We start from the raw sequence: 57,671 nt of genomic DNA, 5'->3' as shown, positions 1-57,671 counted from the left end.
GCGGTCCTCCGGCCGGNAGCGACCCCAGCCACAGCGGGCGGTCCTCCGGCCGGTCCCGCCCATAGGTCGCCAAAAGCGCCTGCGCCTCGATCGGATCGCCCAGCGTCGTCCCCGTCCCGTGCGCCTCGACCATGTCGATGTCGCCGGGCCCCAGGCGCGCCGCCGCCAGCGCCTGCCGGATCACCCGCTGCTGCGACGGCCCGTTCGGCGCGGTCAGGCCGCTGGACGCGCCGTCCTGATTGGTGGCGATCCCCCGCACGACGGCGAGCACGTCATGCCCGTTGCGCCGGGCGTCCGCGAGCCGCTCGACCAGGAGCATGCCGACGCCCTCCGACCAGCCGACCCCGTCGGCGGACGCGGTGAACGACCGGCACCGCCCGTCCGGGGACAGTCCCCGCTGGGCGCTGAACTCCACGAACATGTCCATCGTCGCCATCACGGCGACGCCGCCCGCCATCGCCAGCGAGCACTCGCCGGAGCGCAGCGCCTGGACTGCGAGGTGCAGCGCGACCAGCGACGACGAGCACGCCGTGTCGAGGGTGATGGCAGGGCCCTCCAGCCCGAACGTGTAGGCGACCCGGCCGGAGGCCAGCGAACCCATGCTGTGGTTGCCGGCGTAGTCGTGGTACATCTGCCCGACGAACACCCCGGTGGCGGTGCCCTTCAGGGTGCCGGGGTCGATGCCGGCGCGTTCCAGGACCTCCCATGCGGTCTCCAGGACCAGCCGCTGCTGCGGGTCCATGCCGGCGGCCTCACGCGGGGATATCCCGAAGAAACCGGCGTCGAACGCGGAGGCGTCCCTCAGGAACCCCCCGCGGCGGACGTAGCTGCGGCCCGCCCGTCCCGGCTCGGGATCGTAGACGGCATCGACGTTCCAGCCGCGGTCGGCGGGGAAGTCCGAGGTCGCGTCGGTCCCGTCCATCACCAGCCGCCACAGGTCCTCGGGTGAGCCCACGTCGGGCGCCCCGGGCCCGGCCGGGTAGCGGCACGCCATCCCGACGATGGCGATCGGCTCGTCGTCGCGGCCCGCCGCTTCGTCCAGCGCTGCGATGCGGGCACGCGCCTCGCGCAGGTCCGCGGTCGCCCGTCGCAGATAGCTGAGAAGTCGTTCATCGTCGGCCATGCGACGACCCACCCCCATCGGTGCCGGTGACAGCGCCAGGAACGCTAATCCACGGTCCTGCGGCCCCCAACCCCTGTGATCGGGGCCCCCAACCCCTAGCCGCCCGCGCGGGCGGACAACGGGGACACGCATCGGGCGATTAGGGGAGCCGGCGCGCATTTAGGGGCCCGGACCAGCCCACACCGGTCTCCGCAGCCGTTCTCATAGGAGGCGGAGGCATCAGCGATGACGACAATGAATCCGCCGCCAGGGACGACCGCGCCCCGCCCGGACGGGCGCCGGCGGCCGACAGGGCGTTCCGGCGTCGGCGAGAGCGGACGAAGGCGCGCGGCTGGAAGCGACGCCGCGCCGCGCGGCCGAGGGATCGTACGGGGTCCTGAGCGTGTCGCACGCCCCCGAGGGCTTGCGGGCCAGTAACGCGGCGACGGCGTCCGGATCGCCGGGAACGGCAGCACCACGTCGTTGGCCGACGGACCCTGCCCTTGAGCCCCAGTGCCCTTCGAGCAGCCCCTTCAGTGGTGGAGCCGAGTACACCCCCGATCGGCAAGGGCGCGCCAGAGCGTCTGAGGCGTCCACGGTCCACCGGGGTGTCAGGGGGGCGCATGCGGCTGCGGCCTGCGGCTGTTGTGCGCTGTGGCCCGCGGGATGCGAGGGGAGCGCGCGATGTGAGCACAACTGGGTGAAGGGTGGGGGCGAAATAGTGTGTTTCCGCAGCGCACATCCCAGGGCACGATCGCACTTCGTATGTCCGGCATACCTCCAGATCGAGGTACGCGCGCCGTTGCGGGAGGCGCGGTATCGGGTCAACATAACTGGTCAGGGAGCCTCCTGCCCCGCCCTGGCTGCATCGAGGCGCAAGTGGAGCGAAGTGATGTGTGAGTGAACCACCACCGTGTGCGGCACGGTCTTGCCCACCCCGAAGTCCACGGTCGGTTCCGTCTCGTCGTTGCCTTTCGTGAGCAAGGGAGTGTGCCATGGCTGTGCTGTGCCGCCCGGCGGTGTGGGTACCGGAGAACACCATCTCGATGGAGGAGACGCTGGCCCTGGCGCGCCGGCTGCACGCCGGACACCAGAAGCTTCCGCTGGTTCTGCGGATGATCAAGAACACCGGGGTGGCGAAGCGGCATCTGGTCCAGCCGCTGGCCGTCACCCTGACGCATCCGGGGTTCGAGGCCCGTAACCGCTTCTATGTGCGCGAGGCCCGTGCCCGTGTCCCGGACGTGGTCAAGGAGGCGCTGTCCTCGGCGGAGGTGACGGCGCGGGACATCGACACGATCGTGTTCGTCTCGTGCACCGGTTTCACGATGCCGCCCCTGACCTCCTGGATGATCAACGAACTGGGTTTCCGCTCCAACACCCGGCAGATCCCCATCGCGCAGCTGGGCTGTGCGGCCGGCGGGGCGGCCGTCAACCGTGCGCATGACTTCTGCCGCGCGTACCCGGGATCCAACGTACTGATCGTGGCGTGCGAGTTCTGCTCGCTGTGCTACCAGCCGGACGACCTCGACGTCGGCTCGCTGCTTTCCGACGGGCTGTTCGGGGACGCGATCGCCGCCGCGGTCATGCGCGGCAGCGGCGGGGAGGGGATGGAGCTGGTGGGCAACGCCTCGCATCTGGTGCCGGGCACCGAGGACTGGATCGCGTACGAGGTGAAGGCCACCGGATTCCACTTCCGGCTGGACAAGCGGGTCCCGGGCACCATGAACGTGATCGCGCCCGCACTGGACACGCTCGCCGAAGCACATGGCTGGGACGCCACGGACCTGGACTTCTACATCATCCACGCCGGCGGCCCGCGCATCCTGGACGATCTGTGCGGCTATCTGAAGGTGCCGCCGAAGGCCTTCAGGCACAGCCGCGCCACGCTCACCGAGTACGGCAACATCGCCTCGGCCGTCGTCTTCGAGGCACTGCGCCGCCAGTTCGCCGAGGGGCTGCCTCCGGGGGCCCGCGGGCTGCTCGCCGGGTTCGGGCCCGGGATCACCGCCGAATCCTCCCTCGGCACCTGGGTGCACTCCGACCGGGTACGGTCCGGCCGCCGAACGGGCAACGTCGACGCCTTGCCGGTGAAGCTTCCCGTCCCTCCCGAGCCCGACCGGCACAGTGAAACCCCATCTCCGCACAAGCCCAAGAATCGAGGATCCGCGTGACCGCGTCCGTTCCGCATGCGCCCAGGACCGGGGCCACCCTGTCCCTGGGCGGTGACCTGACGGTCAACCGGCTCGGCTACGGTGCCATGCACCTGACCGGGCCCGGCGTCTGGGGCCCGCCCGAAGACCCGGACCAGGCCGTACGCCTGCTGCGCCGCGCCGTGGACGACCTCGGAGTCGACTTCATCGACACCGCCGACTCCTACGGTCCCGGCTACAACGAGGAGCTCATCCGGAAGGCCTTGCACCCATACCCGGACCATCTGGTGATCGCCACCAAGGGCGGCATGCTGCGCACCGGCCCCGACGACTGGGTGCGGGCCGAGGGCCGCAACCCCTACATCGTCGCCCTGGGCAGACCCGAGTATCTGCGCCAGCAGGTCGAGGTCAGCCTGCACCGCCTCGGACTGGAGCGCATCGACCTCTACCAGCTGCACCGCATCGACCCCCTGGTACCGCTGGAGGACCAGCTCGGCGTGCTCGCCGAGCTGCGCGAGCAGGGCAAGATCCGCCATATCGGCCTGTCCGGCCAGCCCGAGGTCACCGTCGACCAGCTCGAACAGGCCGCCCAGATCGTGGACATCGTGGCGGTGGAGAACCTCTACAACATCGCCGACCGGTCCGGCGAGCCGATCCTCCGATACGCCGAAGAGCGCGGCATGGTCTTCATCCCGTGGTTCCCGCTCGGCCACGGCGACCTGGTCGGCCCCGGGGGCGTCCTCACCAAGGCCGCCCAACGGTACGGGGTCACCGGAGCCCAGCTGGGGCTGGCCTGGCTGCTGCGCCACGCGTCCAACACCCTCCTCATCCCCGGCACCACATCGGTGACCCACCTGGAGGAGAACCTCCGGGCCCACGAGGTCCGGCTCACCGACAGCCAGTGGGAGGAGATCGAAGCACTCTGCGCCACGGTCACCCCGTGGCGGCCCAAGCCGGTGCGGAAGCACCGGGGAGGGGCGCGATGACCCGCGCCCCCATGCGGGCCGAGCATCCGCACACCGAGATCCTGCGCACCATCTACCGGGATCTGACCAGAATCGCCGACTTCGCCGCGGACGACATCGTGCTGCACCGTGCGGACCGGACCGCTGAAGACCCCCGGGTACGCCGTGGCATCAGGGCCGTACGCGCCCATGAGCAGGCGCTCCTCCGCATGACCGAATACACCCTGGTCATGGACGTGGAGCAGATCACGGCCAACGACCACTTCGGCACCGTTCTCGGGGTGCTGCGGGCCGAGCGCCCCCGCGAGATCTCCGTGCCGTTCTGTGGTCTGTGGCGGTTCGTCGACGGCCGGATCGCCGAGCACTGGGAGAACGCCTCCTGCGGGCCGGCCGAACTGCGGCGCCTGTTCACCCCACCCCCTTCGTTCTGGCCTCTGGCCGACGCCGGCTGACCCGGACGATTCGGCTCAATGGGGGCCCAGACCAACGGAGCCCTCATGCACACCTCCGACCGCGCCACCACACCCACGCGGGAAGCCCGGGTCATGGCCTTCCTCGGCGGCCATGACCTGGTCGGCATACCGGCCGGCGAACCGAACCTGACGGTACGGGAACTGCTCATCGCGGTGCACCGGGTCAGCGTCGCGCACCCTGCCTTGCCGTGCGCGCCGCCACCGGAGCGGGTGGTCCCGCGGTGCGGTCCCGGACCGGGGGATCCATCGTGGAGGGACCGGTCCGCCGTGCCGCCCGTCCCGGCCGCGTACGACCGGTACGGGCGTGGCGTGCCCCGCGCACGCTCCCGGCCACGCCCTCCAGGTACACGGAGTCCAGCATGAGGTCGAGCGGTTCCGCCTTGCCCGGGACGTAGGTGCAGACGGCTGCGGGCCGCCCGCAACGTCGGCGGCGAAGCGGGCCTGGTTCCGCTCGGCCGGTCGTCGCAGGACCGTGGGCGGTATCACGCCTCGGGTGCCGTGGCGCTTCGGGGGTTGACCTGAATCGTGTCCGGCAGCCGGTCGGCATTGAGGATGCGACAGGTGGGCGGCGTGGTCACGCGGCGCAGCTGAGGGTGTGCGGCCAGGGGAGCCACGTCGAACTCGTCGGTGTCGTACACGGCGAATGCAGGCAGTTCACACAGCAGAACGTCAGAACAGGGTGCGTTCGGTGAAGTTCTCGCTGCCCAGCCATTCCGCCCGTATGGCGGACGGGCGCGACGTGACCAGCCACAGGTTGTCCGGAAAGGCGACCAGGAGGTCGGACAGCCACCGCCGGTCGCCGTCGAGCCATGGGCCTCAGCCGCGGCAGGCCGAGCGGATCTCGTAGAAGGTGCTCAGGTACTGCGCGTGGTACGACGCGCTGGTGATCCGTACGAACGCCTCATCTGCCGACCTCAGCGACGAGCCGGTCAGGTTGGCGCTGCCCGTGTAGACCCGGGGCGTGATGTCGCCGTTGTAGTCGCCGTCGATCAGTATCTGCTTGTTGTGCGGCCGCACGTCGATGCCCGGACCGTTCGGGATACGGCACCTGAGGTGCTGTATGCCCGCCGCGTCCAGCTTGCCGGTGACCTCCGCATCGCTCTCGGCGTAGATCACGTCGATCCAGCAACCCTGAGCACGCAGGGAGGCCAGCTTGTCGGCGACCTGGACGCGTGAGCCGTAGAAGTAGAGCATCACGATCCGGATGTCCGTCTGGTGGCGCCGGCCGTCGGTGCCGGTGTAGGAGCAACTGATCTCGTCGAGGGCGTTGACGACGGTGTCGGTGGCGGGGTTGCCGTACGAGTCGTCGCCGCGTGGGAAGAAGAACCCGCGGTAGGTCGAGCCCGTCGGCGTCGAGAAGTACACGTTGTTGTCGCCGCCCGCGAGGGTGCGGCCGTGGCGCAGCTTCTCGTGGTACGAGGCGTACCCGTCGTACACGGTGGCATCGGCGAAGGTCACGGCGTCGTTGAAGGACTCGACCTGGTACCAGTCGGAGAGGTTCGAGGAGCTCTGGAAGACGACCTTCGAGTAGCTGGTGCCGTCGTCGAACGGCCCGATCCTCGAGAAGAGGAAGAACTTGTTGTGGTTGTAAGCCGGACCGGGCGGCGCGACGCCCAGACAACCGCGTTTGACATCGTCCACGCCGTCGGCGTCCTCGAACCGGTCGTCGCAGACGACGATCCAGGAACGCGCCGCGTCGTCATTACCCAGCCCGGTCCTGAGCGATTGGTAGGCAGGGTTGGCGACCTCGGCTCCGTCACCGTTCACATACGTCGAGTCGTCAACGATCAGTTTGACGTCCACGCCGCGCCGATGGGCAGCCAGCAAGGCGTTCGCGACCTCCTCGTCCTTGAACTCGAACATCGAGCCGCGTATCTGGGCGCCCGCGGGTGTGGCGTCTATGAGCTGGACGAGCTGCGTGAAGATGGCTCGCTGTGCCGTCTCGCTGCCCAACGGGTCGTTGAAGACGGGCCCGTTGATGACCGGCTTGGCCAGTGCGACGGCAGGTGACGCGGCGCCGAGCAGCCACGCGGCCACGAACGACAGGACGGCGGTGACCGCGGTGACGGCGGGCAGCACCTTGCGCGGGTGCCGGGGCAGGTGTGAACGGCTGTGTGGAGGAGTCATGCTGGGACACTCTCCCGGAATGGGTGGACGGGGCGTCGGTGCGGTGGAAAAGGCGCACATCGGGCCTGGTGGTGGTGGACTCCTGTGATCGCGGATGAACCGCGCCGGGCCCGGATCAGTCGACGAGCAAGGCGTCCATCTGGCCGACCGCCTGCCGCAGACCCTCAACCGTGCCCATGTTCACCATCTGCTCCATCTGCTCCCGGGAGTCGTATACCGATCGCATCTCCATCCGAGTGCCGCCGTCGTGCTCGGAGAGCCGCACCCGCACCGTGGTGGTCGGCATGCTGTCGATCGGCTTCCCGTGCTGATCGGCGAAGCCGTCGGTGAATTCCAAAGACGTCGGCGGGTCGACCGAGAGGATCCGCCACCAGCCGCGGTACTGCTCACCTTCCGGGCCGGTCATGAAGTAGGTGACATCGCCGCCCGGGGTCAGGTCGTACTCCTCCACAGTCGCCGGGTAGTCCGGCGGCCCCCACCAACGCTCCAGCTGCCGGGGGTCGGCCCACAGCCGCCACGCCCGCTCCACCGGAGCGTGGAAGTCGGCGATCAGCGTGAGAGTGAGGCGATCCACGTCCTTCTCCACACTGGTGACGCTCATTCGTCTCGTCCTTCCCTCGGATCGTTCCCTTCGGAGTCGAGGTCCTGCTCGAGCAAGCGGGCCATCCGGTCCACTCGCCCGCGCCAGGCCGTCTCGAGCTCATCGAGCGCCCGCCGCGCGCGGTCCACAGCCTCGGGAGCGGTACGCACGAGTTGCTCCCGCCCGCGGCGCTGCTTGGTGACCAGACCGGCCCTCTCCAACACGGCGACATGCTTCTGCACCGCGGCGAAGCTCATGGGGTAGCCCTCGGCCAACCGCGACACCGACACCTCATCCCGCACACATCGGCGGAGGATGCTACGGCGAGTGGTGTCGGCCAGCGCATGGAACAGGAGGTCCACAGCTTCGTCCGACCGTGCATCTACAACCATTTGGTTGTACGTTAGCGCGCAACCCACCCGCTGTGAAGCCGCTAGGCGAGATCACCAGCCGGTCACCGCACCCTCACGAGCCGATCCGGCCCGGCCCGGCCCGGCCCAGGAGAGACGACCACGGTCACCTCCACACCCTGTTCACCGCCGACGGAGTCTGGGAGTGGCCCCAAGGTGGCCGCCGGCGGACGCGGCGCACGCGCAACGTGCGAGGGCCGTGACGCCATGACGTGAGATGCGCACTTGGGAGGTCAGGTGGTGCGGGCCTTGAGATGGGCCCGCTCTCCCTGGCGTCCGAACAGCACGAGCAGTTCCACGGTCTGGTCGCCATCCGGGCCGAGCCAGTGCGGTACGTGGGTGTCGAACTCCGCGGCTTCCCCGGCTTTGAGGACCAGGCTCTGCTCGCCCAGGATCAGGCGCAGTCGGCCGGCCAGCACGTAGAGCCACTCGAAGCCCTCATGGGTACGCAGCTCCGGCTCGCGTCCCGGCCTCGGCGGAATCAGCAGCTTGTGCGCCTGGACGCCGCCGGGATGGCTCAGCGGCACGTACGTCATGCCGTCGCGGTGCACCGGACGCAGATGGATGCGCGGGTCGCCGGTGCGCGGTGCGCCGACGAGTTGGTCCAGCGGCACGTCGTACAGCTCGGCCAGTGGGAGCAGCAGTTCCAGGGTCGGCTTGCGGGCCCCGCTTTCCAGGCGCGAGAGCGTGCTCTCGTTGACACCGGTCAGTTCGGCCAGCTCGGCCAGAGTCAGGGATTTACGACGCCGCAGCTCCCGCAGGCGGGGTCCGACGGCTGCGAGGACGTCTCGCCGCTGCTGATCATCCATGACACCCAGGTTGCCAAAACGGCATCCAGCCTTGCAACCGCGGCATGTGGGCGTGCACCGTCGAGATCACCGGCCCGCTGCGCGAGCGGGCCGCACGCTCCCCTTCCTTTTCCTTCGCTCAGCACCTCGATTGGACAGTGATGACCGCATCCACCGACTCAGCGGGCCGGGACACCGCGCTCGACCCGCGGCGCCGGCCGACCCTGGCCGTGAGCCTACTGCTGCTGGGCGGGCGCGTCACCGACTTCGTGGGCCGCAAGTGATCACCCTGCTGATCAAGAAGCACACGCACACCGACGCCCTCGCCGAAACCCCGTTCACGTCGGCTGACCCCGAGCCGCCCACCGCTGAAAGAGAGCCCCGATGAGTACCGGCAGCGACTCCGCAGCCTTCTGGGAGAACCACTACTCCCGCCTGGACGAACAGTGGGGCACCAGGCCCAACGCCGTCCTCGAGGACCTCGTCACCACCCTCGCCCCCACGCCCGGTACCGCACTGGACCTGGGCTGCGGGCACGGCGGCGACGCCATCTGGCTCGCCACCCGAGGTTGGGACGTCACCGCCGTCGACGTCTCAGCCACCGCCCTGCGGCGCGTGGCCACCGGAGCCCGCACCAGCGGCGTGGCCGAACGCGTGCACCCCGCCCGCCACGACCTCGCCCACGACTTCCCCGAAGGCCGCTTCGACCTGGTCAACGCCAGCTACTTCCACACCCCCCTCGAGATCTCCCGCGAGAAGGTGCTGCGCCGCGCGGCGGCGGCCGTCGCCACCGGCGGACTGCTGATCATCGTGGAACACGCCTCGATCGCCCCCTGGTCCTGGCAGGCCGGCGAGGACGTGCGCTTCCCCCGCCCCGACGAGGTCCTGGCCTCGCTCGAACTGGACGACTCCTGGACGGCCGAGCGCTGCCACGCACCTCAGCGCACCGCCACCGGTCCCCAGGGGCAGACGGCCACCGTCACCGAAAACGTCCTGGCCCTGCGCCGCGCATCCTGACCAACGGTCCCCCGGGGGGTGCCGCTGAACCTCAGCGGCACCCCCCCGGGGGGGGGCGTGCTCGTCGACAACTCCGTGCGCTCGGCGGCCTGTCCGCAGCGCACACGCTCTCGGCCGTGCCCCGGTCCGGTGGCCCGGGCCGACTACCGCCTCGGTCCCGCGACGGCGTAGGCCGTGGTGCCCGCGATCGTGAGGACCAGGGCTGTCCAGGTGCCCGCCGCCGTACCGGGTGGCAGCAGCATCCAGGACGCCACCCGCGCCGGCACACTCGTCGGGGACGGGGCGACGAACGAGAACGAGAGCCAGGCGAACGGCAGCGTCCACGCGTACCGCCCCCCGCACACCGCCGCCCCCACGGCGGCGAGCCCCATCAGTCCCGCACTGTCCCGCACCACGAACCCGGCAGTGGCCAGGCCCTCCCCCGTCCCCCGCACCACCAGCAACACCACGGCAACCACCGCCCCGGCGAGCAGCACATGCACCGCCCTGCGGGGCGCCCAGCGGATCGCGGCCGTCCGGTCCAGCGCGAGATCCTGCCTGCTGAGCCCGGTCGAGAGCGCCATCGCTCCCGCGGCGAGGGCGAGCGCGGGCAGCCGCGGATCACCCGGCCCCCCGCTGCCGCCCCGGGCGAAGGCCCACGCCGTCACCGTACTGATCACCACCGCGGCCAGTGACGCGGGCACCTGACGCGAGCGCGCGTACAGCGTCAGCCATCTCACCGGTACCCACCGCCGCCGGTCAGCGCGCCGAGCGCGTCTCCCTTGCAGGACAGCGCGGCGGCGCGCATCGCGTTGATCCGCGAGAGCTGCTTCGCCCGTGGCAGCGCCGTGAGGTCCTTCCACACCGCGCGGGCCTGGGTGTCGATCTCGCGGCGCACGTTCGGTGACCCCTGGCCGGGCATCGACGTGAGGTCGCCGAGGACCCAGCCCACCGCGACGGTCCGCGCGATGTCCTCTCCCCCCGTACCGCTCCAGCCCACGGGGGAACACCCCGGCACCATGCCTTTGGCGATCAGGGCCCAGGTCAGCTCCTCGCCCTTCGCGGCGGCCACGATGTCGTCATCGAAGTCGATGAGCACGGTCTTGCGGGACCACCGCGGCGTGGAACCCTCCGGCAGTACGGCGGTGTTCTCCCGGACCGAGACCGGCGCCCGGCTCCCCAGGGCCCCGTGCAGCAGGCGCAGCGCCTTTTCGCCGTGACGCGCGAGGTCGGTGAGTCGTGCCTGCTGGGTCCTGGTCACGCATACCGGGCCCTCGCACACCAGCTCCGCGGCGGCCTTGTCGAGGACATACATCCGGCGCGGGTCGGAGGGGAGGACGAGCAGGGCGACGGCCGCGCCCGCCAGGACGGGCGTCAGGGCGAGCAGCCGGGTGCGCGGGGTCGCGGCGACCAGCAGCGCGAAGCCTGTCGCGGCCAGGCCGAGCAGCCAGATCGTCTGCCCGAGGTGCACGGAGGCGGAGAGCGTGACGAGCGCGTCGCGCACCTCTTCCACCGCCGGTGACAGCAGCGAGACCCGGTTCGGCTCCGTGCTCGGGACCCCTGTCGCCGTGTCCGTCTCCGTCCGGCCCAGCGACATGTGCATGAGGGCCGTGAACGCGAAGGCGCCCATGGTCAGCAGCGGCGGGGTGAGCGCGGACGGCAGGGCGCGCCCGGCCCCCATGCCCAGCACGGCTCCCGCGACGAGGGAGAGTGCCCCCACCAGCGAGATCGGCAGCCATCCGAGGTGGGTGTACTCGGTGTTGGCGAGCACCTGGACCGCGCCCACGAGGACGAGCAGCGCGAAGGCCGAGGCCAGGGTGATCGCCATCGCGCCCGCCAGCGTGGCGGCGCGGTGCCAGGCGGGACGCGAGGTGGTCGTCAGCAGTTCGGACATCTTCGAGCGGTGGTCACGCAGGCCCTGCAACGCGCCGAGCCCCACGGCCAGCGGCCACAGGTAGAACAGCAGAGTGCGGGTCCACAGGGCCAGGGACGTCCACTGGGCCGTCCACGCCGTGGTGCCCCTCCACCATTCGGCGTCCACCAGGTACAGGAACGCCAGCGCGCTCGTCAGGACCACGGCGCCGGCCCAGGGGGCGACGGAGCGCTTCAGCTCGGTTCGCATCACACGCGTCTTCACCAGGCGCCCCTTCCCCGGCCGGGGCTCAGCAGCAGTGCCGAGTAGCCGCGCTCCAGCGGGCTGTCGCCCACGTGCTCGGGGCCGCCCGCCGCGGCCAGGTCGTCCGGGGTGCCCTGGAAGACCAGTCGGCCCTCGGCGAAGAGCACCACGTCGGTGCAGGCGGCGGCCACGTCCTCCACGAGGTGGGTCGAGACGACCACGCAGGTGTCCTTGCCCAGTTCCTGCAGCAGTTCGCGAAAGCGCAGCCGTTGTGCCGGGTCCAGGCCGGCCGTGGGCTCGTCCAGCAGCAGGATCGTCGGGTGGTTGACGATGGCCTGGGCGATGCCCACCCGCCGCACCATCCCGCCGGACAGGGTCTTCATCCGCTTGTCGGCACGGTCGGCCAGGCCCACCCGCTCCACGGCATGCTGCACCGCCGCGGGGATGTCCGCCTTGGGCACCTCCTTCAGCCACGCCATGTACTCGACGAACTCGCGGACCGTGAAGCGCTTGTAGTAGCCGAACTCCTGCGGCAGGTAGCCGATCCGCCGGCGCAGCGCACGGTGCTCGCCCATGCCGCCCGCGGACTCGCCGAGCAGTTCCAGGGTGCCCTCGGCGGGGCGCAGTACGGTGGCCAGAGCCCGGATGAGGGTGCTCTTGCCCGCCCCGTTGGGGCCGAGGAGACCGTGTACGCCGGTGCCCAGCGACAGGTCGAGCCCGTCGACGGCCATGTGGTTCCTGCCGACCCTGACCTTCAGCCCGGTGGCCCGGATCTCCCAGGCGTAGGGCGTCGGTGCGACGTCGGCCGCGCTCGCCGCGGGCATCATGTGGTGTTCCTTTCCGATGGTCAACGATGGGCTCCCAGCACGGAGTACGCGCCCCTGCGGGCGATCACGACACCGATGCCGAGCGTGAGGACCAGCCCCCACACGGGCAGACCGTCCGTCCGCAGGGCGAAGGTCGTACGGCCGGCGGCCAGGGTCGGTGCCACGACCACGGCGGCCCACCCGGCCACCAGCCAGGCGGCGGCGCGGGTCACGCCGACGACACCGCCGAGCGCCAGGGTCGTCGAGGTGAAGGCCAGACAGGGCAGCAGCCATTGCGCGGCCGTCACCCCCGTCGCCCATCCGCCCAGCAGCAGCGCGGGGACGACCACCGCGAGCACGGACGCGGTACGCCGCAGCACCAGGTACAGTCCCGCCCTCGGCGCGGAGGCCGTCAGCTCGTACGCCGGGTCCAGACCGCGCGACCACGACGCCGCGACGCCGAGCACGGGCAGGACCGGGGAGAGCAGCAGCACCAGCGACACCTCGCCGAAGCCGGTGTCGGCCAGGTCGAGCAGCAACGCGAGCAGCGTCACCCCCACGACCATGGCCAGCCACGGCACCATCACGGGCGTCATCCACCTCGACAGCCGCGCCGACCAGCGCCGTCGACGCGGTACCGGGGCGGTGCCGGCGAGCTGGGGTTCGAGGTCGGACCACACCGTGCCGACCAGCGCCGCGACGGCGGGCGCCTGCGCCGTGACGGAGGCCGACAGCCGGTCACGGCACACCCGGCACGCCTCCAGATGGGCCTCCAGGGCCCACACCTCGTCGGCGGCGAGGTCCGTGTCGCCGCGCGCGTAACCGTCGATGATCCGAATCGACGCGTGTTCCACACTCATGCCAGTGCCTTCCGCATCTCGATCCGGGCCCGGCGGGCACGGGTCTTGACCGTGCCCTCGGGCAGTCCCAGCAAGACAGAGGTCTCCCGGACGGACAGCCCGTCGAGCACCATGGCCTGCAGTACCGCTCTGAGCTCCGGTGCGAGGCGCCGCAGCGCGTCCCCGACCTCACCGCCGACGGTCGCCGCGAGCGCCTCCTCCTCGGCGGCGGGCGCCATGGACCGCGGGGCAGCCGCGGGCGGCGGCTCCGCGTGGTGGGCCCTGCGCCGGAACGCGTCGACGAGCCGACGCGCCGCGATCGTCCACAGCCAGCCGACGGCGGTTCCCCCGGCGGCGGTCCCGATGAACGCACCCGCCGCGCGCCACACCGCCAGATACGTCTCCTGCATGACCTCGGCGACGATCTGTTCGTCCGCACAGCGGCGGCGCAGCCGCACCGCCATCCACGGCGACGTACGCCGGTACAGCTCCTCGAACGCGGCACGGTCGCCTCTGGCCACCAGCCGGACGAGATGCTCCTCGTCCAGTTCGCCCGATGTCTTCCTGACTGATCTCACACCCGCAAGACGTCAGGCACGGGCGGCAGGTTTTCCCTCCGTTGTGATCCCCGTCACATACGACGGTTCGCGGAAGTCCCGCCCCGACGGCAGAGGTGGCGCGCTCCGCCGGCCCGGGCTCGCGGCAGCCCCGCCACCGTGTTGGGGCGCCACCGTGGCCGTTCGCTCAGCGGGATGCCAACAGTCCGTACAGCAGAGGGATCCGCGGCTCCGGCAGCCGCCACCAGCCGGATGAGCCACGAACCATATGGGGCCAGCGCGGCCAGGGCAGTTCAGGGCTCTCGCGCAGCCGTCGGATGTCCAGACCCGCTCCGATCAGGGCGTTGACGACCTCGCCCAGCCCGTGCGTCCACTCGTAGCTGTCGGTGGCGCCCTCGACGGCCGGGCCGTCGGTGTAGGTGTGTGTCGCGTCGCGGTGTACGGGGCCGCTGCCGCCCACGTAGTCATGGCGGAGCAGGAGTTCGGGCCCCTCTTCGGGGGCGGGCTTGGGGCCCAGCGAGTTGAGGAGCGGATGGAACTCCACGACGTACAAGCGACCGCCGGGACGCAGCAGTTCGGCGACGACACCGGCCCAGCGGTCCAGGTCCGGGAGGTAACACAGGGCGCCCTTGCCGGTGTAGACGACATCGAACCGCCGCCCGCCGAGGGCCTCCACGGCGTCGTACACATTGGCCTGTACGTACGTCACATCGAAGCCCGCACGCGCCGCGATGCCGGTCGCCGCCGTCACGGATGCCGCGGAGAAGTCGAGGCCGACGGTCCGCGCCCCGCGCCGCGCGAAGGCGATCGTCTCCGTGCCGAGGTGGCACTGCAGGTGCAGCACGTCGCGGTCGGCCACCTCGCCGAGGTCGTCCCACTCCCACGAGGCGAACCAGCGGGACGGGTCGGGCTCCCCGTCGATCCCGTAGAACCGGCTGGCGAGGTGGACGGGGGTCCGGGCATCCCAGTTCGACTGGTTGGCCCGCATCATCCGCTCGTACGCGTCGGTCATGGGCTCATGATGGCAGGCGTCCGCGGGAGGCGGGGAACCCCGGGAAGGCCGAGGGCGCGATCTCACAGACCAGGGAACTGCGGTTCACGTACCAGTTCCGCCACCGGTGCGTGCTGCCAGGGCCGAAGTACCTTTCGGCCGTAAGGAGGGCGGAGATCCGCTCCGCCGGCAGCGGGAGGGTGCCCCATGGCACAGGGTCAGAAGCCCACGTCGGCCGGGCGGTATGTCGGCGCTCTGCGGACCCGGCCGGCCCGCTCGTAGGCGTAGGCCAGGCGGAGCAGGGTCGGCTCGCTCCACGCCGTACCCATGAACGTCAGGCCGACCGGCAAGCCGAAGGCGAAGCCTGCCGGGACGCTGATCGCGGGGTAGCCGGCGAGTGCGGCGGGCGTGGACGCGCCGCCGCCGTAGCTGTCCCCGCGAACCAGGTCGATCTTGGCCGGCGGTCCGGTGGTCGGCATCACCAACGCATCGAGACGGAAGCGCCGCAGCACCGCGTCGATGCCTTCGGCACGCGACAGCCGGTGGTTGGTGGCCAGCGCCTCGCGGTACTCGCTCTCGGTGAAGTCCAGCCGGTGCACCGCCTCCAGACCGTCCTGCCGCATATAGCGGAGCTCGCGGTCGGCGTGTGCGCGGTTGAACGCGATCAGCTCCGCCAAGCCGCGCGGGTGGTCGCCGGGGGCGCCGGCCAGATAGGCGTTCAGCGCCCGCTTGATCTCGTACACCTGAACGATCTTCGAGCTGGGGAGGTCTTCGAGGCGCTCGGCCGTCGGTATGTCGGCCGGGTCGACCACGGTCGCGCCGGCGGCGCGCAGCGTGGCGATCGCCCGCTCCGCGATCTCGTCGGCGTGGTCGCTGTAGCCGAAGTACACGGTTCGCGGTATGCCGATCCGCGCACCACGCAGTCCGTCGGCATCCAGGAAACGGGTGTAGTCACGATGGAAGTGGCCACGGCTCGCCTCGGTCGCCGGGTCACGGTCGTCGATGCCGACGAGGACGCCGAGCAGGATCGCGGCGTCGCGGACCGTGCGCGCGATCGGGCCGACACTGTCCTGGCTCGGCACACCGGGGATCACTCCGCCGCGCCCGATCAGTCCAACGGTCGGCTTCACCCCGACGACGCAGTTCGCCGAGGCGGGGTCGATGATCGAACCGTTGGTCTCGGTACCGATCCCGGCGACGCACAGGTTGGCCGCGACGGCGACCGCCGTACCGGAGCTGGACTCGTTCGGAGACCGATCCAGCTTGTAGGGGTTCCGGGTCTGCCCACCGCGGGCGCTCCAGCCGGCGTGGTGGGTGAGCGACATCCCGCCGGCCCACTCGCTCAGGTTGGTCTTGCCGAGGATGACGGCACCGGCCGCGCGCAACTTGGCCGCGACCGTGGCGTCTCTGGCCGGCCGAAGGCCCTCCAGGGCGAGTGATCCGGCGGTTGTGTGCATGCGGTCCGCGGTTTCCACCAGGTCCTTCAGCAGAACGGGCATGCCGTGCAGGGGCCCACGGGGACGTTGCCCGGCATCCAGGCGCCGGGCCTCCCGCAGCGCGTCGGGATTGACCTCGATCACCGCGTGCAGGAGCGGATCGACGCGGTCGATTCGCTCCAGGTAGTAGCGGGTCAGCCGTTCCGCGTCGAGCCGCCCTTCGGCCATCCGCCCGCGAAGCTCGGTCATGCCCAGTTCGTCCAGGCTTCCGGTGGCAGGGCGGGCTTGGGCGGGGGCCGCACCCAGCCAGGGTGTGGCTGCCGCGGCGGTGCCGAGCGCGAGCATGCTCCGGCGCGTGGCGTTGTTCCGGTCCATTCGGTACGGCGTGCTCATGGGCCGGAACGCTAGAGGTGTCACCGATGTACCGCGCTCCGACTGTCCCCCGGCTCTTTACTGGGGATATCCCCCTGCCCCACCAGGAGAACTCCGGAGACCGGAGGCGCCGGCCCGAGCCCGGCCGCGCTCACCCGGTCCGCTGCGGCTCCGTTCGAATGCCTATCGCCTTTGCTTGTGCTTTACTCTCCGGTGTGCTGGTGGTGTCGCCTGGTGACTGCTGATCGGGTGTGGCCGTGAGGTGGACGGCAAGCGGCGTTACGTAGGGGGATAGGCGATGATCGAGGCTGTGTTCCGTACCGATGACTTCCCGACGGCGGATCGCGCCGAGGCGTGGCGTGATCAGTTGTCCAGAATGCACGCGCCGTTGGAGGTGGTCGGCCACCCGCCTGCCGACTACTACGCCCACCAACGCGTCCTGAACTTGGGGAATGCGCTCGTATGGCCTTCGGTGAGCGAACCGTTGGACATTCGTCGGACCCCCAGACTCATCCGGCAACTCGACCCTGACGTGTACCACCTCTCACTGATCGTCAGTGGCACGGTGGGGTTCACCATGAGCGGCCAAGACGCCCTGTACGGCGCCTACGACGTGCGCACCAACGACTCCTCGCGCCCATGTGAAATCCGCCTCGGCACCCGCCGGGAACCAGTGAAGGCCATAGGCATCGATCTCCCCAAGGCGCTGTTACCGTTGCCCGTCGCCCAGGCTGACCGGGTGATCGGGCACCGTATGACGGCGAGGAACGGGCCCGGTGCCCTGGTGGCGAGCTTCCTCGCCACCCTGACGGAGAACGCCAGTTCCTACACCGCCGCCGATGCCCCGCGGCTGGAGAGAGTCCTGGTCGACCTCCTCGCAGTGCTCTTCGCCCATGAACTCGACGCGCTGGGCTCCCTGCCGTCCGAAACCTGCCGTCGAGCCCTGACGCTGCGAATCCGCGCCTTCATCCGGCAGCAACTCCACAACCCGGAGCTGACACCGCCCATGATCGCCGATGCTCACCACATTTCGGTGAGCCACCTGCACCGTCTGTTCACGTCATCGCAGGACAGCGTTGCCGCGTATATTCGCCGCCTGCGGCTGGAACATATCCGCCGGGATCTCGCCGATCCCACCATGCGCTCCGTGCCCATTTACCGTATCGCCGACCGCTGGGGCTTCACTCATCACGCCGTCTTCACTCGTGCCTTTCGCGCCGCATACGGAATCTCGCCACGTGACTTCCGCCATAGCGTCACGGATCATTGATTATCGGCGAATCCGGGTGCCCGGCGCGATCACCCGCGTACGCAACAGCCGTGGAGGCAATGATGAACCCGACAGAACAGGAGTGGGTGCGCGACTACGCGCTGCTCGCCTTACGCCTCAACCGACAGGTCACCAAAGACTCCGGGGGGACCGTACTCGTCTACCAGGGGCCGCGGGAGTGGAGCAGGCAGGCGGAGACCGAGGCCCCGCTGCCCGCCGGGCAGCTGGTGGAGGACGCCGACCGGCTGCTGGAGGAACTCCCCTTCGAGCCGCCGCGGTCGCGCTATCTGGCCGCGCAGGTTACCGCGATGCGTGCGGTGGCACGGCAACAGAACGGCGAGGTGCTGCCACTGCCCGACTACACCCGGGAGTGCCTGGGCGTGGCGGCGGACTGGGTTCCGGAGTCGCTGTTCGAAGAGGCACACGCGCGGCTGGACGCCGCTCTGCCCGCGGGCGGCGGGTCGTTGGCCGACCGGCTGCACGCCTGGCAGGCCGCGCATACCCTGCCCGCGGCGCGGGTTGAGCAGCGGCTGCCGACGATAGTGGCCAAGGCCGTGGCCGAGACACGCACCCGTACCAGCGCCACCATCATCCCCCTGCCGCCGGACGAGACCGTCGACTGCAAGCTCGTGTCCGGCACACACTTCTGGGGCGCGGGAGCCTACGAGGGCGAGCTGAAGTCGACCATCCACATCAACACCGACATCCCGTTCAACCTGGCCGACCTGCTGTATCTGGTAGCCCACGAGGGCCACCCCGGGCACATCGCCGAGGCGATGCTCAAGGAGATCCACCTGGTCAACCGGCAGGACCGCCTGGAACAGCAGGTCCGGTTCATGCTGTCGCCCTCGTTCGCGCTCGGCGAGGGCTTGGGCCTGCACGCCGAGAGCATCCTCTTTCCCGGCGATGAGGCCCAGGCGTGGCTGACCGACAACGTCCTGACCGGCGAAGGCATCCCGCCGGACGGCAGCCACTTCGCCACCGTCCACGATGTCAAGAACGTCCTGTGGGGCGTCTGGGCCAACGCCGCCCTCCTGGCGGCCGTCGGCCGCCCCGCCTCCGAACTGGCCGCCTACCTGACCCGCTGGGCGCTGTTCGACGAGGCCGAGACCGCCGCCGCGCTCAACTCCGTGCGGGCACCGGGCATGGGTGTGTACGTACTGGGCTACTACCACGGCTGGCGGATCCTGCGCTCCTGGCTGGACGCCCCCGACCGCCACCAGCGCGTCCGCCGCCTGCTCACCGAGCAGCTGCTCCCCGCCGACTTGGAAGCGGGCGCGGCTCACCGGGACGGGTTCCGTTCTGGCCCTTGACGGTGGGTCCGCGGCACGCCAAGGTTCGTTAATGCGCATTACTAATGCGCATTAACGAACCGGTGAGCGAGGGGACGTCAGGGGTGGACCAGCCGAAGAAGCGGGCGAAACCGGGACGGAGTCCGGGGTCCGCGAGCCGTACGTCACGGCCGCGGCAGGCCGAGGTGGCCGGGCTCGCCGGAGTGTCGCAGGCGACGGTGTCACTGGTCCTGTCGGCGCGCGGCGACGGCAGAGCCGCCGCGATCTCCGAGGAGACCCGGCAGCGCGTCCTCGACGCGGCCCGCAGTCTCGGCTACGTGCCGGACCCGGCGGCCCGGCGGCTGGCGGCGGCCAGCAACAACCTGCTGGGCGTCTTCAGCTTCACCGCCACCTTCCCGACCGACGTTCAGCACTCGTACTACCCGTTCCTGGTGGGCGTGGAGCGGGAGGCGGCCGCCCGGGGCTACGACCTGTTGCTGTTCACGGGGTCGAGCACCGGTGGCGCGGGTGCCGCGGGACCGGACGCGCTGAGCCGGGTCCGGCTGGCCGACGGGTGCCTCTTCCTCGGCCGGCACGTACCGCGGGCCGAACTGAAGCGGCTCGTCGCCGACGGGTTTCCGGTGGTGCATCTGGGCCGCCGCGAGGAGCTGGAGGGGCTGGCCTGGGTCGGTGCCGACTACGTCAGCGCCAGCCGTGAAGTCGTCGCCCACCTGGCCGAGTTGGGGCACCGGCGGATCGTGCTGGTACGGGAGGACGACGACGCTCCCCCGTCCACGGACCGTCAGCAGGGCTTCCTGGACGGCCTGGCGGCGGCGGGCCTCGCGGGCGGCCCCGGCGCGGTGCTGCGCTGCGCCGATCCGGCCCGTGAGCTGACCGCGGGGCGGGTGCGGGCCCTGGTGGCGGACGGGGTGAGCGCGTTCGTGGCCGAGGAGACCGACACGGGGGCGGCGTGGCGGGCGCTGAACGCCGCCGTCCGGGAGGCCGGGCTCAGCTGCCCGGGCGACGTCTCGCTGGGGCTGCTCGGAAGCCCGCCCGCCGACCTCGCCGCCCGGCCCGTGCCGATGGGGTTCGACATCCCCCGGCACCGGCTCGGCGCCGCGGCCGTCCGGCTGCTCGCCGCGCTGGTGGCCGGCGAGGAAGCACACGAGCCGTTGGTGGCCTGCGAGTTCCGTGCGGGTGAGACGGCGGGCCCGCCCGCCGTCTCACCACGGTAGCCACCGGGCCGGGTCAACTGCGCTGCCGCGGAACCAAGTTCACGACCACGAGGAGCACGGTGATACCCCAGCCAGACATCCTGATCGTCGGTGGCGGCCTCGGCGGCGTCGCCGCCGCACTCGCCGCCTGCCGGGCGGGCCGGCGCGTGGTGATGACCGAGGAGACCGACTGGATCGGTGGGCAGCTGACGGCGCAGGCCGTGCCGCCGGACGAGCACCCGTGGGTGGAGCGGTTCGGCACGACGGCGACGTACCGGGCCCTGCGCGAGGGCATCCGGGCCTACTACCGGCAGTGGTATCCGCTGCGGGGCGCAGCACTCGGGCTCGCGGAACTCAACCCGGGCGCCGGCCGCGTCAGCAAACTGTGCCACGAGCCACGCGTCGCGCTCGCGGTCCTGGAGGCGATGCTCGCGCCCCACCGGGCCTCCGGGCTGCTGACCGTCCTGACCGAGCACCGGGCCGTCTCCGCCGAACACGACAACGACGCCATCACGGCCGTCACGGTACGGGACCTGCGCAGCGGCGCCCTGCGCACCGTCGCCGCCCCCTACGTCATCGACGCCACCGAGATCGGTGAGCTGCTCGAGCTGGCCGGTGTGGAGCACGCGAGCGGGGCCGAGTCGCACGACGAGTTCGGGGAGCCGCACGCCCCCGCCCAGGCCCAGCCCGGCAACCAGCAGGGCATCACGGTGTGCTTCGCACTCTCCCACCACGAGGGCGAGGACCACACCATCGACCGGCCCGAGACTTATCACTTCTGGCGCGCCTACCGCCCCGACTTCTGGCCGGGGCCGCTGCTCGGGTTCGAGGCTCCCGACCCACGCACCCTGGAGCCCGTACCGCGCACCTTCGTGCCCAACCCCGAGCTGGATCCGCTGGCCGTCAGCGCGGACCAGAGCGCGGACGCCGGGGACAAGGAGCTGTGGGGTTTCCGCCGGATCCTGGCCCGCAAGCTGCACCGGCCCGGAGCCTTCGACTCGGACATCACACTGGTCAACTGGCCCCTGAACGACTACTGGCTGAAGCCCTTCATCGGCCAGGAGACCGAAGCGCTCCGCGAGGCACGGCAGTTGTCGCTGTCCGTCCTGTACTGGCTGCAGACCGAGGCGCCGCGCGCGGACGGCGGCACCGGGTTCCCCGGGCTGCGCATCCGCCCCGATGTCACGGGCACGGCGGACGGGCTCGCCAAGGGGCCTTACGTACGCGAGTCGCGGCGCATCAAGGCGGTGACGACCGTCGTCGAGCAGGACGTCGCCATCGACGTCGTGGGCCCGTACGGCACCAAGCACTACCGTGACTCGGTCGGCGTCGGGGGGTACCGCATCGATCTGCACCCCTCGACCGGCGGCGACACCTACATCGACATCGGCTCCGTGCCGTTCGAGATCCCGCTGGGCGCGATGGTCCCGCGCCGGGTGCGGAACCTGCTGCCCGCCGGCAAGAACATCGGCACGACACACATCACCAACGGCTGCTACCGCCTGCACCCGGTGGAATGGAACGTCGGCGAGGTCGCGGGCGCGCTCGCCGCGCACTGCCTGGCCGAGGACGTGGAGCCGCACCAGGTGCAGGCGGACGACAAGCGGTTCGAGGAGTTCGCGCGGGCGCTGGACCGGGCGGGCGTGCAAAGGAGCTGGCCCGACATCCGCGGCTACTGACCGGTCCCCCATCGGCAACACACGCACGTCAACGCACAAGGAGGTGCCTGACATGTCCCCTGACCGTCGCGTCCGCGTCGGTATCGACGTGGGCGGCACGTTCACGGACGCCGTGGCCGTCGATGCCACGACGCTCGAACTGGTGGGCCAGGTGAAAGTGCCCACCAGCCACCACCATGAGGACGGCGTCGCCCACGGCATCGTCCAGGCGCTCGGCCGTCTCCTCGAACAGGCCGGGCGCACCCCGGCCGACGTCACGTTCCTGGCGCACGGCACGACCCAGGCCACGAACGCGCTCCTGGAAGGCGACGTGGCGAAGGTCGGGCTCATCGGGATCGGCACCGGGGCGGGTGCCGTGTTCACCCGGCGCCTCGCCGCGTTCGGGAAGCTGGAAGTCGCCCCGGGCAAGCGGCTTCCGCTGGTGTACGCGCATGTGGCGGACCCGTTCGACAGCGATGCGGTGCGGGCGGCCGTCACCCGCGTACAGCAGGAGGGCGCCCACGTCATCGTCGCCACCGAGCCGTTCGGGGTGGACCGGCCCGAAGGGGAGCAGGCCGTGCTCGACGTGGCGCGGTCCACGGGGCTGCCGGTCGCGGCGGCACACGAGATCACGTCGCTGTACGGGCTGCACAAGCGGACCCGTACCGCCGTGGTGAACGCGGCGATCCTGCCGCGCATGCTGGCCACGGCCGATCTCGTCGACTCCTCCATCACCAAGGCCGGGGTCACGGCGCCGCTGATGGTGATGCGGTGCGACGGCGGTGTCATGTCGCTGGACGAGATGCGGCGCCGTCCGCTGCTGACGGTCCTGTCGGGGCCGGCGGCGGGCGTGGCGGGGGCGCTGATGCGGGAGCGGATCAGCGAGGGGGTGTTCCTGGAGACGGGTGGCACGTCGACGGACATCAGTGTGGTGCGACGCGGCAAGGTGGCGGTGCGGCACGCGACGATCCTCGGCAAGGCGTCGTACCTCAACGCCCTGGATGTGCGCACCGTCGGTGTCGGTGGCGGGTCCATGGTGCGGGTCTCCGGCGGGAAGGTCACGGGCGTCGGTCCGCGCAGCGCGCACATCGCCGGGCTCCCCTACGCCTGTTTCGCCTCGCTCGAGGAGCTGCGGGACGCGAAGGTCACCACGGTGCGGCCGATGGACGGCGACCCCGACGACCATGTGGTCCTGGACGCGGCGGGCGGCCGGTTCGCCGTGACGATGACGTGTGCGGCGAACGCGCTCGGCCGGGTTCCCGAGGGCGACTTCGCGCGCTGCGACCCGGAGGTGGCGCGGGCGGCGCTCGCCCCGCTCGCCGCCGTGCTCGGCATGGAGGTGGCGGGCGCGGCGCGGGCCGTGCTGGACGCGGGGACCGCGTCGGTGCGGGCGGTCGTGGACACGATGATCCGCGACTACCGGCTCGGCCGGGAGACCGCCGTCCTGGTGGGCGGGGGTGGCGGAGCGGCGGCCGTGACCCCGCATCTGGCCCGGGCCGCCGGTCTGGAGGGGCGCATCGCCCGCCACCACGAGGTCATCAGCCCGATCGGGGTGGCGCTCGCGCTGGTCCGCGAGCAGGTCGAGCGGATCATCCCCGGCGCCACCCAGGAGCACATCCTCGCCGTGCGCGCCGAGGCCGAGCGGGCGGTCGTCGCGCAGGGCGCCGCGGCCGACGGCGTGGAGGTCGAGGTGACGGTCGACCCGCAGACCAGCACCGTACGGGCCGTCGCCACCGGCGCGACCGAGCTGCGCACGCGGGACCGGACCCACCGCGCCGATGACACCGAGCGGCTGCGCGCGGCCGCCACCAGCCTCAAGGCGCAGGAGGCGCGGGTGAAGATCCTGGCCGGAACGGACGCGTACACGGTGTACGGCACGGAGGTGCGGCGCCGGCTGCGCGCGGGGCGGCGGCCGGTGCGCGTCGTGGACGCGGACGGGGTGGTGCGGCTCGGGGTGTCCGACGCGCGGGTGAAGGCGACGACCGTGGGCGCGGCCGGCGAGGCGCTCGCCGCGCTGGTGCGGGAGGCCACCTCGTACGGCGACGGCGGGGTGCGGGCGCCCGCGGTGCGCCTGCTGGTGGGCGGCCGGATCGCGGATCTGTCCGGGGTGCTCGAACCCGAGGCGCTGCTCGCGCTGGCCCGCAGCGAGTTGCGTGCGCGCGCGGCCGACGAGCCGGTGGTCGCGGTCGTGGAGTCCCGCGCATGAGAGGCGACCATGGCCTCGACCACGACCATGGCCTCGACCACGACCTTGACCTCGCCGTACGGCTGCTCGCGGGGACGCCCACGCACGAGGGTCGCGACCTGCTGGTCCTGCGCCGGTGGGCCGAGGCGGCCGAGGAGTTCGGACGCCGCATGACCCCCGATCCGGTGCCGGTCCGGGTGATCGAGCGGGACGGCGGGCTCGCCGCCGGGCTGCTGGCCCGGTACCGGTCGCGGCCGCCGGTGGTCGAGGTGTACGTCGACACGGTCGACCGCGCCGAACGGCTCGTCGCCGAACTCGGCTGGCGCCACTGGTTCCCCGCGGGCTCGGTGCGGGCCGCGGCCCTCGCCCACGAACGGGCGCATGCCTGGCTCCATCACGCGCATGTCCGGTCCGCGTTCAAGCGGGCGCTCGGCCACACCGCGCTGCGGCTCGGGCCGCGTCGCCTGTACGCGCACGTCGCGGGCGCCGACGAACTCGCCGCGCACGCCTACGCCCGCGCCACCTGCGGCCTGGGCCGCAGCCCCCTGCTGCTCACCGAGGCGCTGGCCGCCGCAATGTCCAAAAAACCAGAGGTGCCCGAAAGCGAGACGGATCGATGGGTGTCGTGATTCTGCTTCTCATGGCGGCGGGCGTCGCCGCCATGCTCACCCGCAGGCTGCCCACCGCGTTCGCGCTGGTGCTGCTCGCCGTGGCGATCGCGTTCGCCGCGGGCGCGCCGCTGACCGGACAGAACAGCGTGCTCGACACGGTGCTCCAGGAGGGCGCGCCCGCGCTGGCGGCCACGATGATCGCGATCCTGCTCGGTTCATGGCTCGGCAAGCTCCTGGAGGAGACCGGCATCGCGGCCACCCTGGTCCGTAAGATCGTCGAATTCGGCGGCGACCGGCCGGAGTTCGTGGCGCTCGGCGTCCTCGCGGTGTCGGCCCTCGTGGGCACGGTGACGGGGTCCGCGCCCGCGGCGATGCTCGCCGGGCTCATCGGGATCCCGGCCATGATCGCGGTGGGCATCCCGAAGGTGACGGCCGCCGGCACGATCCTCATGGGCATCGCGGTGGGGGTCCCGTTCGAGCTGCCGGTGTGGCAGTTCTTCTCCACGGCGCTGGAACTGCCCGTGGACACCGTGCGCGGCTTCATGGTCAAGCTGTTCCCGTTCGCGCTAGTGGCGGCCGTCGCGTACGTCCTGGTGGAGTCGCGGCGGCGCGGCGTGGAGCACACCTGGTCGCTCACGTCGCTCGAGGGCAGGCCGACGTCACGCGGCCGGCGGCAGCTGCTCGGCGACGCCCCGTGGTACGCGCTGCTGACGCCGGTGGTACCGCTGGTCCTGGCCCTCGGCTTCGAACTGGCCATCATTCCCTCGCTGTTGGCGGGGGTGCTGTACGCACTGGTGACGACGACTCGGCCGCGCGAGATGAACCGACGGCTGCTGCGCACCCTGTACAGCGGTTTCGAGGTGGCGGCGCCCCCGATCACGCTGTTCGTGGCGATCGGCATCCTGCTCGCCGCGGTGAAACTGCCCGGCGCGGTCGACGCGCTGGAGCCGCTGGTCAAGGCGGTCAGCCCACGGAACGCGGTGCTGTTCGTCCTGGTCTTCACGGTGCTGGTGCCGCTGTGCCTGTACCGCGGCCCGCTCAATGTCTTCGGCCTCGGCGCCGGCATCGCGGGCGTCCTCATCGCCACCGGCATCTACCCGGCCACCGCCGTCCTCGGCATGGCCACCTCGTACAACCAGGTCTTCGGCGTCGCCGACCCGACCAGCACCCAGACCGTGTGGGCCGCCCAGTACGCGGGCGTCTCACCGCAACAGGTGATGGTGCGGACGCTGCCGTATGTGTGGGTCGTGGCGCTCGGGGGCCTGTGTGTCACCGCCACGACCTATCTGTGACGTCTCTTCCCCCTCCCCCCTTCGCCCCTTCATCAGCAACCGACCTCAGGAGCCGATCATGCAAGAGCCGCAGTCCGGCCCGGATCGTCGTACGTTTCTGCGCGCGACCGCCGTCACCGGCGCCGCGCTCACCCTCGGCGGTCTGTCGACGCAGACCGCGTCGGCCGCGCCCGGAGGCTTCCCCGACTACACCTACGCACGGACGCTGCTGACGCCGTCGCAGCTGAAGTACAACCCGACGGGCGAGATCATCTTTCCGACCGTGCGCGGCGTCTACGACAAGCTGGCGTCCCCGCTCGGCCGTTACTACCTCTACTACGCGCCGCACGACGCGCCCGGCGGCATCTGCCTCGCCTACGGGAACTCGCTGGAGGGCCCGTTCACGGAGTACCCGGCGAACCCGATCGTGTCCAACAAGTGGGCCCCGCACTACTCGGTCAGCCATGTCTCCTCGCCGCATATGCTGTGGAAGGAGGACATCAAGGAGTTCTGGCTGTACTTCCACGGCGAGAACACCACGACACGGCTCGCCCGTTCCCGGGACGGCGTCCACTTCACGTACGACAAGGTCGTCCTGTCCACCTCGATGATGCCGTCGGGCACCACCGAGACGTCGTACGCCAGGGTCTTCCGGTACGACCTGCCGTCGCGCGGGGCCCGATACGTGATGCTGTTCATGCTCAACAACACCACCAACCACCGGGACATCTGCTGGGGCTGGTCCGCCGACGGCCGGACCTGGACCTTCGCCCAGACCCCGCTCGTGCGCCACTCGGACGTCGGCGCGGTGAACATCGGCGGCCCCCACCTGCTCACGCGCAACGGTTCGGCGTACGTGGTCTACAACAAGGACAAGGAGAGCGGCGGGGACCTCATGATCACCGAGGTGGGCGCGGACTTCTCGCTCCGCCGCCATCTGGGCGTCTTCTACAACTCCCGCTCCGGGCCGCCGGAGAACGGCCGATCGGCGGCGCCGTCGTTCGGCACCGACCGCGGAGTGCCGTACATGATCTACGAGGCGGGGGAACGGCTCCAGGGCTCGATCGCGGTGGCACGAGGATAGTCTCCCCGTCCACCGAACAGGCCGCCCGCGAGAGGACATCGAACCGCGTACCTTACAAATCCCCGGCCACTGGCGAAAGACGCGTGGTCGACACGCATGGGCGGGAAGGCACCGGCAGCGGGTCCCTACGGGCCGCCGCCGACACCGCATCCGTACGAGCCCCGCCCCCGCCGCCCGGGCCCTACCGGCCGACGCCCAGGGGTCGGCGCTGGTACCGGCGGGTGCCCTTCCTCGTCTGGATGGCCCCCTGCTTCGCTCGGTGCACCGGGCCGCGCGGAGACTGTTCGACCAGGACGGCGGCGGGCGGGTTGGTCTGGATCATCGCCGTCTTCAACCTGACCGGGAGCGGCATGCCCAACGGGCCGCTGTGGGCCCAGCTCTGCTCCCTGTTCGGCGGCCCGCTCTCGGTGACCGGGCTCTCCGCTTCTGCCGCCGGACGTGGCCTCAGTCCTGGTGGCCGGCTGTCACGAGGGTGTTCTCGATGAGCTCGCGCAGCTGGGAGCGGGCGGTGATGCCCAGCTTGGGGAAGCTGCGGTAGAGGTGCGAGCTCACCGTGCGCGGGGAGAGGAAGAGCTTCTCGCCGATCTCGCGGTTGGTCAGTCCGCGGGCGGCGAGCCGGATGATCTGCTGTTGTTGCGGGGAGAGCTCGGCGAGCGCGTCGGGGGTGGAGTCCGTGACGTCGAGACCGGCGGCGCGTGCTTCGGCCCTGGCGCGCTCGATCCACGGGCGGGCGCCCAGGCGCCGGAAGGTCTCCAGGGCCTCGGCGAGCGGCGCTCGCGCCTCGGCGATGCGTCGCCGGCGCCGCAGCCACTCGGCGAGGTCCAGCAGGGTCTGGGCACGTTCGAAGGGCCAGTGCTCGAGCACCGGGTCGGCCAGGGCCGCCCGGAAGTGCGGCTCGGCGTCCTCGGGGTCGGCCAGCAGGCCACGGGCCCGCTCGAGCAGCGCGCGCAGCCGGGGTGAGGCGTTGTCGGCGAGGGCGCGAGCGGAACGCTCCACGATCACGGCGGCCTCCTCGCGGCGGCCGCTGCGCACCGCGGCGGCGGCCAGATCCGCGAGGGCCGGATACGAGGCGTGGTAGTGCACGGGTGCGCCATCCGCGGTGAAGACCGTCCTGAGTTGGTCGTACGCCGCCTCATGCGCGCCTTCCGCCAGGGCGGCGGCGCCGAGCGCACGACGGGCGTAGACGGCTACCGAGCGGCTCTCCCATGGGTCGATCAGGGCGAGCGCGTCCTCGGCCCGGGCGCGGGCCGCGGTCGCGTCCCCCTGGTAGGCGAGCACCGTGGCGTCCACCGCGGCCGCGCATGCCACGGCGTGGTCGAGGCCGGCCGTCGTGCCGAGCGCGCTGCTGCGGGCGCATGCCTCCCGGGCGCGCCCCCATCGTCCTTGTTCCACATAGCTCCAGGCGGCCGCGCCGCCGAGCCCGTCCGGCAGCGGTCCCCGCGTTCCCCAGCGGTCGAAGGCCTCGTCGAAGGCGCGGACGGCCTGCGGGGTCTCGTCCAGCAGCCAGGCCATGATCGCGAATGCGGTGAGCCGGTCGGGGCGGCGTCGCGCCTCGGCGGCGACTCGCGGGAGCAGGCAGAGCAGTCCGGCCCTGTCGTCGAAGGGGTCGGACACGGCGCGCACCCAGGTGCGCAACCATGCGTGGGACGCGTCCTCGGGAAGGCGCCGCAGGACGGCCCGGGTACGGTGCCGCTGGGCGTCCTCTCCGCAGTAGAAACGGACCACGGCGGCGCCCGCCAGAAGGTCCAGTGCGGTGGCGGGCCGCGCGAGAGCCAACCGCTCGGCGGCATCGGCCAGCCGGGAGAAGACCACGGTGTGGCGCACGGTCAGTACTGCCAGCCGTCCGACCTGGGCGGCGGCGTCGGCCAGGAGCGACGCGTCGTCGGTACGCGCGCGTACCCCGGCGGCCAGTTCCTCGACCCAGGCGAGGTCACCGGTGAGCACGGCCGCCGCGGCGGCTTCGACCAGCAGGCGGGCACTGTCCTCGCGCTGCGGTGCGAGTTCCGCGGCGCGTTGCAGGGCCTTCGCCGCCGCCGCGTGGCCGCCGCGCCGGCGGGCCCGGTCGGCGGTCCGCTCCAGCTCCGCCGCTACGGCCGCGTCCGGGCGCGTGGCCGCGGCGGCGAGGTGCCAGGCTCGGCGGTCCGGCTCGTCCCGCAGCGGCTCGGCGAGCGCGAGGTGCGCCGCGCGCCGGGCGTCGACGGGCGCGGCGTGATACACGGCGGACCGCACCAGCGGGTGGCTGAACCGGAGGCCCTGGCCCGTCCGCCGAACCAGCCCGGCCTGCTCGGCCGGCGGCCATGCCTCGTCCTCGGCGTTCGGCAGCACGGCCGGGACGGCGATCGCGGAGTCGACGGTGTCCATGGCGGCCAGGAGCAGCAGGGCCCGCGTGGTCGAGGCCGGCAGGCGGTTCAAGCGGGCCGCGAAGATCCGTTCCAGGTGATCGGTGAGGGGAAGCGGACCTGTGGACGGCGGCTTCGTGTCCGCTTCCCGGGCGGTGACCGCCCTGGTCAGTTCGGTCAGAGCCAGCGGGTTGCCATCGGCCTCGTCGAGGATCCGTGTCCTCATCCGGCCGGTCGGGGGCTGCGGCCGCAGGTCCAGCAGCCGACCGGCCGCGGCGTCGTCGAGCGGTCCCAGGGTGAGCGTGGGCACATGCCGGTCGAACCCCCGCAGGTGCTCGCCGACGCGGGCGGCGAGCAGCATGGTGACCGGTTCGCCTGCCAGCCGTCGGGCCGCGAAGGACAGTGTGTCCAGGGACGCACGGTCGAACCACTGGGTGTCGTCCAGCACCACGACCACAGCCCGTTGGTCCCCCAGGGCCGAGAGTAGGCTCAGCACGGCGACACCGATCAGCATGAGGTCGGTTTCCGCCGGGGCCGGCCCCGCTCCGAAGGCGCCGCGCAGCGCCGCGCGCTGCCTCTCCGGCAGCCGGTCCACCTCAGCCGATACCGGCCGCAGCAGCTGGTGCAGGGCGGAGAACGCCAGGTTCGACTCCGACTCACTGCCCTCAGCGCGCAGGACGCGGGCGCCGCTCGCTTCGGCCCGACGCGCCACCCGGTCCAGCAGCGCGCTCTTTCCCATGCCCACGTCACCGAGAAGCACCAGAACCGGGTCGGCCGACGCCGAGTCCACCGCATGAAAGAGGCGTGCCAGCTCCGCGTCCCGGCCGAAGATCGGCCTTTCCCCGGCCGACTCCGGTCCCGCGACCGCACGAAGGCCGGCTGTGTGCTCGTCCACGGGGTCTCCAGGAATTGTGGCTCTTCGATCGGAGCCGCCTTGCCTTGTCCCACCCAGGCTACAAGCGGTCTCGCCCGGTGCCCGGCGCTCGCGGGCAGGTGCAGTCACGTGACGGATACCAGGCCATCGGGGCCGCACATACCGTTAGAGGAAAGCCTTCGAATTCTCGAGGAAACACCATGGAACAGATCAAGCTCGGCAACGTCACGATCACCCGGGTCTGGGAATACTACGGTTCCGTCGACATGACGCCCGACACCTTCTTCCCGGAAAGCTCGAAGGAAGTCTGGGAAGAAGCTTCTCCCTGGCTGACCCCGCATTTCCTGGATTCCGAGACCAATATCGTGAATTCCGCGATCCAGACCTGGCTGCTGCGCAGCGAGGGCAGGACCATCCTCGTCGACACGGGCGTGGGCAATCACAAGGAGCGCCCGTACGCGCCGGTCTGGAGCCATCTGGAAACGGACTTCCTGGCCAATCTCGCGCGCGCCGGTGTCAAGCCCGAGGACGTGGACATCGTGATCAACACGCATCTCCATGTCGATCACGTCGGCTGGAACACCTACCTGGACGGGCGGCGCTGGGTTCCCACATTCCCCAATGCCACCTATCTGATGCCCAAGGACGACTTCGACTTCTGGAACCCCGAGAACGACCACAAGCCGCTGCTCGGCCGCGGCAACCAGAACGTCTTCGAGGACAGCGTGGCCCCGGTGCACCAGGCCGGCCAGGCGCTGCTGTGGGAGAACAGCCACCAGATCGACGCCGGCCTGCGCCTGGACGCGGCGCCCGGCCACACCCCCGGCTCCTCCGTGCTGACCCTCACCTCCGGGTCGGACCGCGCGGTGTTCGTCGGCGACATGCTGCACAACCCGGTGCAGATCCTCGAACCGGACGCCAACAGCTGCTTCTGCGAGGACCCCGCGGGCGCCCGCGCCACCCGCCGCAAGGTGCTGGGCTGGGCGGCCGACAACAACGCCCTCGTCATCCCCGCGCACCTGGGCGGCCACGGCGCCGCCGAAGTCGTGCGCGAGGGCAGCACGTTCGCCATCAAGGGCTGGGCCCCGTTCACCCCGTACGGCGAGCAGGTCTGAGGCCCGAAGAAAGGCAAGCACCACCGTGAACCACCACACCGACTCCGTCGTGACCACCGCGCAGGGAGCCGTCCGCGGTCTGCGCCAGGACGACGGCACCGCCGCTTTCCTGAACATCCCCTACGCCGCGCCGCCGCGCGGCGCCGGCCGATTCGCCCCGCCGCGGCCGCACGAGCCCTGGGGCGGCGTACGGGACGCCACCGTGCCGGGGCCCAACGCACCCCAGTCCGAGCGCAGACTCGGCAGCGTGGACATGTCCCCCTACTTCGGCACCGGCTGGAGCCGAGGCGAGGACTACCTCACCGTCAACGTCTTCACCCCCGCGGCCGCCAACGGCGACCTGCCCGTCATGGTCTTCGTTCACGGCGGCGGATTCGTCGCCGGATCGACACGCTCCGCCCTGTACGACGGATCCGCCTTCGCCCGCGACGGCGTCGTCCTCGTCACCCTCAACTACCGGCTCGGCATCGCCGGGTTCCTCGACATCCCCGGCGCACCCGCCAACCGCGGCCTGCTCGACGTCGTCGCCGCCCTGCGCTGGGTCCGCGAGAACATCGCCGCCTTCGGCGGTGACCCGCACAACGTCACCCTCTTCGGCCAGTCGGCCGGGGCCACCATCGTCGGCGGCGTCCTCGCCACCCGCGAAGCCACGGGCCTCTTCCGCCGGGCGATCGTCCAAAGCGGCAGCGGCCTGGGCGCGTTCACGACCGAACAGGCCGCCCGTGTCACCAAGGCCGCCGCCGAGGTGCTGGGCATCGAGCCCCACGTCGACGCCTTCGCGGACATCCCCGACGAACGCCTGGTCGAGGCCGCCTCCCGGCTCGCGGGCATCGACCTGCGGACCGATACGCACTACGACCCGCTGATCGGCCTCAGCCCCTTCAGCCTGGTCCTGGACACCCAGCCCGCCCAATCCGTCGCCGCCGGCCTCGCCGCCGACATCGACCTGCTCATCGGGACCAACACCGAGGAGGGAAACCTCTACCTGGTCCCCGTGGACAAGTACGCCACCTCGACCGCCGATGACGTCGACGACACGGCGGCCCGCTCGCACCCGCACCCGGCGCGGCTCGTCGAGACGTACCGCAAGGCCCGCCCCGACGCGTCCTTCGGCGAGCTGCGCTCGGCCATCATGGGCGACGCGCTGTTCGGCGCGGGCAGCCGGGCCCTGGCCGGCGCACACGCCGCCCATCCCGAGTCCGCCACCTTCGCCTACGAGTTCGCCTGGCGTTCGACGGCGCTGAACGGAGAGCTCGGCGCCACCCACGCGATGGAACTCCCGTTCGTCTTCGACCTCGCGCAGCTCCCCCAGTTGCGGGGCGCGGGCGCTCTGCTCGGCCCCGACAAGCCCCCCGCGGAGCTCGCCACCCGCATGCACAACACCTGGGTCCGCTTCGCCACCACCGGCGACCCCGGCTGGGACCCGTACGACACCGAGCGCCGGGCCACGATGCGCATCGACGCCGAGTGGACACAGGTCGACGACCCCCGCAGCCAGGAACGACGAGCCTGGGTCTGAACCCGCCGCACGGGCCTGCACCCATCTCCTTCAAGGACACCACCATGACCAGAACCGTCATCACCACCGAGAACGCACCCGCCCTGCCGGCACCGCTGTCCCAGGGCATCCGCAAGGGCCCCGTCCTCCAGGTCTCCGGGCAGCTCCCGCTCGACCCGGACTCCGGCGAGGTCGTCGGCACCACGGTCGCCGAGCAGACCGCACAGACCCTGCGCAACGTCACCGCCGTGCTCAAGGAGGGCGGAGCGGGGCTGGAGGACGTCGTGATGCTCCGCGTCTACCTCACCGATCCCGCCCACCTGGCCGAGATGAACGAGGCGTACGCAACGGCCGTCGGCGAGCCGTTCCCCGCCCGCACCACTGTCTATATGCAACTTCCTCCCGGACTGCTCGTCGAGGTCGACGCGCTGGCAGTGCTGGACGACTAGCCGGGCACACCGCGCGGCCGGTCCGGCACGGCCCCCCGCACCGCCGTCCGGGCCGGCCGCCCGCAGCATCCCCGAAACGAAAGGGGGGCGGGATGGACGGCCGCCTGCCGAGGGCGTGCGCGAGCCTGAGGGTCGCGCACGCAGACCTGCTGGACGCCATGTGCGCGCTGTCAGGGCGCCCCTCGCCGCCCTCGGGACCTCATCCGGCACGTCGCGTCTACGGCCAGGTGCTCCACGCAGTGGCGTCGGTGCCGCTGGGCGTGGCGCAGCCGGGCGACGTAAGCGCGGCCACGGAGGTACGCGCCGGCCTCCTGAAGGCCGACGTCCCGCCACCGTCGGACGCGGCCGCCCGCTGCATCCAGCGGACGGTCGACGACCTGGGGCCCGCCGACCTGGGGGCACTGGCCCGCACCACCGCCATGACCCGCGACGACCTCACGTGGGGCGCTGCCGCGGTCGTGGTTCGGGGGCGTCTGGAGCGGTCAGACCCCCTGGACGACCTCGCTGCGCAGACCCTCGTGGACGAGATCGCCGAACGGACCCCATGCCGGTGGGGCCGGTCCCACGCCGACGCGGTACGCGCCGCGCTGTACCGGACGCTGGCCGACCTCGCCGACGCCCTCCTGGAGGTGTCGGAGTCGACCCCGACACCTCTGGAGTGGACCGTCGACGACAGCGGGAGGCACGCCGCGGCCGTTATCGGCGGCGTGCTCCACGGCGTCCTAGTCCGGAGAGCGGAGAACGCGCCCCCGGCCGCGCGGTCCGTCTGGCCCCACCCCTCGCCCCCTGGCGAACGCACGGCCTGGCAGTGGCGGTTCACGAGCGGACCGGCCGATCGTGCCTGCCACGGTCGTGGGCCCTTCCCCTCCGCGCTCGCGGCCCGGCACGCGGCCGAGTGCGCGATCACGGCACTCGCCGCCGGGAGATGCAGCCTCTGAGGCCTCGGCCGTAGGTCACGACGCGGCGACCTCGAGCACGAGCTTGCCCGTGGTGGTGCCCGATTCGATGCGGCGGTGGGCCTCGGCGGCCTGCTCCAGCGGCAGGGTTTCGACCCGCACCCGCAGATCTCCCGTGGCCGCGGCCGCCACCGCGCGGCCAAGCGCCTGGTTCGTCTCCTTGGGGAAGGCGGCGGAGAAGGCGGCCAGGTTGAAGCCGGAGACGGTCTTGTTGGTGAACCACAGTTCGTTGGCCGGGATGCCGATGTCCTCGGCGCCGGAGGCGTTGCCCATCACCACCAGGCGCCCCATCGGGGCCAGCCGGTCCAGGCCGGCCCGGCGGGCCGGGCCGCCGACCATGTCGACCACGACGTCGAACTCGCCGGCGTCGGCGATCCGGTCCCGCGTGATCACCTCGTGGTAGCCGAAGCGCTTGGCGGTCTCGATCTTGGCCGCGCTGCCGACGGTACCGACCACGTGGCCCGCGCCCAGCAGGCGGGCGGCCTGGCCGAGCTGGCTTCCCACGCCGCCGGCCGCCGCATGGATCAGAACGCGTTCTCCGGGCTCGATCCGGGCCACCCGGTCGAGTACGAGGAACGCGGTGGTGCTGTTGGACGGCAGCGCCGCGGCGACGTCCATCCCGATCCCGAGGCCGTCCAGCGGGACGACCAGGTCCGCCGAGGTGACCACCACCTCGGCGTAGCCACCGCTGTCCACGATCGAGAGCGCGGCCACCGGCTGCCCGGCGGTCAGGCCCTCGACGTCCGCACCGACGGCCCGGATCCGCCCCGCCACCTCGATACCGGGCACGAAGGGAAGCGGCACGTCGACCACGCCGCGCCGGTAGAGAACCTCGGCGAAGTTGGCGCCGGCGTACGCCACGTCGATGGCGACCTGGCCCGGCCCGGGCTCGGGGACGGGAACGGTGGCGACGCGGAGCACATCGGCGTCGCCGAACTCGGGGATGGTCACTGCCTTCATCATCTGCCTGCTGCTGTTGCTCATGTCCACGATCCTGCGGGCGCGGCGGCGACGCGGGCAGTGTCCCCTCATCCTGGGTGTGGCACCACCAGGCTGTGCTGCCGCAGCAGCGTCTCCAGCCGCTGCTGGGTGTCGGTGCCGGGACGCGGGTTGTGCAGGATCAGATGGTGTCCGGGGTGCTCGGGCAGCGGCAGCAAGGTGGCATCGAAGATCATCGTCCCGGCGTCGGGGTGCTGGACCGCCTTCACCGCGCTGGTGTGCTCGGCCACGTCGTGGCGCGCCCACAGCTCGGCGAATTCGGGGCTTGCCGCGGCCAGGTCGGTGGCGATGCGGCCGAACTCCGGATCGTCCGGGTAACGCGCCGCGTCGGCCCGGAAGGCGGCGGCCACATCGGGTGCGGTCTCGGCCCAGTTCTGGTGCAGCACCCGGTAGCGGGCGTTGGTGAAGAAGGAGACCAGGCAGTTGTGGTCGCTCTCGCGATAGCCGAACACCACGCGTGCCGCGTCGTTGACGGCCGTGAAGTTCCAGTGGCGGTCGCGAACATAGCCGGGCCGCGGTGACCACGCGTCCAGCAACCGCCGCACCTCGGGTGAGGGTGCCACCGTGGGCGCGGAGGGGGCCTGCGGCGGATTGAGCCCGGCCAGGCGGTACAGGTGGGCGCGCTCGGCGGAGCCCAGCAGCAGCGCCCGGGCGATCGCGTCGAGGACCTGCTCGGACACCTTGATGTCGCGCCCCTGCTCAAGCCACGTGTACCAGGACACCCCGACGCCTGCCAGCACCGCGACCTCCTCGCGCCGCAGACCCGGTGTGCGCCGCCGGCCACCGTCGGGCATGCCGACATCGGCCGGCGAGACCCGGGCCCGGCGGCTGCGCAGGAACTCCCGCAGCTCGGTGCGCCGGTCGTCGCGGGACTGGGGCGAATGAGAGGTAGCCATGGAGGTTGATCAGCCGTTGACGGTGCGAAGGAAGTGGTCCGCGTCCTCGGGTTCGCCCAGCCGCCCCACTTCCAGCCAGGAGCCGTCGGCGAAGCGGAGCCGGAAGGTGGCGAATCCGCGCGGCTGGCCCGCCTCGCCCTCGAGGCGGGCCTGATCGAGGGGGAACTCCGCGACGATCCGGAAGTCACCGGCCTTGGTGGGCGACAGCCGACGGCGAGGGGAGGTGGCGATGCAGACGCGGTCGCGGGCCAGCATGACCAGGCGTTTGGGGTTGGGTGAGTGCCCGTACCAGTGCAGCAGCAGCTGGCCCGCGGTCAGGCTCCAGTCGCCGTCGAAGACGCCGTTCGTCGGATCCTGTCCGCGATCGCGGCCGGAGCCGGAGGGGCGGGCGTTCGGCCGGTCACGTCGGCCGGTGCCCAGCTTGTCGATCAGCATCACCGGGACGACGACGAAGAAGAACACCACCGCACCGACGTACAGCAGCCAGTGGTGACCGGGCTTCAGCCGTCCCCCGCCCGCGGCGCGGTGTGCCTCTTTGGGCGGCGTGGGAATGGGCTTGTGGACCTCGCACCAGACCAGGGCCACGGGCTCCTCACCCAATATCTTCCGGGCCCGCCGATGGACCGCGCGCTTCGCCATGCCGAAGATCCTAGAGGAGCCCTCCACACGAGCCCCGAGCGGGGCCCGGTATGCGCGTGCTGGGCGGTTTGCTCGATAGGTCTGGTATCCCTGGCGCCGATGCCCTTGATCGATACCAGGTGCCTTCCGGGGTGTTCGACCAGCCGACTAGCGTCATGGCACACCGAACGGGACGAATCACGGAGGCAGAGTGACGGCGAATCCGCGCTCGGACACGATCGCCGTTCTCGGCGCAGGGGTGATGGGGCGCAGCATCACCGCACTGGCACTGGGCCGTGGGGTGGACGTGGTCCTCGTCGACGTCTCGGACGACGTGTTGCGCGCCGCTGAGGCGGAAATCGCCCAGCAGCTGCGGCACGGGCGGTTCATGGGCGCTTTCCCGGACCCCCAGGCGACCGGAACACTGACGACGGCGCTGTCCGGCGAGGCCGCGGCGGATGCCACCGCGGTGATCGAGGCGATCACCGAGGACTCCTCGCTCAAGGCGCGGACGCTGGCGGAGGTCTCCGGCGTGGTCGCCCCCGGGACCACGCTGATCACCAACACCTCGGGGATTCCCATCGACGAGCTGGCGAAGTCGGTGCGGCGGCCCGCGGAGCTGGCCGGGGTGCACTTCATGAATCCGGCCTATCTCATCGAGATGGTGGAGGTGATCCGCGGCCCGCAGACCGCCGAGGACACGGTGGCCGCGGTGTTCTCCCTGCTCGGGCGCCTGGGGAAGAAGGCGGTCGTGGTGCACGACGCGCCCGGGTTCGTCACCAGCAGGCTGCTGCACCCCATGATCAACGAGGCGGCGAGAATCGTGGCCGAGGGCACCGCGAGCGCCGAGTCCGTGGACCGGCTGATGCAGGGGTGCCTCGGCCATCCGACCGGGCCGCTGCGCACCGCCGACCTCATCGGGCTCGACAATCTCGCGGACGCCCTTCGGCTGCTTGCCGAGCGGACCGGAAATACCGCCTTCGCCCCCTGTGACCTGCTGCGGGAGAAGGTGCGCCGCGGCGATCTCGGCCGCAAGACGGGGCGCGGTTTCTATGACTACGAAGGGGTGCTTTCATGAGCGCGGAGCAGGCCATCACCGCTGAGCGGATCGAGCAGGGGATCGCGGGGTTCGTCTCGGGGCGGGTGAACGCGGAGGTCCCCGCCGACCAGGACCTCTTCGCCTCCGGACTGGTGTCGTCGATGTTCGCGATGGAGCTCGTCGTCCACCTGGAGCAGGCGTTCTCGGTGCAGATCCTGGGGGACGACCTCAAGCGGGACAACTTCCGCACCGTGGCGGCCATGACCGCCCTCGTGCTGCGGTTGCGCGACGCCGGGCAGCCCGCCGGTGCCTGAGCCGCTCGCCGGTGCGCGCGAGCTCGTCGACGACCTCGTCGGCGACCGGGCCGCGGAGTGGGACCGGACCGGTGAGATCCCCGATGAGGTGCTGCGGACGCTGGCGGCCCGCGGGCTGCTGTGCGCGGGGGTGCCGGCGGACTTCGGCGGCCTTGGCGCGACCAGCGCGGCGAACGGTGAGTTCACGGCGTATGTCGGCAGCCGGTGCAGCTCCCCGCGGAGCGTGATGACGTCGCAGGGCATGGCCGCGTGGGCCATCCAGCGCCTGGGCGGCCCGCGGCAGCACGCGATGTACCTGCCGAAGCTGGCCGGTGGCCAACTCGCCGCCGTGGCGTTCAGCGAGGCGGAGGCGGGCAGCGATCTGTCGGCGATGACCACGACCATCGAACCGGACGGGGACGCGGTCGTCGTCCGCGGGCGGAAGGTGTGGACCACCGCCGCCCACTACGCCGATGTGATCGTCGTCGTCGGCCGCTACGGCTCCGGTGCGGCGGCCGTGGTGGTCCCCGCCTCGGCTCCGGGCGTCACCGTACGCCGGGTGCCGCTGCCGTCCGGCTGCCGGGCGGCGGGCCACGCGGATGTACGCCTCGACGAGGTGCGGCTGCCCGCCGACGCGGTCCTCGGCGGTGGGCAGCCGCTGATGCTGCTGGTGACGACGGCGCTGGCGTACGGGCGGATCTCGGTCGCCTGGGGCTGCGTGGGCATGCTGCGGGCCTGTCTCGACGCCGCCCGCCGCCACGCCCGCGACCGCCGGCAGTTCGGTGAACCACTCGCCCGCCACCAGCTCGTCGGCCGCCACCTGGCGAATCTGCTGACCGCCGAGCAGATCGCCACCCGGGTGTGCGAGCACGCCAGCCGCGGCTGGGACAGCGGCTCTCCCGACATGGTCATCGCCACCGTCCTCGCCAAGCAGGTGAGCGCGGTCCAGGCCGCGCAGGGCGCCGCCACGGCGGTGCAGGTCCTGGGCTCGGCCGCGGCGCACGAGGGTCATGTGGTCGAGCGCGCGTACCGCGACGCCAAGCTCATGGAGCTCATCGAGGGCAGCACGGAGATCTGCCAGCTGATCCTCGCCGACCACGCGGTGTCGATGGCAGCGAGCTGGGACGAGGAGAAGCGGTGACGGAACCAGCCACCATCGTCAAGTGCCTGGTGTGGGACCTGGACAACACCCTGTGGCAGGGCACGCTCCTGGAGGACGGCGAGGTGACGCTGCCCGCCTCGGTCGAAAAGCTCATCGCCGAACTGGACGGCCGCGGCATCCTCCAGTCGGTCGCCAGCAAGAACGACCACGACCAGGCGTGGCAGCGGCTCGAAGCGCTGGGCGTGGCCGAGTCCGGCCTCGCCGACCGGCCGGAGTTCAGCCCGCCCACCGTGACCGTGGACGCGGGCCGCCGCCGGCAGATGTACCAGACCGGACTCGTCCCGCCGCGGGAGCCGGGTGTGACCGCGAGGACGCCGTCCTCGCGGAGCTGCGCGAGCAGACGTCCCACCTGCCCGCGGGCAGCGCGATGCAGGTCATGCCCGAGGAGGGCCAGCTGCTGACGCTGCTGGCGGGTCTCACCCCGGCGCGCGGGATCCTCGAGATGCCGAGGCGAGGGACGCCGACACCGAAGGGGTCCGCGCGTTCAACGCGCTGGTCCGCGACGACGCCCGCGTGGAGATGTCGCTGATCCCCATGGCGGACGGCATCAGCCTGATCCGCAAGCGGCGGCTCACAGCCTGAGTCCGGCGGCGACCTCGAGGAGCTGGTGACGGAACCAGCGATGGGCGGCGTCCTGGTTGTTGCGGGGATGCCAGTACATGGCCTCGGTCAGCGTGGTCATGGGCACCGGTAGCGGCATCGTCCTGAGCCCCGACCCCGCGGCTTCGTCCGCGAGGAGTCCCTGGAACACGGTGACCAGCCGGGTCCCGGGCACAACGTGGGGGGCCATGGCGAAACCCCCGACGTCGGCGGCGACCCGGAGCCGGGCGCCCAGGCGGTCGAAGTGGGACTCCACGATCGATGTCATCGGCCCGTTGATCCCGAGGAATGGCAGCCGCCGCAGCTCCTCGACGGTGATGGTGTCACCCACTCCGGGGTGGTTCTCGTCGACGGCCACCACGAACTCGTCGGTGAACAGCGTCTCGCTGAAGAAGCCGGACAGATTCTGGGCAAGGCTGGTCGGCCAGATCAGCAGATCGCACTGTCCCCGGCGGAGCTGGTCGATGAAGTCGGCTTGCGCGGGGAAGACGTTGACGCGGATGTTGAGCGATTCCGCCTCCACTTTGCGCAGAATGGGGCGGATCAGCACCGTCTGGGCGTAGTCGCTGGCGATCACGGTGAAGGTGCGAGGAGGGCCGGTGGCGGGGTCGAAGGTCTTGCTCACCCCCATGACGGCCTGAACCGCCGCCAGAGCCTGCTGCGTCGGCCGTACCAGCGACTCGGCCAACGGGGTCAGCGTCATCCCCCGCCCCTGCCTGACGAGCAGCGGATCCCCGAAGTGGCTCCTCAGCCGGGCGAGCGAGGCGCTCATCGCCGGTTGTCCCACGAAGACCCGCTCCGCCGCCCGTGTCACGCTGCGTTCGGCCAGCAGAGCGTTCAGGGCGATGAGAATGTTGAGATCGATATTGCCGAGGTCATCCGACATACGCACGCCGCTTTCCCAGGGGTCGGTCATGCCCGCCGGCATGGCGCCCGGCAGGAGGAGGCCCGCGCCCGGGGACACCCGGGGGAACGGCCTCTTCCACATCTTCCGGTCCCCCGCGGGCATCGCGTCGGCGAACGAGCAAACGCCAGGCATTTACCCAGGATTCGCCGGTGGTGGAACTGCCCCGGGGCAGTTCCACCACCGGCGGGTACCGGCCGGGCGGGGGCGACGCGTCGGCCTCACAGCACCGTCTGCTCGTCCCCGTGCTCGTCCTCGGCCAGCCACTCGGCCACCAGGGCACTCGTTTGCGAAGCGTGCTCCTCCAGCAGGGTGAAGTGATCACCAGCCGTGGTGCGGACATCCGCGCCCGTGACGACCGGTGCGGAGCCGTCCCCGGCCGGCAGGGGTACGTCGGCCCGTACGGACAGCACCGGCACCGGCGGCGGCGCCGCGGACCATTCCGCGAACAGATCGCAGTTCCAGGCCATCGCCGACAACCCGGTACCGGTCAGGCCGCGCACGACGTCGCGGCGGTCCGTCATGCCGCGCATCAGCGCGGCGACGAACTCGTCCATCCGGTCCGGCGCGGGCAGATACGTGTCCAGGAGCACGACCGACCGCAGCGGTGCGCCGCGTTCGCTCAGCAAAGCGGCCATCGCCAGGGCGAGCAGCCCTCCCGAGGAATATCCCACCAGGACGAACGGGTCGTCCCCGGTCCTGGCGAGGACCCGCTCGGTCTGCACCCGGGCCAGGACCTCCCCCGACTCCGCCAGTGGCTCGCCGTCGAGGAAGCCCGGGGTGGCCAGGACGTCGACCGTGCGCCTGCCCCGGAACCCGGAGGCGAACCTGGCGTAGGTGTAGGCCCCCGCCAGCGGCACCAAGGGGGTCAGACAGACCAGCCGGGGGGCCTCGGCACCCGACCCCAGCGGGGTGAAGGCGGGTGTGCCCGGTTCGGTGCGGAAGGTCGGGCGGTTGCGGGCGACCGTGCGCAGCAGGTCGAACGCCCGCTTCCCGTCGCCCGCCTCGAACGCCGCCGCGCACAGGTCGGCGACCAGGTCGGTGGGCGGTGGTGCGGGCGCCGTCGCGGCGGGTTCGACGCTCAGATGGGTCAGGAGGTGCCGGGCGAGCCGGGCCGGAGTCGGGTGGTCGAAGGCGATCGAGGTGGGCAGCCTGAGCGAGGTGGCCGAGGCGAGGCGGTTGCGCAGTTCGACGGCGGTCAGCGAGTCCAGGCCCAACTCCGCGAACAGGCCTGCCGGGTCGACCTCCTCGGTGCCCGCGTAGCCGAGCACGTCGGCCGCCGTGGCGCGCACCATCTCCAGTAGCCCCTCCTCGGTACGCACCGGCCTCGCGGCGGTGGTGCCCGCCGCCCTGCGCGGTCCGCGCACCAGCCCTGCCATCAGCCGGGGCGGATCCGGCAGCTCGCGGAACACCGCCAGGTTCAGCCGAGCGGCGACGACCTGGGCGTCCCCGCCGGCGGCCACGTTGTCGAAGATGGCATGGCCCTGCTCCTCGGCCAGCGGCATCAGGCCCGACCGCGCGAAGCGCGCGTGGTCAAGGCCCTCGGTCATCGCGCTGGGGAGGTCCCACAGCCCCCAGTCGATCGACACCGCGGGCAGGCCCCGCGCCCGGCGGTGCCGGGCGAGGGCATCGAGCACGGCGTTGGCGGCGGCGTAGTTCCCCTGCCCCGCCGCGCCGAACACCCCCGCGGCCGAGGAGAACAGCACGAACGCGCTGAGGTCCAGGTCCTGGGTCAGCTCGTGCAGCAGGCGCGCGCCCTGGACCTTGGGCCGCAGCACCGTCTCCAGCCGGTCGGCGTCGAGTTCACCGATGGTCGCGTCGTCGAGCACGCCCGCGGCGTGCACCACGGCCGTGAGCGGGTGCGCCGCCGGGACGGCGTCGAGGACCCGGCCCAGTGCCGCACGGTCGGCGATGTCGCAGGCGGTCACGGTGACCGAGGCGCCGGCCCCGGTCAGTTCGTCCCGCAGTTCGCGAGCCCCGGGCGCGTCGATCCCCGTACGGCTCACCAGGACCAGGCTGCGCACGCCGCGTGCCCGTACGAGATGCCGGGCCAGCGACGCGCCGAGTCCGCCGGTGCCACCGGTGAGCAGCACGGTGCCGTCCGGGTCGAGGTCCCGGCCGACGGTCAGCACCACCTTGCCCACGTGCCTGGCCTGGCTCAGATACCGGAACGCGCTCGGGGCGCGGCGTATGTCCCATGTGGTGACCGGCAGGGTCGCCAGCTTCCCGGCGTCGAACAGGGTGAGCAGTTCGGCCAGCATCTCGCCGATCCGCTCCTCCCCCGCGTCCGACAGGTCGAAGGGCAGGTACTCCACACCCGCGGGGCCGCTCTCGCGGATGTCGGTCCTGCCCATCTCCGCGAACCGGCCGCCCGGGCTCAGCAGCCGCAGTGAGGCGTCCACGAACTCGCCCGCGAGCGAGTTCAGCACGGCGTCCACTCCCTTGCCGCCGGTGACCTCGGTGAAGGCCCGCTCGAAGTCGAGCGTCCGGGAGGAGGCGATGTGGTCCCGGGCGACTCCGAGTCCGGCGACGGCGTCCTGTTTGGGCTCGCTCGCGGTGGCGAACACCTCGGCGCCCCACACCGTGGCGAGCTGGATCGCCGCCATCCCGACCCCGCCCGCGCCCGAGTGCACCAGGATCCGCTGCCCCGGCTGGATGCCCAGCAGATCGCGCAGTGCGTAGTGGGCGGTGAGGAACACGGCGGGCACGCTCGCCGCCCGGGCGAAGCCCCAGCCGTCGGGTATCCGCGCCAGCAAACGCTGGTCGGTGACGGCCGTCGAGCCGAACGCGGCGTCGGCGAGGCCGAACACCCGGTCGCCGGGGCGCAGGGAGCGCACGCCGGGACCGACTTCGAGCACGACTCCCGCGGCCTCCACGCCGAGCCGGGTCAGGTCACCGCGCACCATGCCCAGGGTGATCAGCACGTCCTTGAAGTTCACCCCGACGGCACGGACCGCGATGCGGACCTGTCCGTCGGTCAGCGGCTCGACCGTACGGGGGGTCAGCGCGAGATCGTCCAGGCTGCCGGTCGGCGAGGCGGTGAGGTTCCACGCATCGGCGGCGGGCGGCTCCAGCGCGGCCGGCCGCCGGGTCAGCCGTGGCGCGTACCGGTCGGCACCCCGCAGGGCGACCTGCGGTTCCCCGGTCGCCAGGGCGTCGCTGAGGTCGGCCGTGGTCACGGGCCGGTCGCTGTCGAGCAGCACGAACCGTCCGGGGTGCTCGGACTGCGCGGTGCGCAGCAGCCCCCACACGGCGGCCCGGTCGGGCACCGGCTCGTCCGAGGGCCGCGCGGCCACCGCGTGACGCGTCAGCACCATGAGCGGTTCGGGACGGTCGGCGGCGATCACGGCCTGTACGGCGGCCAGGATCCGGGGCAGTGAGGACGCGTCGACGGCCGTCAGCACGATCGACGTACCCGGGGGCACGGCGGACGGCTCGGCGAACGCGGGAACGCCGAGACCGTGGTCGGCGTCGGGGCCGTCGAGCGCCGCCCACTCCCGGTCGGCGGCGGGTTCCGGCTCCGGAAGCGGGGCCCAGTCCACGGTGAACAGCGAGTCCGCGGGCACGGCGCCCGTGCTGGGCCGGGCGAACGGCCGGGTGAGCAGCCTGCCCGCGCGGAACACGAGGGTTCCCTCGTGGTCGACGGCGGTGATCGACATCGCGTCGGACCCGGCCGGGGCGAGGCGGACGAACAGCTCCCGGGCGCCGTGTGCGTGCAGTTCGGCGTCGGACCACAGGAACGGCAGCCCCGGCTCGTCCCCACCGGCCAGCGTCATCGCCTGGCAGGCCGCGTCCAGCAGCGCGGGATGCAACTGGAACCCGTCGGTGGGGACCGTGTCGTCCAAGGCGACCTCGGCGAACAGCTCGTCACCTGACCGCCAGGCCGCGCGCATGCCACGGAACGACGCGCCGTACCGGTAGCCGGCGCTGTTAAGTGCACCGTAGAAGTCGTCCAGTGCGACCGGTTCGGCGTCCGGCGGCAGCACCGGCGTCACCGGAGGAACCGGCGACGCCGACGCCGAGAGCCGGCCGGTGGCGTGCCGCGCCCAGTCGTGCTCGCCCCGGCTGTGCACGGAGAACGGCCGGTCCCCCGACGCGTCGGGGCCGTGTACGGTCAGTTGGATCCGGATGTCGCCACCGGTCAGTACCAGCGGTGTTTCCAGGACGAGTTCGGCGACTCCATGGCAGCCGGTCTCGTCGGCGGCCCGGACCGCCATCTCCAGGAACGCGGTGCCCGGCAGCAGCACCGAGTCCCGCACCACATGGTCGGCCAGCCATGGGTGGGTCCGGGTGGAGAGGGCGCTGGTGAACACCACGTCCGAGGAGCCCGCGAGCTCCTCGGCGGGGCCCAGCAGCGGGTGGGTCTGGCCGGGGCGCCGCGGCGGCTGGGCAGTCGGCCAGAAGCGCTTGCGCTGGAAGGCGTACGTCGGCAGCGCGACGGCCCTGCCGCCGGGCAGCGCGGGGCGCCAGTCGACCGCCACCCCGTGGGTGTGCGCATCGGCGAGCGAGCGCAGGAAGCGGTCCATGTCGCCGTCGTCGCGGCGCAGCGACGCGACGGTGTGCACGGGCTGGTCCAGCGCTTCCGCCGTCTGGTGGAGGGCCGCGGCCAGCAGCGGGCGCGGGCTCATCTCGATGAACACCGTGTGCCCGTCCTCGATCAGCCGGCGGCCGGCCGTCTCGAACAGCACCGGGTCGCGCAGATTGCGGTACCAGTAGGGCGCGTCGAGGGCCGCGGTGTCCAGCCTCCCCCCGGTCACCGTGGAGTAGAACGGGACGTCGGCGCCCTGGGGGCTCAGTCCGGCCAGCTCCGCGAGCAGCGCGTCCTCGGCCGCCTCGACGGCGGAGGTGTGCGAGGCGTAGTCCATCGGCACCCGTTTGGCCGCGGGCACCGCTTCCAGCACGCGCTCGAGTGCGCTGTTGGCCCCGGCGACCACCGTGGACGAGGGCCCGTTGAACGCGGCGATCTCGACGCCGTCGAAGCGGATGTGTTCGGCGGCGACCGGAACGGACAGCACTCCATGGTCGCCGGACAGGCGGTCGGCGATCACCCTGCCGCGTCGCACGACCGCGACCGCCGCCTGTTCGACGGTCAGCGCGCCCGCCACGCACGCCGCGGCGTACTCACCGAGGGAATGCCCGACCACGGCGGCCGGGGTCACGCCGTAGGACTCCCACAGCCGGGCCAGCGACACCATGACCGCGAACAGGGCGGGCTGGACGACGTCGGCCCGCCGCAGCATGTCCTCCTCGCCGAGCACCTCCAGCAGGTCCCAGTCGGCCTCGGTGGCCATCGCCCGCGCGCACTCGGCCATCGAGGCCGCGAACACGGGCGAGGACTCGATCAGCGCGCGTCCCATCCCGGCCCAGCTGGAGCCCTGGCCGGGGAAGACGAAGACGGGGCGCGGGTCCTGGGCGGCGGCCACGGCGGAGACCACCGACGGGGTGGTGGTGCCCGTCGCCAGCGCGGTGAGTGCGGCGGCCAGTTCGGCGCGGTCCCGGCCGAGGGCCACGGCCCGGTGGGATTGCTGCGAGCGCGTGGTGACCAGGGACCAGCCGATGTCGACCGGATCGGTCCCGCCGTCCAGCAGCGCGGACAGCCGCCTCGCCTGCTCCGCGAGGGCGTCCGGCCCTCGGCCGGACACGGCCAGCGGAATCAGCGCCGTCTCCGCGGCCGCCCGCGGCTCGACGGGCGGTGGGGTGTCCGCCTCCAGCACGACGTGCGCGTTGGTGCCCGAGATGCCGAACGCGGAGACCCCGGCCCGGCGCGGTGCGCCGGTTTCGGGCCACGGGGTCCTGCCGCGGGCCAGTTCGACGCTGCCCGCCGTCCAGTCCACATGGGACGACGCCGTGCCGGCGTGCAGGGTCGCGGGCACCGTGCCGTGGTGCAGGGCCAGCGCCGTCTTGATCACGCCCGCGACGCCGGCGGCGGCCTGGGTGTGGCCGATGTTGGACTTCAGCGTCCCGATGAGCAGCGGCCGTGCCCGGTCCTGCCCGTAGGCCGCCAGCAGGGCGTGGGCCTCGATCGGGTCGCCGAGTGGTGTCCCGGTGCCGTGCGCCTCGACCACGTCGATGTCCCGCGGGGACAGGCGCGCGTTCGCCAGGGCCTGGCGGATGACCTCCCGCTGGGCACGGCCGTTGGGCGCCGACAGGCCGTTGGACAGGCCGTCCTGATTGATCGCCGAGCCACGCACCACGGCCCATACGCGGCGCCCCGCGGCACGGGCGTCGGACAGCCGCTGGAGCACGAGCATGCCCGCGCCCTCGGCGAATCCGGTGCCGTCGGCGGAGTCGGAGAACGCCTTGCACAGGCCGTCGGGGGCCAGTCCGCCCTGGCGGGAGAACTCGGTCAGGCCCGTGGGGGTGGTCATGACCGTCACCCCTCCCACGAGCGCCGTGGCACACTCGCCGTTCCGCAGGGACTGCGCGGCCAGGTGCAGGGCGACCAGCCCGGAGGAGCACGCGGTGTCGACGGTGACGGCGGGTCCCTCGAGTCCGAGCGCGTACGCCACCCGGCCGGAGAGCACCGAGCCCGCGCTGCCCGTGCCCGCGTGACCGGCGGCGCTGTCGGCCGCGGCCCCGGTCAGGAGCGCGTAGTAGTCCTGGCCGGTGCTGCCGAGGAACACGCCGGTGCGGCTGCCGGCCAGGCTGCCGGGCGCGATGCCGCCGTGCTCGAGCGCCTCCCACGAGGTCTCCAGGACCAGCCGCTGCTGCGGGTCCATGGCCATGGCCTCCCGGGGGGAGATCCCGAAGAACTCCGCGTCGAAGGCCGCGATGTCGTCCAGGTAGGAGGCCGTGGTCACACAGTCGGCGGGCAGTGCGGCGAGGTCCCACCCCCGCTCGGGCGGCGGCGGTCCCACCGTGGTGCGTTCCTCGGCGAGCAGGTCCCACAGCTCGTCGGGCGAGGTGACGCCGCCGGGGAGGCGGCAGGCCATTCCGACGATGACGACGGGGTCGGTGGTGAGGTCCGGGCCGGCCACCGGGTGCGCCGGGGTCCCGTCAGGACTGCCGCCACCGAGCTCCGCGCGCACGTGGTCGGCGAGCGCGGCGGGCGTCGGGTGGTCGTAGACCACGGTGGTCACCAGGGACAGCCCCGTCGCGGCGTTGAGGCGGTTGCGGAACTCGACGGCGGTCACCGAGTCGAATCCCAGTTCGTTGAACGGCCGGTACGGCTCGACCCGCGTCCCGGAGGCGTAGCCGAGGACCGCCGCGGTCTGGGCCCGTACGACCGCGAGCGGATCGGTGGCCTCCGCCGGAGCGGTCTCGGTGGTGAGCAGCGACCTGACCTCGGGGATCTGCGAGAGCGCCGGGTTCGGCCGGGACGCGGTGACCGCCGTGTGGTAGCGGTCCCACTCGATGTCGGCCAGCACGATCGCGGCGTCGCCGTGTTCCACTGCCGTCCGCATCGCCGCCGTGGCGTCCCGCGGGGACATTCCCGGTACTCCGTGCCGTCGCGCGGCCTCTCCGAGGGGGCCGTCGCCCATGCCGTCCCCGGCCCACACCCCCCAGCCGATCGACGTGGCCGGCAGCCCCTCGGCCCGCCGCTGTTCGGCCAGCGCGTCCAGGTAGGCGTTGGCCGGTGCGTAGGTGCCCTGGCCCGCGGCGCCGACCGTGCCGGCGAGCGAGGAGAACAGCACGAACGCGTCGAGGTCCAGGTCGCGGGTGAGCTCGTGCAGGTTGGCCGCGCCCCGTGCCTTGACCGCCAGGACCCGGTCGAACTGCTCCATGGTCAGGGTGTCGATCGCGGCGTCGTCCAGTACGGCGGCGGTGTGCACCACGGTGCGCAGCGGTGCCGCCGGGTCGATGGAGTCGATCACCCGGGCGAGGGCGGCGCGGTCGGACAGGTCGCAGGGGACGATGCTGAGTCGCGTGCCCGAGTCGGCGAGGTCCGAGGCCAGTTCGCGCGCGCCGGGAGCGTCCGTCCCGCGCCTGTTCACCACGATCACGTGCTCCGCGCCCTCGGCCGCCAGCCACCGCACGACATGGCTGCCGAGCCCTCCGGTGCCACCGGTCACCAGGGCGGTGTCGCGGACCTGCCAGTCTCCTCCGCTCTCCGGATCCACGGGGGCGCGCACGATCCGCCGTCCGAACGCTCCGTTGCGGTCGATGCGGACCTGGTCCTCGTGGGTGTCGCCCAGCAGCACGGCGGCGATCCGGCGTTGGCCGGTGTCATCCAGCGGCTGCGGCAGGTCGATGAGGCCGCCCCAGGCGCGCGGCCGCTCGAACCCGGCCACCCTGCCGAATCCCCAGGTCATCGCCTGCGCCGGGGATCGTGTCGCGTCCCTGGTCACACACCACAGCGGTGCTTCGACGCCCGCCGCGCCCAACTGCCGCACCAGCCGCACGGTCCGGGCGAAGCCCGCGGGGACGGCGGGGTGGTCCGGCTCGGGGTCCTCGTCGTGGGCCAGCAGCGCGAGGACGCCGGTCGGCTTGGGTACGGCGGCGAGGTCGAGCTCGCCCGGCGCCCGGACGACCACCCCGGCGCCGTACCGCCGCAGCGCGTCGAGGACGCTGTCGGACCAGGCATCGGCCCCGTCCATGACGACCAGCCAGGTACCGGCCAGGACCGGATCGGCGGACAGCCGCAGCGGCGTCCAGTCGGTCCGGTACCGCAACCGGTCGAGGGGGCTCGCCGCGGGTGCGGGGTCCCCGGTCGTCCGCTCCTCGGGGGCCACCCAGTAGCGCTCGCGCTGGAACGGGTACGTCGGCAGGTCCACGGCGCGGGCCTCGGGCAGCGCCGCGGTCCAGTCCACCGGCAGGCCGTGCAGGTCGGCGGCGGCCAGCGAGGCGAGCATCCGGTGCAGCCCGCCGTCGTCGCGGCGCAGGGTGTCCAGCACCGGGCCCGCGGCGGTGATGTGCGCGAGCACCGGGTGCGGGCTGACCTCGACCATGAGCCCGTGTCCGTCCGTCACGAGGACGTCCACCGTGTCGGCGAAGTTCACCGTCCGCCGCAGGTTGCGGCACCAGTACCCGGCGTCCAGTTCCTCGGTGTCCAGGCGGGAGGTGGTCACCGTGGAGTAGAACGGCACCTTCCCCGGGCGGGGCCGGACCGGTGCCAGCGCCTCCAGCAGATCGGCCTCGATCCCGTCGACATGGGGCGAGTGGGCGGCGAAGTCCACCCCGGCGAGCCGCCAGCGCATGATCCCGGCGGCGGACAGCCGGCGCTCGAAGGCGTCCAGCGCCGCCGGGTCACCGGAGACGGTCACGTTCTGCGGCCCGTTGACGGCCGCGATGGACACGGCGTCCGTCCCGTCGTCCGCCAGCAGTTCGCGCACGCGGTCCGGCGAGGCCATCACCGTCATCATCGCCCCGCGCCCGGACAGCCGTTCGTGGATGAGGCGGCTGCGCAGCGCCACGACACGGGCGCCGTCCTCCAGGGACAGGCCACCGCTGACGCAGGCGGCGGCGATCTCGCCCTGGGAATGGCCGATCACCGCGGCGGGCTCGACACCGAACGAGCGCCACAGCGCGGCGAGCGAGACCATGACCGCCCACAGCGCCGGCTGTACGACCTCGGCCCGGGCCAGCGCCCGCTCGTCGGACAGCGCCTCCCGCAGCGGCCAGTCGACGTACGCGGACAGCGCCCGCTCACACTCCCGCATGGCCTCGGCGAACACCGGTGACTCGTCCCACAGCCGAGCGCCCATCGCGGTCCACTGGGAGCCATGTCCGGGGAAGACGAACGCGACCCGCTCCCGGCGGGGCGGGCGGGCGGCGCCGAGCGACCGCTCCCCCAGGGCGACGGCGTGCAGCGCCTCGAGCGCCTCGGCACGGCTCCGCACCGGCAGCACGGCCCGGTGCGGAAACCGCGCGCGCGTGGTCGCCAGCGTGAACGCGACATCGGCGAGCGGCTCCTCGCGCTCGAGCAGATGCGCGCGCAGCCGGGCCGCCTGGGCCCGCAGGGCGCCGTCGGTCCTGCCGGACAGGATGAACGGCACCGGGCCGGAGAGCTCGGTGCGGGGCCGTTCCTCGGGCGCGGGAACGCTCTCGACGATGACGTGCGCGTTGGTCCCGCTGATCCCGAACGAGGAGATACCGGCCCGGCGCGGGCGGTCGGCGGCGGGCCACGGCCGGGCCTCGCGCAGCAGGCGCACCGGTCCGGTGGACCAGTCGACGTGCCGGGACGGCCGGTCGGCGTGCAGGGTCTTCGGCAGCCGGCCCGCGCGCAGCGCCTGCACCATCTTGATCAGGCCGACCAGACCGGCGGCCGACTGCGTGTGCCCGACATTGGACTTCACCGAGCCCAGCCACAGGGGGTGCTCGCGGTTCCGGCCGTAGGTGGCCAGCAGGGCGTCCGCCTCGATCGGGTCGCCCAGGGTGGTGCCCGTACCGTGCGCCTCGACGGCGTCGACCTCGTCGGCACGGACCCCCGCGTCGGCGAGTGCCTGCCGGATCACCTCCTCCTGAGCGGCGCCGTTGGGCGCGGACAGCCCGTTGGAGGCGCCGTCCTGGTTGATCGCGGACCCGCGCACCACGGCGAGTACCGGATGTCCGAGCCGCTGGGCGTCGGACAGCCGCTCGACGAGCACCGCCGCGACGCCCTCGCCGAAGTTGGTGCCGTCGGCGGCGTCGGAGAACGCCTTGCAGCGTCCGTCGGCGGCCAGGCCGCCCTGCTTGGCGATTTCGACGAAGCCGTAGGGCGCGGACATCACCGAGACACCGGCGACCAGCGCCTTCGAGCAGTCGCCCGTGCGCAGCGCCTGGGTGGCCAGGTGCAGGGCGACCAGGCCCGAGGAGCAGGCGGTGTCGACGGTGACGGCGGGCCCGCGCAGGCCGAAGGTGTAGGCGATCCGCCCGGAGGTGACGCTCGGCGCGGTACCGGTGGCGACATAGCCCTCCGCGGCGTCCGGGTTGTCCAGGAGGCGGATCAGGTAGTCGCCCGGTCCCGCGCCGACGAATACGCCCGTGCCGCTGTCCCGCAGCGCGTCGGGCGCGAACCCGGCGCGTTCGAACACCTCCCAGGCGGCCTCCAGCAGCAGCCGCTGCTGAGGGTCCATCGCGGCCGCTTCGCGGGGGGAGATGCCGAACAGGTTCGCGTCGAATCCGCCCACGTCGTCGACGAAGTAGGCGTCCGTGACGAAGGGGCTGAGGGACTCCAGGTCCCAGTTCCGGTCCCGGGGCAGCGGCGTGAGCACGTCCGCGCCGGAGTCGACCAGCTGCCACAGCTTCTCCGGCGAGTCGGCCCCGCCGGGCAGCCGGCAGGCCATCGCCACCACGGCGATCGGCTCCGTGGCCGCTTCGGTCAGGGCCCGGTTGTGCTCCCGCAGTCGCTCGGCCTCCTTGACCGATGAGCGCAGCGCGTCGACGAGGCGGTCGGGTGAGACGGTCATGTCGGTCATCCTTCGGATGTGTGCGGTTCGGCCGTGCCGAGCGCGAGGGACATCAGCTCCTCCACGCCGAGGCCGTCGATGTCCACGTCGGTCAGCGCCCCGTCGCGCCTTCGCTCCTCCCCGGCCTGCTCCGACGCCGCGTCGGCCTGAGGCGCCTCGGCCTCGGGCGCCTCGGCCTCGGGAAACAGCTCGGCGGCCAGCTTCCGGGCCAGCGCCTGGGGGCTGGGGTGGCTGAACACCGTCGTGGCGGGCAGCCGGAGCCCCGTGGCCGCGTTGAGGCGGTTGCGCAGTTCGACCGCGCTGAGCGAGTCGAAACCGATTTCGCCGAACGCCCTCAGCGGGTCCACCCGGTCGGCGTCGTGCCCGAGAACCGCGGCCGTGTGCGCGCACACCAGGTCGGTCAGCACCGGTACCCGCTCGGCGGCGGGGACATCGGCCAGCAGGTCGGCGGTCGAGGTCTCGGCCACGGGCGTCGCGGCGACCACCCGGCGGACCCGGCGGCGCACCAGGTCGCGCCACAGCGGCGGCGGTTCCGTCTCGCCGGACGGATCGACGTCGATGGGCAGCAGCAGTGCCTCGTCGCGGGAGAGCGCCTGGTCGAACAGGTCGAGCGCGGCCGCCGCGGACAGCGCGCGAACACCGGAACGGGCGATTCGCGCCCGGCCGGTCTCGCTGAGCGTCGCGGTCAGTTCGCTGGTGTCCGCCCAGAGCCCCCAGGCCAGCGACTGCGCGGGCAGGCCCTCGGCGGCCCTGCGTGCGGCCAGCGCGTCGAGGAACGCGTTGGCGGCGGCGTAGTTCGCCTGCCCGGCGTTGCCGGTGACGCCCGCCGCCGAGGAGAACATCACGAAGCCCGCGAGGTCGTCCGGCCGGGTCAGCTCGTCGAGTACCGCGGCGCCGTCGACCTTGGGGCGGAACACCGCGTCGACGTCGGCCCGGTCGAGCGACCCGACCAGACCGTCGCTGAGGGCACCGGCGGCGTGCACGACGGCGGTGAGGGGACGCTGCGGCGGTATCGCGGCCAGGACGCCGCGCACCGCCTCCCGGTCGGCGACGTCACAGGCCGCGAAGGTCACCGAGGACGCGCCGAGGGCGGTGAGCTCCGCCTCCAGCGCGGCGGCCGTCTCCGCGTCCCTGCCCCGGCGGCTGAGCAGCAGCAGATGCCGGACCCCGCGCTCGGCGACCAGGTGCCGGGCGAGTACGCCGCCCAGCGTGCCGCTCGCGCCGGTGAGCAGCACCGTCCCCGCCGGATCCCACGGCCGGGGCACGGTGAGGACGACCTTGCCGACGTGGCGCGCCTGGCTGACGTACCGCAGCGCCTCCGCGGCGCGGCGGACGTCCCACGCGCGGACCGGCAGCGGGGTCAGCGCGCCCCGCCCGATCAGGGCGGCCAGTTCGGCCAGCATGGCCTGGATCCGGTCGGCACCGGCGTCGAGGACCAGGTCGAACGCCCGGTAGCGCACCGAGGGGTGGTGCAGGCCGACCTCGTCGGCGTCGCGGATATCGGTCTTGCCCATCTCCAGGAACCGGCCTCCCTCGGCGGTCAGCCGCAGGGAGGCGTCGACGAACTCGCCGGTCAGCGAGTTCAGTACGACATCGATCCGGCGCTCTCCGAGCACCTCCCGGAAGGCGTGCTCGAACCGGGTGGTCCGCGAGGACGCCAGATGGGAGGCGCTGACACCGGCGGCCCGCACCTCGGACCACTTCGCCGGGCCGGCCGTGGCGAACACCTCGGCCCCCAGGTGCCGTGCGATCTGTACGGCGGCCATGCCGACGCCGCCGGCCGCCGCGTGGATCAGCACCCGGTCACCGGGGCGGACGCCTCCGAGGTCGGTGAGCCCGTAGTAGGCGGTGAGGAAGGCGACCGGCGCCGCCGCTCCCTGGGCGTACGTCCAGCCGGTGGGCAACGGCACCAGCGTGCGGTGGTCGGCCATGGCGACCGGCCCGGCGTAGGCGCCGGTGACCAGCCCCATCACCCGGTCGCCGACCGAGAGGCCGGTGACGCCCGGCCCGACCTCGGTGACCACACCGGCCGCCTCGCCGCCCGCGGGCCGGTCCCCACCGGGCACCACGTCGAGGGCGACCAGGACTTCCCGGAAGTTGACGCCCATCGCGCGTACGGCCAGGCGGACCTGGCCCTCCCCCAGTGGCGCCAGCGCGTCGGGCGCGGGCACGATGCCCAGGTCGTCCAGGGTGTGCGCGGAGTCCAGGTCCACGCTCCACGCCTCGGCGCCCGCCGGCACGGTGAGGGCGGGAAGGGGGGCGTGCTCCGCGAGACGGGGCACGAACAGCCCGTCGCCCCGCACGGCGACGACGGGCTCGTCACCGGGGACGACGACGGCGGCGGGCGGCAGCGCCGGCGGATCGGCGTCGGGATCGAGGTCGATGACCAGGAAGCGCCCCGGATGCTCGCTCTGCGCCGAACGGATGAACCCCGCGGCGGCGGCCGCGGCCGGATCGGGCCCCCGGCGCTGGCCGGCCGGGAACGCTCCCCTGGTCACGAACGCGAGCGTCGCGTCGGCGAAGGTGTCGCCGGACAGCCACGTCCGGATGGCGGCCATGGCGTGTCCGGTGAGCTCGTACCCGTCGGCCACCGCGTCGCCGGACCGCGGCACGAGAGGCAGCAGTACGACATCGGGCGCGGTGCCGGTGCCCATCGCGGCCGCCAGCGCGTCCAGTCCGGCGTACGGGTGGGCGTCGAGACCGTCGAAGGGGGACGGGGCGGATTCGTCGGGCTCCGGCCAACCCGGAAGGACGGCCGTCCTCGGCGGGGGCGAGGTGTCCGCGGGCGCCGGTATCCGGGTGTCCACGGGCGCCGGTACCCAGTCGACGCGCAGCAGCCTCGCGGTCGATCCGCGGTGGGTGGACAGCGGCCTGCCGGCGGGGAGCTTCATGGTGACGACCTCGCCGATGGCCAGCACCTGGACGCCTAGGGAGTCGGTGGCCAGCAATGACACACCGCTGTCGCCCCGGGGCTCCATCCGCATCCGCAGCGCGCGGGCGCCGGAGGCGGACACCGAGATGTCCGACCAGGTGAACGGCAGGAACGTCTCGCCCTCCGCCAGGCTGCCGTGCGCCATCACCTGCAGTGCCGCGTCCAGCAGGACGGGATGGAGCACGAAGCCCTCGGGGGAGGCCCCTTCCGGCAGGGCGATCTCCGCGTAGCGCACCTCCCCCTCGCGCCACACCCGTCGCACCCCCTGGAACATCGGCCCGTACCGGAGGCCGTCCGCCGCGAGGGCGTCGTAGAAGTCGCCCAGGTCCGCCTCGACGGCGCCCGGGGGTGGCCATGCCTCCCAGCCCGGGGGTGCCGGGGCGGGTTCGCGGGCCACGGTCGCGGTCGCGTGCAGCACCCATGCCGTCGAGGTGCCCGCCGCGCGCGAGTGCACCGTCACCTCGCGGCGCCCGGCGCGGTCGCCTCCCACGGCCACCTGGACGTCGACCCGCTCATGGCCTTCGAACACCAGCGGTGTGTGCAGGGTCAGTTCCTCGATGCGCCCGCAGTCGGCCTCGTCCGCCGCCCTGAGCACCATCTCCACGAAGCCCGCGCCGGGGAACATCACCGAGCCGAGCACGGTGTGATCGACCAGCCAGGGGTGGGAGTCGATGGACAACGAGCCGGTCAGCACGGTGTCCCCGGTCTCGGCGACCTCCAGCACCGCGCCGAGCAGGCCGTGTTCGGCACCGGCCAGGCCGACCGTGGACACGTCGCCGCCCCCGGCGTCGGTGAGCCAGTAGCGCTCACGCTGGAAGGCGTAGGTGGGCAGGTCGACGAAGGCGGGCGGGCGGTCCGCCCACAGCGGTCCGAAGTCCACCGCCGCGCCACCGGCGAACGCCGCGGACAGCGCACGCAGAAACTGGTCCATGCCACCGGACCGGCGGCGCAGCGTGCCCACCGTCGTCGCGGGAACGCCTTTCTCCGCGAGTGTGTCCTGCACCCCGAGCAGCACTACGGGATGGCTGCTGACCTCGATGAACGTGTCGAAGCCCGCATCGGAGAGGCCACGTACCGCGGAGTCGAGGCGAACGGGTCGGCGCAGGTTCCGCAGCCAGTACTCGGCGTCCAACGCGGCGGCGGGCTCGAACCGCCCGGTCACCGTGGAGAAGAACGGCACCGTGGCCTGGCGGGGAGTGATGGTGTCCAGGGCGCGCAGCAGTTCGTCGGCGAGGATGTCGACCTGCGCGGAGTGGGAGGCGTAGTCCACGTCGATCCGCCGGGCGGGTACGTCTTCTCGTACGCAGTGGGACATCAGCTCGTCGAGGTCCTCGGGCGCGCCGGATACGACTACCGAGAGCGGGCCGTTGACCGCCGCGATCGACAGCTCCGCGTCCCGGGCCGCGAGCAGGTCCTCCACCTCGGCCAGGGGCAGCGGCAGCGACATCATCCCGCCGCGCCCGGCCAGTTCCTGCGCGATCAGCTTCGACCGCACGCACACCACCCGCGCGGCGTCCTCCAGCGACAGCGCTCCCGCCACACACGCCGCCGCGATCTCCCCCTGCGAATGACCCACCACCGCCGCGGGCTCCACACCGAACGAGCGCCACAACCGCGCCAGCGACACCATCACCGCGAACAGCACGGGCTGCACCACATCCACCCGCCCCAGCGCCTTCTCATCACCCAACACATCCGCCAGAGACCACTCCACGAACGGCGCCAGCGCCGCCGCACACTCCTCCATCGCCGCGGCGAACACCGGCGATTCCCCCCACAACGCCACCGCCATCCCCACCCACTGCGCCCCCTGCCCCGGGAACACGAACACGGCGTCGTGCGCCTCCGCGCGGGCGGTGCCGGTGACGACGTCGGCGCTGGGCTGCCCGTCGGCCACGGCACGCAGGGCGGCGCGCGCCTGGGCGACGGTGCTCACGACCGACACCGCGCGGGTGCGCAGCGTCGCCCTGGTGGTGCTCAGCGCACGGGCGAGGTCGATCAGGTCGTGGTCGGCCAGGTCGTGGTCGGCCAGGTCGTGGTCGACGACGTCGAGCAGCCGTTCGGCCTGCGCCCGCAGCGCCGCCGGGGTGCTGGCCGTGAGCACCAGCGGCACCACGGCGTTGTCCGGCCGGGACGGCCCGGTGCCGGGACCCGGTGCCTCGGGCCGCGCGGCGGGTTCCGGTTCGGCCTGTTCCAGGATCAGATGCGCGTTCGTACCCGACGCCCCGAAGGAGGAGACGGCGGCGCGGCGGGGGCGGTCCACCACAGGCCACGCACGCGCCTGGGTCAACACCCGCACCGATCCCCACTCCACCTTCGAAGAAGGCACCTCCACATGCAACGACCGCGGCAACACCCCACACCGCAACGCCATCACCATCTTGATCACACCAGCCAC

41 protein-coding genes and 2 pseudogenes (1 of these 43 running past the window's edge) are annotated in these 57,671 nt (G+C 72.3%); 23 read left to right on the top strand and 20 right to left on the bottom strand.

What is annotated here, in order from left to right; all coding sequences use genetic code 11:
- Positions 1 to 1,123 (bottom strand): annotated as a pseudogene (locus tag IEJ02_RS41145) (type I polyketide synthase) (its annotated part extends 666 nt beyond the left edge of the window); the annotation flags it as partial.
- A 974-nt stretch (positions 1,124 to 2,097) separates the two neighbouring features.
- Between IEJ02_RS41145 and IEJ02_RS41140 the strand changes: the two are divergent.
- The 3 genes from IEJ02_RS41140 to IEJ02_RS41130 are packed head-to-tail and all read left to right on the top strand — an operon-like array spanning position 2,098 to position 4,669.
- On the top strand, positions 2,098 to 3,273 hold the full coding sequence (locus IEJ02_RS41140) for a type III polyketide synthase (protein ID WP_191069448.1): 1,176 nt from the start codon (positions 2,098 to 2,100) through the stop codon (positions 3,271 to 3,273).
- Complete coding sequence (locus IEJ02_RS41135) at positions 3,270 to 4,238, top strand: aldo/keto reductase (RefSeq protein ID WP_275562350.1); 969 nt, start codon at positions 3,270 to 3,272, stop codon at positions 4,236 to 4,238. The genes IEJ02_RS41140 and IEJ02_RS41135 overlap by 4 nt, the downstream gene beginning before the upstream one ends.
- A complete protein-coding gene (locus tag IEJ02_RS41130) occupies positions 4,235 to 4,669 on the top strand; it encodes a nuclear transport factor 2 family protein (RefSeq protein ID WP_191069447.1) in 435 nt (144 codons plus the stop codon). The genes IEJ02_RS41135 and IEJ02_RS41130 overlap by 4 nt, the downstream gene beginning before the upstream one ends.
- Positions 4,670 to 5,172: 503 nt before the next feature.
- On the opposite strand, the gene IEJ02_RS41125 is transcribed toward IEJ02_RS41130, so the two are convergent.
- The 5 genes from IEJ02_RS41125 to IEJ02_RS41105 all read right to left on the bottom strand — a co-directional run bounded on the left by IEJ02_RS41125 (position 5,173) and on the right by IEJ02_RS41105 (position 8,616).
- Entirely contained in the window at positions 5,173 to 5,328 is a 156-nt protein-coding gene (locus tag IEJ02_RS41125) for a hypothetical protein (RefSeq protein ID WP_191069446.1), read from the bottom strand.
- A 178-nt stretch (positions 5,329 to 5,506) separates the two neighbouring features.
- Positions 5,507 to 6,817 (bottom strand): phospholipase D-like domain-containing protein, encoded by a 1,311-nt coding sequence (locus tag IEJ02_RS41120; protein WP_191069445.1) that lies wholly within the window; start codon positions 6,815 to 6,817, stop codon positions 5,507 to 5,509.
- Positions 6,818 to 6,932: 115 nt separating this feature from the next.
- Positions 6,933 to 7,418: an SRPBCC family protein gene (locus IEJ02_RS41115; protein WP_191069444.1), complete on the bottom strand. Its 486-nt coding sequence runs from the start codon at positions 7,416 to 7,418 to the stop codon at positions 6,933 to 6,935.
- A complete protein-coding gene (locus tag IEJ02_RS41110; protein ID WP_191069443.1) occupies positions 7,415 to 7,789 on the bottom strand; it encodes an ArsR/SmtB family transcription factor in 375 nt (124 codons plus the stop codon). Before IEJ02_RS41110 ends, IEJ02_RS41115 begins: the two co-directional genes overlap by 4 nt.
- 251 nt (positions 7,790 to 8,040) lie before the next feature.
- Positions 8,041 to 8,616 carry a helix-turn-helix domain-containing protein gene (locus tag IEJ02_RS41105; protein ID WP_191069442.1) on the bottom strand — a complete coding sequence of 192 codons (576 nt, stop codon included), beginning with the start codon at positions 8,614 to 8,616 and terminating at the stop codon, positions 8,041 to 8,043.
- 140 nt (positions 8,617 to 8,756) lie between these two features.
- On the opposite strand from IEJ02_RS41105, the gene IEJ02_RS50075 reads away from it, so the two are divergent.
- On the top strand, positions 8,757 to 8,879 hold the full coding sequence (locus IEJ02_RS50075) for a hypothetical protein (RefSeq protein ID WP_263408032.1): 123 nt from the start codon (positions 8,757 to 8,759) through the stop codon (positions 8,877 to 8,879).
- A 100-nt stretch (positions 8,880 to 8,979) separates the two neighbouring features.
- Positions 8,980 to 9,612, top strand: coding sequence for an SAM-dependent methyltransferase (locus IEJ02_RS41100; RefSeq protein WP_191069441.1), 633 nt, complete (start codon positions 8,980 to 8,982; stop codon positions 9,610 to 9,612).
- 143 nt (positions 9,613 to 9,755) lie between these two features.
- On the opposite strand, the gene IEJ02_RS41095 is transcribed toward IEJ02_RS41100, so the two are convergent.
- From IEJ02_RS41095 to IEJ02_RS41065, 7 genes are all read right to left on the bottom strand, one after another.
- Positions 9,756 to 10,331 carry a hypothetical protein gene (locus IEJ02_RS41095; RefSeq protein WP_191069440.1) on the bottom strand — a complete coding sequence of 192 codons (576 nt, stop codon included), beginning with the start codon at positions 10,329 to 10,331 and terminating at the stop codon, positions 9,756 to 9,758.
- Positions 10,328 to 11,728, bottom strand: coding sequence for a hypothetical protein (locus IEJ02_RS41090; protein WP_191069439.1), 1,401 nt, complete (start codon positions 11,726 to 11,728; stop codon positions 10,328 to 10,330). The genes IEJ02_RS41095 and IEJ02_RS41090 overlap by 4 nt, the downstream gene beginning before the upstream one ends.
- Entirely contained in the window at positions 11,725 to 12,534 is an 810-nt protein-coding gene (locus tag IEJ02_RS41085; RefSeq protein ID WP_191069455.1) for an ABC transporter ATP-binding protein, read from the bottom strand. The genes IEJ02_RS41090 and IEJ02_RS41085 overlap by 4 nt, the downstream gene beginning before the upstream one ends.
- 20 nt (positions 12,535 to 12,554) lie before the next feature.
- On the bottom strand, positions 12,555 to 13,373 hold the full coding sequence (locus tag IEJ02_RS41080; protein WP_191069438.1) for a zf-HC2 domain-containing protein: 819 nt from the start codon (positions 13,371 to 13,373) through the stop codon (positions 12,555 to 12,557).
- A complete protein-coding gene (locus tag IEJ02_RS41075) occupies positions 13,370 to 13,873 on the bottom strand; it encodes an RNA polymerase sigma factor (RefSeq protein WP_137980486.1) in 504 nt (167 codons plus the stop codon). Before IEJ02_RS41075 ends, IEJ02_RS41080 begins: the two co-directional genes overlap by 4 nt.
- A gap of 223 nt (positions 13,874 to 14,096) precedes the next feature.
- Positions 14,097 to 14,921, bottom strand: a complete 825-nt coding sequence (locus IEJ02_RS41070) for a class I SAM-dependent methyltransferase (protein ID WP_191069437.1) — start codon at positions 14,919 to 14,921, stop codon at positions 14,097 to 14,099.
- A 197-nt stretch (positions 14,922 to 15,118) separates the two neighbouring features.
- A complete protein-coding gene (locus tag IEJ02_RS41065; protein WP_191069454.1) occupies positions 15,119 to 16,711 on the bottom strand; it encodes an amidase in 1,593 nt (530 codons plus the stop codon).
- Between the two features lie 295 nt (positions 16,712 to 17,006).
- On the opposite strand from IEJ02_RS41065, the gene IEJ02_RS41060 reads away from it, so the two are divergent.
- The 8 genes from IEJ02_RS41060 to IEJ02_RS41025 all read left to right on the top strand — a co-directional run bounded on the left by IEJ02_RS41060 (position 17,007) and on the right by IEJ02_RS41025 (position 27,272).
- On the top strand, positions 17,007 to 17,978 hold the full coding sequence (locus IEJ02_RS41060) for a helix-turn-helix domain-containing protein (protein WP_191069436.1): 972 nt from the start codon (positions 17,007 to 17,009) through the stop codon (positions 17,976 to 17,978).
- Between the two features lie 62 nt (positions 17,979 to 18,040).
- Positions 18,041 to 19,291 carry a hypothetical protein gene (locus tag IEJ02_RS41055; protein ID WP_223865289.1) on the top strand — a complete coding sequence of 417 codons (1,251 nt, stop codon included), beginning with the start codon at positions 18,041 to 18,043 and terminating at the stop codon, positions 19,289 to 19,291.
- 83 nt (positions 19,292 to 19,374) lie between these two features.
- Positions 19,375 to 20,484, top strand: a complete 1,110-nt coding sequence (locus IEJ02_RS41050; RefSeq protein WP_317986052.1) for a LacI family DNA-binding transcriptional regulator — start codon at positions 19,375 to 19,377, stop codon at positions 20,482 to 20,484.
- Between the two features lie 59 nt (positions 20,485 to 20,543).
- Positions 20,544 to 22,142, top strand: coding sequence for an FAD-dependent oxidoreductase (locus IEJ02_RS41045; RefSeq protein ID WP_191069435.1), 1,599 nt, complete (start codon positions 20,544 to 20,546; stop codon positions 22,140 to 22,142).
- A gap of 52 nt (positions 22,143 to 22,194) precedes the next feature.
- Complete coding sequence (locus IEJ02_RS41040) at positions 22,195 to 24,327, top strand: hydantoinase/oxoprolinase family protein (protein WP_191069434.1); 2,133 nt, start codon at positions 22,195 to 22,197, stop codon at positions 24,325 to 24,327.
- The gene (locus IEJ02_RS41035) at positions 24,324 to 24,935 is read left to right on the top strand and encodes a hypothetical protein (protein WP_191069433.1); all 612 of its coding nucleotides are present in this window, start codon (positions 24,324 to 24,326) and stop codon (positions 24,933 to 24,935) included. The genes IEJ02_RS41040 and IEJ02_RS41035 overlap by 4 nt, the downstream gene beginning before the upstream one ends.
- Positions 24,923 to 26,209 carry a TRAP transporter large permease subunit gene (locus IEJ02_RS41030; protein WP_191069432.1) on the top strand — a complete coding sequence of 429 codons (1,287 nt, stop codon included), beginning with the start codon at positions 24,923 to 24,925 and terminating at the stop codon, positions 26,207 to 26,209. Before IEJ02_RS41035 ends, IEJ02_RS41030 begins: the two co-directional genes overlap by 13 nt.
- 58 nt (positions 26,210 to 26,267) lie before the next feature.
- A complete protein-coding gene (locus IEJ02_RS41025; protein ID WP_191069431.1) occupies positions 26,268 to 27,272 on the top strand; it encodes a twin-arginine translocation signal domain-containing protein in 1,005 nt (334 codons plus the stop codon).
- A gap of 444 nt (positions 27,273 to 27,716) precedes the next feature.
- Here the strand turns inward: IEJ02_RS41025 and IEJ02_RS41020 are convergent, their stop codons facing one another.
- Complete coding sequence (locus tag IEJ02_RS41020; RefSeq protein WP_191069430.1) at positions 27,717 to 30,506, bottom strand: AAA family ATPase; 2,790 nt, start codon at positions 30,504 to 30,506, stop codon at positions 27,717 to 27,719.
- A 179-nt stretch (positions 30,507 to 30,685) separates the two neighbouring features.
- Between IEJ02_RS41020 and IEJ02_RS41015 the strand changes: the two genes are divergently transcribed.
- The 4 genes from IEJ02_RS41015 to IEJ02_RS41000 all read left to right on the top strand — a co-directional run bounded on the left by IEJ02_RS41015 (position 30,686) and on the right by IEJ02_RS41000 (position 34,485).
- Positions 30,686 to 31,600, top strand: coding sequence for an MBL fold metallo-hydrolase (locus IEJ02_RS41015; protein WP_191069429.1), 915 nt, complete (start codon positions 30,686 to 30,688; stop codon positions 31,598 to 31,600).
- Between the two features lie 25 nt (positions 31,601 to 31,625).
- Positions 31,626 to 33,119, top strand: coding sequence for a carboxylesterase/lipase family protein (locus IEJ02_RS41010; protein ID WP_191069428.1), 1,494 nt, complete (start codon positions 31,626 to 31,628; stop codon positions 33,117 to 33,119).
- Between the two features lie 44 nt (positions 33,120 to 33,163).
- Positions 33,164 to 33,547 carry a RidA family protein gene (locus IEJ02_RS41005; RefSeq protein ID WP_191069427.1) on the top strand — a complete coding sequence of 128 codons (384 nt, stop codon included), beginning with the start codon at positions 33,164 to 33,166 and terminating at the stop codon, positions 33,545 to 33,547.
- A gap of 92 nt (positions 33,548 to 33,639) precedes the next feature.
- Positions 33,640 to 34,485 carry a hypothetical protein gene (locus IEJ02_RS41000; RefSeq protein WP_223865288.1) on the top strand — a complete coding sequence of 282 codons (846 nt, stop codon included), beginning with the start codon at positions 33,640 to 33,642 and terminating at the stop codon, positions 34,483 to 34,485.
- Positions 34,486 to 34,500: 15 nt separating this feature from the next.
- Here the strand turns inward: IEJ02_RS41000 and IEJ02_RS40995 are convergent, their stop codons facing one another.
- From IEJ02_RS40995 to IEJ02_RS40985, 3 genes are read right to left on the bottom strand one after another with little or no spacing between them, the layout of a single operon-like run.
- Complete coding sequence (locus tag IEJ02_RS40995) at positions 34,501 to 35,487, bottom strand: quinone oxidoreductase family protein (protein ID WP_223865287.1); 987 nt, start codon at positions 35,485 to 35,487, stop codon at positions 34,501 to 34,503.
- A 44-nt stretch (positions 35,488 to 35,531) separates the two neighbouring features.
- A complete protein-coding gene (locus IEJ02_RS40990) occupies positions 35,532 to 36,398 on the bottom strand; it encodes a helix-turn-helix transcriptional regulator (RefSeq protein WP_191069426.1) in 867 nt (288 codons plus the stop codon).
- A gap of 9 nt (positions 36,399 to 36,407) precedes the next feature.
- Positions 36,408 to 37,037, bottom strand: a complete 630-nt coding sequence (locus IEJ02_RS40985; RefSeq protein WP_191069425.1) for a hypothetical protein — start codon at positions 37,035 to 37,037, stop codon at positions 36,408 to 36,410.
- 190 nt (positions 37,038 to 37,227) lie between these two features.
- Here IEJ02_RS40985 and IEJ02_RS40980 point away from each other — a divergent pair, with 190 nt between their 5' ends.
- From IEJ02_RS40980 to IEJ02_RS49390, 6 genes and pseudogenes are all read left to right on the top strand, one after another.
- Complete coding sequence (locus IEJ02_RS40980; RefSeq protein WP_317986051.1) at positions 37,228 to 38,094, top strand: 3-hydroxyacyl-CoA dehydrogenase family protein; 867 nt, start codon at positions 37,228 to 37,230, stop codon at positions 38,092 to 38,094.
- Positions 38,091 to 38,369: an acyl carrier protein gene (locus IEJ02_RS40975; RefSeq protein ID WP_191069424.1), complete on the top strand. Its 279-nt coding sequence runs from the start codon at positions 38,091 to 38,093 to the stop codon at positions 38,367 to 38,369. Before IEJ02_RS40980 ends, IEJ02_RS40975 begins: the two co-directional genes overlap by 4 nt.
- A complete protein-coding gene (locus IEJ02_RS40970) occupies positions 38,362 to 39,489 on the top strand; it encodes an acyl-CoA dehydrogenase family protein (RefSeq protein ID WP_191069423.1) in 1,128 nt (375 codons plus the stop codon). The genes IEJ02_RS40975 and IEJ02_RS40970 overlap by 8 nt, the downstream gene beginning before the upstream one ends.
- Positions 39,486 to 39,785, top strand: a pseudogene (locus tag IEJ02_RS40965) (HAD-IIIC family phosphatase); the annotation flags it as partial. The gene IEJ02_RS40970 and the pseudogene IEJ02_RS40965, both read left to right, overlap by 4 nt.
- Positions 39,786 to 39,877: 92 nt before the next feature.
- Positions 39,878 to 40,039 (top strand): hypothetical protein, encoded by a 162-nt coding sequence (locus IEJ02_RS49395; protein WP_263408031.1) that lies wholly within the window; start codon positions 39,878 to 39,880, stop codon positions 40,037 to 40,039.
- On the top strand, positions 40,003 to 40,092 hold the full coding sequence (locus IEJ02_RS49390) for a hypothetical protein (RefSeq protein ID WP_263408033.1): 90 nt from the start codon (positions 40,003 to 40,005) through the stop codon (positions 40,090 to 40,092). Before IEJ02_RS49395 ends, IEJ02_RS49390 begins: the two co-directional genes overlap by 37 nt.
- Here the strand turns inward: IEJ02_RS49390 and IEJ02_RS40955 are convergent.
- The 3 genes from IEJ02_RS40955 to IEJ02_RS40945 all read right to left on the bottom strand — a co-directional run bounded on the left by IEJ02_RS40955 (position 40,082) and on the right by IEJ02_RS40945 (position 57,602).
- A complete protein-coding gene (locus IEJ02_RS40955; RefSeq protein WP_223865291.1) occupies positions 40,082 to 40,996 on the bottom strand; it encodes a LysR family transcriptional regulator in 915 nt (304 codons plus the stop codon). The two genes, IEJ02_RS49390 and IEJ02_RS40955, sit on opposite strands and share 11 nt — an antisense overlap.
- Before the next feature lie 239 nt (positions 40,997 to 41,235).
- Positions 41,236 to 52,341: a type I polyketide synthase gene (locus IEJ02_RS40950; protein ID WP_191069421.1), complete on the bottom strand. Its 11,106-nt coding sequence runs from the start codon at positions 52,339 to 52,341 to the stop codon at positions 41,236 to 41,238.
- 5 nt (positions 52,342 to 52,346) lie between these two features.
- Positions 52,347 to 57,602 carry an SDR family NAD(P)-dependent oxidoreductase gene (locus tag IEJ02_RS40945; RefSeq protein WP_191069420.1) on the bottom strand — a complete coding sequence of 1,752 codons (5,256 nt, stop codon included), beginning with the start codon at positions 57,600 to 57,602 and terminating at the stop codon, positions 52,347 to 52,349.
- Positions 57,603 to 57,671 lie beyond the last annotated feature (69 nt).

It is taken from the genome of Streptomyces sp. 5-10, assembly GCF_014712245.1.
Lineage (GTDB): Bacteria > Actinomycetota > Actinomycetes > Streptomycetales > Streptomycetaceae > Streptomyces > Streptomyces violaceusniger.
This window is presented reverse-complemented; position numbering and strand designations above follow the sequence as displayed.

Excerpts from the sequence above, each read along its gene's own strand:
- IEJ02_RS41000 (WP_223865288.1), top strand. The coding sequence starts at position 33,640 with ATGGACGGCCGCCTGCCGAGGGCGTGCGCGAGCCTGAGGGTCGCGCAC.
- IEJ02_RS41120 (WP_191069445.1), bottom strand. The coding sequence starts at position 6,817 with ATGACTCCTCCACACAGCCGTTCACACCTGCCCCGGCACCCGCGCAAG.
- IEJ02_RS40995 (WP_223865287.1), bottom strand. The coding sequence starts at position 35,487 with ATGAGCAACAGCAGCAGGCAGATGATGAAGGCAGTGACCATCCCCGAG.
- IEJ02_RS41085 (WP_191069455.1), bottom strand. The coding sequence starts at position 12,534 with ATGATGCCCGCGGCGAGCGCGGCCGACGTCGCACCGACGCCCTACGCC.
- IEJ02_RS41115 (WP_191069444.1), bottom strand. The coding sequence starts at position 7,418 with ATGAGCGTCACCAGTGTGGAGAAGGACGTGGATCGCCTCACTCTCACG.
- IEJ02_RS41140 (WP_191069448.1), top strand. The coding sequence starts at position 2,098 with ATGGCTGTGCTGTGCCGCCCGGCGGTGTGGGTACCGGAGAACACCATC.
- IEJ02_RS40990 (WP_191069426.1), bottom strand. The coding sequence starts at position 36,398 with ATGGCTACCTCTCATTCGCCCCAGTCCCGCGACGACCGGCGCACCGAG.
- IEJ02_RS41060 (WP_191069436.1), top strand. The coding sequence starts at position 17,007 with ATGATCGAGGCTGTGTTCCGTACCGATGACTTCCCGACGGCGGATCGC.
- IEJ02_RS41005 (WP_191069427.1), top strand. The coding sequence starts at position 33,164 with ATGACCAGAACCGTCATCACCACCGAGAACGCACCCGCCCTGCCGGCA.
- IEJ02_RS41070 (WP_191069437.1), bottom strand. The coding sequence starts at position 14,921 with ATGACCGACGCGTACGAGCGGATGATGCGGGCCAACCAGTCGAACTGG.
- IEJ02_RS41110 (WP_191069443.1), bottom strand. The coding sequence starts at position 7,789 with ATGGTTGTAGATGCACGGTCGGACGAAGCTGTGGACCTCCTGTTCCAT.
- IEJ02_RS40985 (WP_191069425.1), bottom strand. The coding sequence starts at position 37,037 with ATGGCGAAGCGCGCGGTCCATCGGCGGGCCCGGAAGATATTGGGTGAG.
- IEJ02_RS41100 (WP_191069441.1), top strand. The coding sequence starts at position 8,980 with ATGAGTACCGGCAGCGACTCCGCAGCCTTCTGGGAGAACCACTACTCC.
- IEJ02_RS41105 (WP_191069442.1), bottom strand. The coding sequence starts at position 8,616 with ATGGATGATCAGCAGCGGCGAGACGTCCTCGCAGCCGTCGGACCCCGC.
- IEJ02_RS40955 (WP_223865291.1), bottom strand. The coding sequence starts at position 40,996 with ATGTCGGATGACCTCGGCAATATCGATCTCAACATTCTCATCGCCCTG.
- IEJ02_RS40975 (WP_191069424.1), top strand. The coding sequence starts at position 38,091 with ATGAGCGCGGAGCAGGCCATCACCGCTGAGCGGATCGAGCAGGGGATC.
- IEJ02_RS40950 (WP_191069421.1), bottom strand. The coding sequence starts at position 52,341 with ATGACCGTCTCACCCGACCGCCTCGTCGACGCGCTGCGCTCATCGGTC.
- IEJ02_RS41065 (WP_191069454.1), bottom strand. The coding sequence starts at position 16,711 with ATGGACCGGAACAACGCCACGCGCCGGAGCATGCTCGCGCTCGGCACC.
- IEJ02_RS41025 (WP_191069431.1), top strand. The coding sequence starts at position 26,268 with ATGCAAGAGCCGCAGTCCGGCCCGGATCGTCGTACGTTTCTGCGCGCG.
- IEJ02_RS41030 (WP_191069432.1), top strand. The coding sequence starts at position 24,923 with ATGGGTGTCGTGATTCTGCTTCTCATGGCGGCGGGCGTCGCCGCCATG.
- IEJ02_RS41130 (WP_191069447.1), top strand. The coding sequence starts at position 4,235 with ATGACCCGCGCCCCCATGCGGGCCGAGCATCCGCACACCGAGATCCTG.
- IEJ02_RS49395 (WP_263408031.1), top strand. The coding sequence starts at position 39,878 with ATGCAGGTCATGCCCGAGGAGGGCCAGCTGCTGACGCTGCTGGCGGGT.
- IEJ02_RS41015 (WP_191069429.1), top strand. The coding sequence starts at position 30,686 with ATGGAACAGATCAAGCTCGGCAACGTCACGATCACCCGGGTCTGGGAA.
- IEJ02_RS50075 (WP_263408032.1), top strand. The coding sequence starts at position 8,757 with ATGACCGCATCCACCGACTCAGCGGGCCGGGACACCGCGCTCGACCCG.
- IEJ02_RS41080 (WP_191069438.1), bottom strand. The coding sequence starts at position 13,373 with ATGAGTGTGGAACACGCGTCGATTCGGATCATCGACGGTTACGCGCGC.
- IEJ02_RS41035 (WP_191069433.1), top strand. The coding sequence starts at position 24,324 with ATGAGAGGCGACCATGGCCTCGACCACGACCATGGCCTCGACCACGAC.
- IEJ02_RS41055 (WP_223865289.1), top strand. The coding sequence starts at position 18,041 with ATGAACCCGACAGAACAGGAGTGGGTGCGCGACTACGCGCTGCTCGCC.
- IEJ02_RS41040 (WP_191069434.1), top strand. The coding sequence starts at position 22,195 with ATGTCCCCTGACCGTCGCGTCCGCGTCGGTATCGACGTGGGCGGCACG.